Source organism: Sanguibacter hominis ATCC BAA-789 (assembly GCF_012396185.1).
GTDB lineage: Bacteria > Actinomycetota > Actinomycetes > Actinomycetales > Cellulomonadaceae > Flavimobilis > Flavimobilis hominis.
This window is the reverse complement of sequence record NZ_JAAXOW010000002.1, coordinates 519,045-576,715: the sequence shown is the minus strand read 5'-3', so window position 1 is coordinate 576,715 and position 57,671 is coordinate 519,045. Positions and strand designations below refer to the sequence as shown.

At 71.3% G+C, this 57,671-nt stretch carries 52 protein-coding genes (2 of these 52 cut by a window edge); 39 read left to right on the top strand and 13 right to left on the bottom strand.

The genetic code is table 11. The features are described 5' to 3' along the window. Positions 1–125, bottom strand: partial view of an MBL fold metallo-hydrolase gene (locus tag HF995_RS09155; RefSeq protein ID WP_210727278.1) — the 5' end (the start) only. Its footprint begins 571 nt before the window's first position; 125 of the gene's 696 nt are visible here — the first part of the coding sequence; it begins with the start codon at positions 123–125; the stop codon falls past the left edge of the window. Between the two features lie 5 nt (positions 126–130). Then, positions 131–1,936, bottom strand: coding sequence for a glycoside hydrolase family 15 protein (locus tag HF995_RS09150; protein WP_168447460.1), 1,806 nt, complete (start codon positions 1,934–1,936; stop codon positions 131–133). Between the two features lie 89 nt (positions 1,937–2,025). Between HF995_RS09150 and uvrA the strand changes: the two genes are divergently transcribed. The 10 genes from uvrA (at position 2,026) to HF995_RS09100 (ending at position 14,219) form a co-directional block, all read left to right on the top strand. Further along, the gene (uvrA, locus tag HF995_RS09145) at positions 2,026–4,977 is read left to right on the top strand and encodes an excinuclease ABC subunit UvrA (protein WP_168447459.1); all 2,952 of its coding nucleotides are present in this window, start codon (positions 2,026–2,028) and stop codon (positions 4,975–4,977) included. A 110-nt stretch (positions 4,978–5,087) separates the two neighbouring features. Then, positions 5,088–7,109, top strand: coding sequence for an excinuclease ABC subunit UvrC (gene uvrC, locus HF995_RS09140; RefSeq protein ID WP_168447458.1), 2,022 nt, complete (start codon positions 5,088–5,090; stop codon positions 7,107–7,109). A gap of 35 nt (positions 7,110–7,144) precedes the next feature. Next, positions 7,145–8,083, top strand: coding sequence for an RNase adapter RapZ (gene rapZ, locus HF995_RS09135; protein WP_168447457.1), 939 nt, complete (start codon positions 7,145–7,147; stop codon positions 8,081–8,083). Next, positions 8,064–9,056, top strand: coding sequence for a gluconeogenesis factor YvcK family protein (locus tag HF995_RS09130; protein ID WP_350308816.1), 993 nt, complete (start codon positions 8,064–8,066; stop codon positions 9,054–9,056). The genes rapZ and HF995_RS09130 overlap by 20 nt, the downstream gene beginning before the upstream one ends. An 18-nt stretch (positions 9,057–9,074) precedes the next feature. Further along, entirely contained in the window at positions 9,075–10,055 is a 981-nt protein-coding gene (whiA, locus tag HF995_RS09125; RefSeq protein WP_168447456.1) for a DNA-binding protein WhiA, read from the top strand. Positions 10,056–10,253: 198 nt separating this feature from the next. Further along, a complete protein-coding gene (gene gap / locus HF995_RS09120) occupies positions 10,254–11,258 on the top strand; it encodes a type I glyceraldehyde-3-phosphate dehydrogenase (RefSeq protein ID WP_168447455.1) in 1,005 nt (334 codons plus the stop codon). Positions 11,259–11,394: 136 nt separating this feature from the next. Then, positions 11,395–12,594 carry a phosphoglycerate kinase gene (locus HF995_RS09115; RefSeq protein ID WP_168447454.1) on the top strand — a complete coding sequence of 400 codons (1,200 nt, stop codon included), beginning with the start codon at positions 11,395–11,397 and terminating at the stop codon, positions 12,592–12,594. A gap of 27 nt (positions 12,595–12,621) precedes the next feature. Then, positions 12,622–13,401 carry a triose-phosphate isomerase gene (gene tpiA, locus HF995_RS09110; RefSeq protein ID WP_168447453.1) on the top strand — a complete coding sequence of 260 codons (780 nt, stop codon included), beginning with the start codon at positions 12,622–12,624 and terminating at the stop codon, positions 13,399–13,401. 188 nt (positions 13,402–13,589) lie between these two features. Beyond that, complete coding sequence (gene secG, locus HF995_RS09105) at positions 13,590–13,832, top strand: preprotein translocase subunit SecG (protein WP_168447452.1); 243 nt, start codon at positions 13,590–13,592, stop codon at positions 13,830–13,832. Between the two features lie 39 nt (positions 13,833–13,871). Continuing rightward, on the top strand, positions 13,872–14,219 hold the full coding sequence (locus HF995_RS09100; RefSeq protein WP_168447451.1) for an RNA polymerase-binding protein RbpA: 348 nt from the start codon (positions 13,872–13,874) through the stop codon (positions 14,217–14,219). Positions 14,220–14,304: 85 nt separating this feature from the next. Here the strand turns inward: HF995_RS09100 and pgl are convergent, their stop codons facing one another. The 5 genes from pgl to tkt form a co-directional block, all read right to left on the bottom strand. After that, positions 14,305–15,075, bottom strand: coding sequence for a 6-phosphogluconolactonase (gene pgl, locus HF995_RS09095; protein WP_168447450.1), 771 nt, complete (start codon positions 15,073–15,075; stop codon positions 14,305–14,307). After that, on the bottom strand, positions 15,072–15,989 hold the full coding sequence (gene opcA, locus HF995_RS09090) for a glucose-6-phosphate dehydrogenase assembly protein OpcA (RefSeq protein WP_168447449.1): 918 nt from the start codon (positions 15,987–15,989) through the stop codon (positions 15,072–15,074). Before opcA ends, pgl begins: the two co-directional genes overlap by 4 nt. Positions 15,990–16,047: 58 nt before the next feature. After that, positions 16,048–17,604 (bottom strand): glucose-6-phosphate dehydrogenase, encoded by a 1,557-nt coding sequence (zwf, locus tag HF995_RS09085; protein WP_168447448.1) that lies wholly within the window; start codon positions 17,602–17,604, stop codon positions 16,048–16,050. Continuing rightward, positions 17,601–18,743, bottom strand: a complete 1,143-nt coding sequence (tal, locus tag HF995_RS09080) for a transaldolase (protein ID WP_168447447.1) — start codon at positions 18,741–18,743, stop codon at positions 17,601–17,603. Before tal ends, zwf begins: the two co-directional genes overlap by 4 nt. A gap of 153 nt (positions 18,744–18,896) precedes the next feature. After that, entirely contained in the window at positions 18,897–21,053 is a 2,157-nt protein-coding gene (gene tkt, locus HF995_RS09075) for a transketolase (protein WP_168447446.1), read from the bottom strand. Positions 21,054–21,463: 410 nt separating this feature from the next. Between tkt and HF995_RS09070 the strand changes: the two genes are divergently transcribed. The 10 genes from HF995_RS09070 (at position 21,464) to HF995_RS09025 (ending at position 31,056) form a co-directional block, all read left to right on the top strand. Then, on the top strand, positions 21,464–22,405 hold the full coding sequence (locus HF995_RS09070; RefSeq protein WP_168447445.1) for a heme o synthase: 942 nt from the start codon (positions 21,464–21,466) through the stop codon (positions 22,403–22,405). Positions 22,406–22,459: 54 nt separating this feature from the next. Next, positions 22,460–23,452, top strand: a complete 993-nt coding sequence (locus HF995_RS09065) for a site-specific tyrosine recombinase XerD (protein ID WP_168447444.1) — start codon at positions 22,460–22,462, stop codon at positions 23,450–23,452. A 36-nt stretch (positions 23,453–23,488) separates the two neighbouring features. Then, on the top strand, positions 23,489–24,364 hold the full coding sequence (locus HF995_RS09060; protein WP_098456962.1) for a ParA family protein: 876 nt from the start codon (positions 23,489–23,491) through the stop codon (positions 24,362–24,364). Then, positions 24,348–25,244, top strand: coding sequence for a segregation and condensation protein A (locus tag HF995_RS09055; protein WP_350308814.1), 897 nt, complete (start codon positions 24,348–24,350; stop codon positions 25,242–25,244). Before HF995_RS09060 ends, HF995_RS09055 begins: the two co-directional genes overlap by 17 nt. Continuing rightward, the gene (gene scpB, locus HF995_RS09050; protein ID WP_168447442.1) at positions 25,241–25,933 is read left to right on the top strand and encodes an SMC-Scp complex subunit ScpB; all 693 of its coding nucleotides are present in this window, start codon (positions 25,241–25,243) and stop codon (positions 25,931–25,933) included. The genes HF995_RS09055 and scpB overlap by 4 nt, the downstream gene beginning before the upstream one ends. Next, positions 25,930–26,898: a pseudouridine synthase gene (locus tag HF995_RS09045; RefSeq protein ID WP_168447441.1), complete on the top strand. Its 969-nt coding sequence runs from the start codon at positions 25,930–25,932 to the stop codon at positions 26,896–26,898. Before scpB ends, HF995_RS09045 begins: the two co-directional genes overlap by 4 nt. 25 nt (positions 26,899–26,923) lie before the next feature. After that, complete coding sequence (gene cmk, locus HF995_RS09040) at positions 26,924–27,691, top strand: (d)CMP kinase (RefSeq protein ID WP_286189421.1); 768 nt, start codon at positions 26,924–26,926, stop codon at positions 27,689–27,691. Beyond that, positions 27,688–28,392, top strand: a complete 705-nt coding sequence (locus HF995_RS09035) for a lysophospholipid acyltransferase family protein (RefSeq protein ID WP_350308813.1) — start codon at positions 27,688–27,690, stop codon at positions 28,390–28,392. The genes cmk and HF995_RS09035 overlap by 4 nt, the downstream gene beginning before the upstream one ends. A gap of 89 nt (positions 28,393–28,481) precedes the next feature. Further along, a complete protein-coding gene (der, locus tag HF995_RS09030; RefSeq protein ID WP_098456958.1) occupies positions 28,482–30,023 on the top strand; it encodes a ribosome biogenesis GTPase Der in 1,542 nt (513 codons plus the stop codon). 97 nt (positions 30,024–30,120) lie between these two features. Continuing rightward, on the top strand, positions 30,121–31,056 hold the full coding sequence (locus HF995_RS09025) for a cation diffusion facilitator family transporter (protein WP_168447440.1): 936 nt from the start codon (positions 30,121–30,123) through the stop codon (positions 31,054–31,056). Between the two features lie 19 nt (positions 31,057–31,075). On the opposite strand, the gene HF995_RS09020 is transcribed toward HF995_RS09025, so the two are convergent. Together HF995_RS09020 and HF995_RS09015 are read right to left on the bottom strand one after the other, a co-directional pair. Beyond that, positions 31,076–31,900 (bottom strand): hypothetical protein, encoded by an 825-nt coding sequence (locus HF995_RS09020; protein WP_168447439.1) that lies wholly within the window; start codon positions 31,898–31,900, stop codon positions 31,076–31,078. Next, positions 31,897–32,508 (bottom strand): RNA polymerase sigma factor, encoded by a 612-nt coding sequence (locus HF995_RS09015; RefSeq protein WP_168447438.1) that lies wholly within the window; start codon positions 32,506–32,508, stop codon positions 31,897–31,899. Before HF995_RS09015 ends, HF995_RS09020 begins: the two co-directional genes overlap by 4 nt. 80 nt (positions 32,509–32,588) lie before the next feature. Here HF995_RS09015 and hrpB point away from each other — a divergent pair, with 80 nt between their 5' ends. The 9 genes from hrpB to HF995_RS08970 all read left to right on the top strand — a co-directional run bounded on the left by hrpB (position 32,589) and on the right by HF995_RS08970 (position 43,092). Then, a complete protein-coding gene (gene hrpB, locus HF995_RS09010; protein WP_168447437.1) occupies positions 32,589–35,159 on the top strand; it encodes an ATP-dependent helicase HrpB in 2,571 nt (856 codons plus the stop codon). 104 nt (positions 35,160–35,263) lie between these two features. Further along, complete coding sequence (gene thrS / locus HF995_RS09005; RefSeq protein WP_168447436.1) at positions 35,264–37,279, top strand: threonine--tRNA ligase; 2,016 nt, start codon at positions 35,264–35,266, stop codon at positions 37,277–37,279. 13 nt (positions 37,280–37,292) lie between these two features. Then, positions 37,293–37,871 carry an HIT family protein gene (locus HF995_RS09000; RefSeq protein ID WP_168447435.1) on the top strand — a complete coding sequence of 193 codons (579 nt, stop codon included), beginning with the start codon at positions 37,293–37,295 and terminating at the stop codon, positions 37,869–37,871. A gap of 78 nt (positions 37,872–37,949) precedes the next feature. Beyond that, positions 37,950–38,600: a phosphatidylinositol phosphate synthase gene (gene pgsA / locus HF995_RS08995; RefSeq protein WP_168447434.1), complete on the top strand. Its 651-nt coding sequence runs from the start codon at positions 37,950–37,952 to the stop codon at positions 38,598–38,600. After that, entirely contained in the window at positions 38,597–39,589 is a 993-nt protein-coding gene (locus tag HF995_RS08990; RefSeq protein ID WP_168447433.1) for a phosphatidylinositol mannoside acyltransferase, read from the top strand. Before pgsA ends, HF995_RS08990 begins: the two co-directional genes overlap by 4 nt. Then, on the top strand, positions 39,586–40,812 hold the full coding sequence (locus HF995_RS08985) for a glycosyltransferase family 4 protein (protein WP_434060848.1): 1,227 nt from the start codon (positions 39,586–39,588) through the stop codon (positions 40,810–40,812). The genes HF995_RS08990 and HF995_RS08985 overlap by 4 nt, the downstream gene beginning before the upstream one ends. Continuing rightward, on the top strand, positions 40,809–41,522 hold the full coding sequence (locus tag HF995_RS08980) for a hypothetical protein (RefSeq protein ID WP_168447432.1): 714 nt from the start codon (positions 40,809–40,811) through the stop codon (positions 41,520–41,522). Before HF995_RS08985 ends, HF995_RS08980 begins: the two co-directional genes overlap by 4 nt. Positions 41,523–41,590: 68 nt before the next feature. Beyond that, complete coding sequence (pdxS, locus tag HF995_RS08975) at positions 41,591–42,496, top strand: pyridoxal 5'-phosphate synthase lyase subunit PdxS (RefSeq protein ID WP_168447610.1); 906 nt, start codon at positions 41,591–41,593, stop codon at positions 42,494–42,496. Next, positions 42,493–43,092 (top strand): NUDIX hydrolase, encoded by a 600-nt coding sequence (locus HF995_RS08970; protein WP_350308812.1) that lies wholly within the window; start codon positions 42,493–42,495, stop codon positions 43,090–43,092. The genes pdxS and HF995_RS08970 overlap by 4 nt, the downstream gene beginning before the upstream one ends. An 18-nt stretch (positions 43,093–43,110) precedes the next feature. Here HF995_RS08970 and HF995_RS08965 read toward each other — a convergent pair whose 3' ends face one another. Next, positions 43,111–44,526, bottom strand: coding sequence for an amino acid permease (locus HF995_RS08965; protein WP_350308811.1), 1,416 nt, complete (start codon positions 44,524–44,526; stop codon positions 43,111–43,113). A 17-nt stretch (positions 44,527–44,543) separates the two neighbouring features. After that, positions 44,544–45,227 (bottom strand): hypothetical protein, encoded by a 684-nt coding sequence (locus HF995_RS08960; protein WP_168447431.1) that lies wholly within the window; start codon positions 45,225–45,227, stop codon positions 44,544–44,546. A gap of 72 nt (positions 45,228–45,299) precedes the next feature. On the opposite strand from HF995_RS08960, the gene pdxT reads away from it, so the two are divergent. From pdxT to HF995_RS08910, 10 genes are all read left to right on the top strand, one after another. Further along, positions 45,300–45,896: a pyridoxal 5'-phosphate synthase glutaminase subunit PdxT gene (pdxT, locus tag HF995_RS08955; RefSeq protein WP_350308810.1), complete on the top strand. Its 597-nt coding sequence runs from the start codon at positions 45,300–45,302 to the stop codon at positions 45,894–45,896. 3 nt (positions 45,897–45,899) lie between these two features. Next, positions 45,900–46,655, top strand: coding sequence for a YebC/PmpR family DNA-binding transcriptional regulator (locus HF995_RS08950; protein ID WP_168447429.1), 756 nt, complete (start codon positions 45,900–45,902; stop codon positions 46,653–46,655). A 76-nt stretch (positions 46,656–46,731) separates the two neighbouring features. After that, positions 46,732–47,301 (top strand): crossover junction endodeoxyribonuclease RuvC, encoded by a 570-nt coding sequence (gene ruvC, locus HF995_RS08945; protein ID WP_350308809.1) that lies wholly within the window; start codon positions 46,732–46,734, stop codon positions 47,299–47,301. 85 nt (positions 47,302–47,386) lie between these two features. Further along, positions 47,387–48,028 (top strand): Holliday junction branch migration protein RuvA, encoded by a 642-nt coding sequence (gene ruvA / locus HF995_RS08940; RefSeq protein WP_168447427.1) that lies wholly within the window; start codon positions 47,387–47,389, stop codon positions 48,026–48,028. Positions 48,029–48,086: 58 nt separating this feature from the next. After that, positions 48,087–49,094: a Holliday junction branch migration DNA helicase RuvB gene (gene ruvB, locus HF995_RS08935; protein WP_350308831.1), complete on the top strand. Its 1,008-nt coding sequence runs from the start codon at positions 48,087–48,089 to the stop codon at positions 49,092–49,094. Between the two features lie 112 nt (positions 49,095–49,206). Next, a complete protein-coding gene (gene yajC / locus HF995_RS08930; RefSeq protein ID WP_168447425.1) occupies positions 49,207–49,587 on the top strand; it encodes a preprotein translocase subunit YajC in 381 nt (126 codons plus the stop codon). Positions 49,588–49,781: 194 nt separating this feature from the next. Further along, positions 49,782–51,656: a protein translocase subunit SecD gene (secD, locus tag HF995_RS08925; RefSeq protein ID WP_168447607.1), complete on the top strand. Its 1,875-nt coding sequence runs from the start codon at positions 49,782–49,784 to the stop codon at positions 51,654–51,656. Continuing rightward, complete coding sequence (secF, locus tag HF995_RS08920) at positions 51,656–52,741, top strand: protein translocase subunit SecF (protein WP_168447424.1); 1,086 nt, start codon at positions 51,656–51,658, stop codon at positions 52,739–52,741. Before secD ends, secF begins: the two co-directional genes overlap by 1 nt. Next, positions 52,738–53,283: an adenine phosphoribosyltransferase gene (locus HF995_RS08915; RefSeq protein ID WP_168447423.1), complete on the top strand. Its 546-nt coding sequence runs from the start codon at positions 52,738–52,740 to the stop codon at positions 53,281–53,283. The genes secF and HF995_RS08915 overlap by 4 nt, the downstream gene beginning before the upstream one ends. A gap of 133 nt (positions 53,284–53,416) precedes the next feature. After that, a complete protein-coding gene (locus HF995_RS08910) occupies positions 53,417–55,741 on the top strand; it encodes a RelA/SpoT family protein (RefSeq protein ID WP_168447422.1) in 2,325 nt (774 codons plus the stop codon). Between the two features lie 6 nt (positions 55,742–55,747). On the opposite strand, the gene HF995_RS08905 is transcribed toward HF995_RS08910, so the two are convergent. Further along, positions 55,748–56,314, bottom strand: a complete 567-nt coding sequence (locus HF995_RS08905) for a hypothetical protein (protein WP_168447421.1) — start codon at positions 56,312–56,314, stop codon at positions 55,748–55,750. A 65-nt stretch (positions 56,315–56,379) separates the two neighbouring features. Further along, positions 56,380–57,671, bottom strand: partial view of a DUF349 domain-containing protein gene (locus HF995_RS08900; protein WP_168447420.1) — the 3' portion only. The gene runs 301 nt beyond the window's last position; 1,292 of the gene's 1,593 nt are visible here — the last part of the coding sequence; its start codon lies off the right edge, out of view; the stop codon is at positions 56,380–56,382.

Below are 57,671 nucleotides of genomic sequence, written 5' to 3'. Positions count from 1 at the left end.
TAGGCGTTGTTGTCCATCGGGCCGACGGCGAGCTTGCGCACGGTGCCGCCGAGGAACGTGCGGACGTGGGCGGCCCCTCCGACGACGACGTGCGCGCGGTCGGGTGGCGTGTCGGCCTGGCTCATGTCGCTCAGCATGCGCGTCCTTCGTGAGCCGCGTCCAGGGCTTGGGCCGCGCCGACGAGCGCAAGGTGGGAGAGGGCCTGCGGAGTGTTGCCGAGCTGCGCGCGGGCGACGGGGTCGTACTCCTCGGCGAGGAGTCCGACGTCGTTGCACGCCTCGAGCGCACGCTCGAAGAGCGCCTCGGCCTCGTCGGTCTCACCGATCGCGCACAGGGCTTCGACGAGCCAGAAGGTGCACGCGACGAAGGTCGCCTCGCTGCCGGAGAGGCCGTCGTCGGTCCGTTCCGTCGCATAGCGGCGCACGAAACCCGATGCTGTGGAGAGGTCGCGCTGGACCCGTCGGACCGTGCCCACGGCACGGGGATCGTCCGGGGGAAGGAACCCGACACGCAGGATCGACAGCAGGCTCGCATCGACGTGGTCGGCGCCGTAGTGCTGGACGAACGACCCGAGGTCGTCGGACCAGCCGTGGGTGAGCACCTCGGTCCGGACCTCGGCGCGGCAGCGGCGCCACAGCGCGACGTCGTCCTCGTGCCCTGTCATGTCCTGCCCGTGCTCCTCGACGGCGCGCACGGCACGGTCGAACGCGGCCCACGTCATCACCTTCGACTGCACGAAGTGCTGGACGGGGCCGCGCACCTCCCAGATGCCGTGATCAGGCTGGCGCCACCGGTGGACGAGGTCGTTGACGAGCGCGCGCTCGACGGCCCACGACGTCGCGCTGCGCGGGAGGCCGGCGTGCGCTGCGACGTCGAGGGCGCAGAGGACCTCGCCCAGTGCGTCGTGCTGAACCTGCCCGACGGCGCCGTTGCCGGTGCGGACCGGGCTGGACGCCTCCCACCCGGGCAGGTGGTCGCGGGTCCGCTCGAGCAGCTTGTCGCTGCGTGACCCGTCGAGCGCGTACATGATCTGCAGGTCCGCGGGGCGGCCCGCGAGCGCGCGGACGAGCCAGTCGCGCCAGGTGCTCGCTTCGTCGACCGCGCCGGCGCGCGCGAGCGCGGTCACAGCGAGCGCGGCGTCGCGGAGCCAGCAGAACCGGTAGTCCCAGTTGCGCTCGCCCCCAGGGAGCTCTGGGAGAGACGTGGTCGCGGCCGCCGCGATCCCGCCGGTGAGCGAGTGGGTCAGCAGGCGAAGGACGAGGAGGGACCGCATGACCGGCCCGCGGTGGCGGTCTGCGACGACGAGCCGCGACGACCATCGCTCCCAGTCGACGCACGTCGCTTCCGCGCTGCGTCCGGGCAGCGCAGCCGGGACTGGCTCCCACGACGGGGTCCAGGTGCAGGTGGCGCTGAACGTCTCCCCGGCGCGCAGCGTGAAGACGTCGGCGTGGCGGTGGCCGAGGGCGTGGGGCTGGTGCGGGAGGCGGTCGGCGCGGAGGGTGAGGGAGTCGGGGCCCGCGACGATGCGCAGCACCGACCCGTCGGACGTGACCCAGGGCTCGACCGCGCCGTAGTCGAACCGGACGACGAGCTCGTGCACGAGGGTCACCTCGCCCTCGAGCACCTCGATCTTGCGGGAGAGGTCGGCGTGGCCGTCTCGCGTGGGCATCCAGTCCAGGGCGCGCGCACGCCCGGTGGGGGTCCGGTACTCCGTCTCGAGCACGAACGAGTCACCGACGTAGCGCCGTGAGACCTGGGTCGCCCCGCGGACGCCGAGAGCCCACCGCCCGTTCTCGGGGGTCCCGAGGAGCGCGGCGAAGCACGCTGGTGAGTCGAGGTCCGGCAGGCAGAGCCAGTCGACGGAACCTTCGCGGCTCACGAGTGCGACGGTCCGGCCGTCGCCGAGGGCTGCGTAGTCCGCGATAGGTGTCGACACGGGCTCATGGTCTCGCTTCTCCCGGCGCCGCGCATCTGAGGCGTCGAACACATGTGCGAAGTGTGCCGTCTTGCCCCTAGGATGGACCGGTGAACGAACGACTTGTGGTGCAAGGTGCCCGGGAGCACAACCTGCGCAGCGTCGACCTCGATCTGCCGAGGGACAAGCTCATCGTCTTCACCGGCCTCTCGGGGTCGGGAAAGTCGTCGCTCGCTTTCGACACGATCTTCGCCGAGGGGCAGCGGCGCTACGTCGAGTCGCTCTCGGCCTACGCGCGGCAGTTCCTGGGGCAGATGGACAAGCCCGACGTCGACTTCATCGAGGGCCTGTCGCCGGCGGTCTCCATCGACCAGAAGTCGACCAACCGCAACCCGCGGTCGACCGTCGGCACGATCACCGAGGTCTACGACTACCTTCGTCTCCTGTTCGCGCGTGCTGGCACGCAGCACTGTCCCGTGTGCGGCGAGCGGGTCGCGTCGCAGACGCCGCAGCAGATCGTCGACCGCCTGCTCGCACTGCCCGAGGGGACGCGCTACCAGGTCCTCGCCCCCGTCGTCCGCGGCCGCAAGGGCGAGTACGCCGAGCTCTTCGCCGAGCTTCAGGGCAAGGGGTTCGCCCGTGCGCGCGTCGACGGTGAGATCGTGCAGCTGTCATCGCCGCCCACGCTCGAGAAGAAGCTCAAGCACACGATCGAGGTGGTCGTCGACCGCCTGGTCGCTCGCGAGGGCGTGCGGCAGCGCCTGACAGACTCCGTCGAGACCGCGCTCGGGCTCGCCGGTGGGCTGCTCGTCGTCGACATGGTGGACCTCGACGTGGACGACCCGGATCGTGAGCGGCGCTTCTCCGAGCATCGCGCGTGCCCGAACGACCACGTCCTCACGCTCGAGGAGGTCGAGCCACGGACGTTCTCCTTCAACGCGCCGTACGGTGCGTGCCCCGAGTGCACGGGTATCGGCGTCCGGCTCGAGGTGGACCCGGACCTCATCGTGCCCGACGACGAGAAGTCCCTCCGCGAGGGCGCGGTCGCGCCGTGGTCGCAGACGTCGTCCGAGTACTACGAGCGCGTGCTCACGGCGCTCGCCTCCGACATGGGGTTCTCGATGGACGCCCCGTGGAGGGCCCTGCCGGAGCGAGCGCGCGATGCGGTGCTTCACGGGCAGAACCACGAGGTGCACGTGAAGTACCGCAACCGCTGGGGGCGCGAGCGGCAGTACTCGACCGGCTTCGAGGGTGTGATCGCCTTCATCGAGCGGCGCCACTCCGAGACCGAGTCGGACTGGTCCAAGGAGAAGTACGAGTCCTACATGCGTGAGGTGCCGTGCCCCGAGTGCCACGGCACACGCCTCAAGCCCGAGGTGCTCGCGGTCAAGGTCGGGGGTCGGTCGATCGCCGAGGTCTGCGAGATGCCGCTGCGTGAGGCGCGCGGCTTCCTGGAAGCCCTCGAGCTGGGGGTCCGCGAGCGTCAGATCGCCGTCCAGGTGCTCAAGGAGATCGACGCGCGGCTCGGGTTCCTGCTCGATGTCGGCCTCGACTACCTCACCCTGTCGCGTGCCGCCGGGACGCTCTCAGGTGGGGAGGCACAGCGCATCCGCCTCGCGACGCAGATCGGGTCGGGGCTCGTGGGTGTGCTGTACGTCCTCGACGAGCCGAGCATCGGCCTGCACCAGCGGGACAACCGCCGCCTCATCGAGACGCTCACGCGCCTGCGCGACCTCGGCAACACGCTCATCGTCGTCGAGCACGACGAAGACACGATCCGTGCAGCCGACTGGATCGTCGACATCGGCCCGGGAGCGGGGGAGCACGGTGGGCGGGTCGTCCACACGGGGGACTATGCCGGCCTGCTCGAGGCGCCCGAGTCGGTCACGGGCGCATACCTCGCCGGTCGTCGGGTGATCCCGATGCCGCACCACCGGCGCCGTGTGGACAAGTCCCGGCAGATCAAGGTCGTCGGCGCGCGGGAGAACAATCTCCAGGACGTGGACGTGTCCTTCCCGCTCGGGGTGTTCACGGCCGTCACCGGCGTGTCGGGCTCCGGCAAGTCGACGCTCGTCAACTCGATCCTCTACACGGTCCTCGCGAACGAGCTCAACAACGCTCGGCAGGTGCCGGGTCACCACAGGCGTGTCGAGGGTCTCGAGGAGCTCGACAAGGTCGTGCACGTCGACCAGGGGCCGATCGGCCGCACACCGCGGTCCAACCCCGCGACGTACACGGGCGTGTGGGACCACGTCCGCAAGCTCTTCGCCCAGACGACCGAGGCGAAGGTTCGCGGCTACACGCCCGGCCGCTTCTCGTTCAACGTCAAGGGTGGACGCTGCGAGGCGTGCTCCGGCGACGGCACGATCAAGATCGAGATGAACTTCCTGCCGGACGTGTACGTGCCGTGCGAGGTGTGCCAGGGTGCGCGGTACAACCGCGAGACCCTCGAGGTGCACTACAAGGGCAAGACCGTGGCCGACGTCCTCAACATGCCGATCGAGGAGGCCGCGGACTTCTTCGCGGCCGTCCCTGCCATCGCTCGTCACCTGCGGACCCTCGTCGACGTCGGTCTCGGGTACGTGCGGCTCGGCCAGCCCGCCCCGACGCTCTCCGGTGGTGAGGCGCAGCGAGTCAAGCTCGCGAGCGAGCTGCAGAAGCGGTCGTCGGGCCGCACGGTCTACGTGCTCGACGAGCCGACGACGGGCCTCCACTTCGAGGACATCCGCCGGCTTCTCGCGGTCCTTCAGTCGCTCGTCGACAAGGGCAACACTGTCCTCGTGATCGAGCACAACCTCGACGTCATCAAGAACGCGGACTGGGTCATCGACATGGGCCCTGAGGGCGGGTCCGGCGGCGGGACGGTCGTCGCGCAGGGAACGCCCGAGACGGTCGCGAAGGTTGAGGCGAGCCACACGGGCCGCTTCCTCGCCGAGGTGCTCGGCGAGGGCGTGCCGCTCGCCCCTGCACCGAAGAAGGCGGCGGCTGCCGCGACCACGAGCACAGGCAAGGCGGCGACGAAGTCCTCGACGACCGCGCGGAAGCGTGCCGGTGCTCGTTGACGTGGTGGTCCGTTCAGCGGGCGGTGCCTCCGGCACGGCGGCCCAGGGGCGCGCTGGGGTGACCGGCGCCCCCACCCGCGGCGTCCGGGGGCGCGGTTACCCTCGTCATCATGGCTGACCCGAGGACGTACCGACCCAAGCCGGGCGAGGTCCCGACAGACCCGGGGGTCTACCGGTTCCGCGACGAGCACGGTCGCGTCATCTACGTCGGCAAGGCGCGCAACCTGCGGTCGCGGCTCGCGAACTACTTTCAGGACCTCAGCGCGTTGCACCCGCGCACGGCGACGATGGTCACGACGGCCGCGAGCGTGCAGTGGACCGTGGTGCGCACCGAGGTCGAGGCGCTTGCGCTCGAGTACTCCTGGATCAAGGAGTTCGACCCGCGGTTCAACGTCAAGTACCGCGACGACAAGTCCTACCCGTACCTCGCGGTCACGATGGGGGAGGACGTCCCGAGGGCGCTCGTCATGCGCGGAGCCAAGCGTCCGGGTACCCGGTACTTCGGGCCGTTCGGGCACGCGTGGGCTATCCGTGAGACGCTCGACCTCCTCCTGCGGGTCTTTCCCGTGCGGACCTGCTCGGCCGGGGTCTACCGGCGTGCGGCCCAGTCGGGCCGACCGTGCCTGCTCGGGTACATCGACAAGTGCTCCGCGCCGTGCGTCGGGCGGATCGACGTCGACGAGCACCGCGCTCTCGCAGAGGATCTCTGCACGTTCATGAGCGGGGACGCGTCGCGGTTCATCCGTGCGCTGACCGCGCAGATGAACGAGGCAGCACAGGACATGCAGTACGAGCAGGCCGCGCGATACCGCGACGCGATCCAGGCGCTCGAGCGGGCGCTCGAGAAGAACGCGGTCGTCCTCGCCGACGGCACGGACGCTGACATCTTCGGGCTCGTCGGTGACGAGCTCGAGGCGGCCGTCCAGGTGTTCCACGTCCGCGGCGGGCGTATCCGCGGTCAGCGCGGCTGGGTCGTCGAGCGGGTCGAGGACGTGACCGACGCCGGGCTCGTCACGCACCTCCTCCAGCAGGTCTACGGGGACGTCGACACGGCGGATGCGGACGCCCGTCGCAGCGTGCCCCGAGAGGTGCTCGTCCCTGAGCTCCCGGAGGACCTCGACCAGGTGCGCGCCTGGCTCTCGGGGATCCGAGGTGCTGCGGTCGACATCCGCGTGCCGCAGCGCGGCGAGAAGCGCGAGCTTGCCGACACCGTGCGGAAGAACGCTGAGCAGGCCCTCGCGCTGCACCGCTCGCGCCGGTCGGGTGACCTCACGACGCGCAGCCGCGCGCTCCAGGAGATCCAGGAGGCTCTCGACCTGCAGTCGGCTCCGCTGCGCATCGAGTGCTACGACATCTCGAACACCCAGGGCACGTTCCAGACGGCGTCGATGGTCGTCTTCGAGGACGGCCTCGCTCGCAAGCCGGAGTATCGCCGGTTCACGATCCGCGGGCCCGAGGGCAAGGGAGCAGCAGACGACACCGCCGCGATGTACGAGGTGATCACGCGGCGTTTCAAGCGGTACCTCACCGACCGTTCGGAGTCCTCCGACCTCGAGCTCGACCTCACCGACGACGACCGCAGGGAGCTCGCCGACCACGGGTCCGGGGAGGTGGACGCGCTCGTCGACGAGCAGACCGGGCGCCCGAAGCGGTTCGCCTACCCGCCCAACCTCGTCGTCGTCGACGGCGGTCAGCCGCAGGTCGCCGCGGCTGCCCGAGCGCTCGCCGACCTCGGCATCGACGACGTCGCGCTGTGCGGTCTCGCGAAGCGCCTCGAGGAGGTGTGGCTTCCGGGCGAGGACTACCCGGTCATCCTCGAGCGCAGCTCGGAAGGCCTCTACCTGCTGCAGCGCGTGCGGGACGAGGCGCACCGCTTCGCGCTCGCGCACCACCGCAAGCGTCGCGGGGCGGCGATGACGGCCTCCGAGCTGGACGGCGTGCCCGGCCTCGGTCCGGCGCGCAAGGCCAAGCTGCTCAAGCACTTCGGCTCGCTCAAGCGGCTGCGTGCCGCGTCGGTCGAGGAGATCGCCTCGGTCCCCGGCATGGGGGAGAAGCTCGCGCGCGGTGTGCTCGAGGCTCTCGCACCGCCGTCCGCGTCTGCACCCGCACCCGCACCCGCGGACGGCGCCTGACCGGAGCGGCCGCCGCGGACTGGCATGCTGGGACCATGAGCGAGGACAAGAACCCACTCACTGTCCCCCAGGGGATCCCTGCGCTCGAGGCCGCTGCCTCGGCGCCCGAGCCCGAGCGGTCCCAGGTGGTGATCATCACCGGGATGTCAGGCGCGGGGCGCTCCCGCGCCGCCGCGGAGCTCGAGGACCTCGGCTGGTTCGTCATCGACAACCTGCCGCCTCAGATGCTCACCCCGCTCATCGAGATGTCGGTGCACTCGGGGCAGACCCTCACGCGGTTCGCGGCAGTCGTCGACGTCCGCGGCAGGCAGTTCTTCGACCAGCTCCAGGACGTCATGGAGCAGATGAAGCAGCGTGAGGTCGACTACCGCGTCATGTTCCTCGACGCCGCCGACGACGTGCTGGTCCGGCGCTACGAGTCCGTGCGCCGCCCGCACCCGCTCCAGGGCGACGGGCGCCTGCTCGACGGCATCGTGTCCGAGCGTGCGCTCCTGCGCACCATCCGCGCGCAGGCCGACGTCGTCATCGACACGAGCGACCTCAACGTGCACGACCTCGGGCGTGAGGTGCGGGCTGCGATCGCGAGCGAGGACGAGCACCCGCTGCGCATCCATGTCGTCTCGTTCGGTTTCAAGTACGGGTTGCCCATGGACGCTGACCTTGTCGTCGACATGCGTTTCCTCCCGAACCCGTACTGGGTGACCGAGCTGCGGCACCTGTCGGGTCGGGACGAGCCCGTGCGTGACTACGTCCTGGCCCTGCCGGGTGCCCAGCAGTTCATCGACCGTTACGTCGAGGCGCTCGAGCCGGTGCTCAAGGGCTACCTCGAGGAGGAGAAACGGTTCGTCACCCTCGCCGTCGGCTGCACGGGAGGGAAGCACCGGTCGGTCGCCGTGTCGGAGGAGATCGGCAGGCGCCTGCGGCAGGCGGGCCACCGTGTCGTGGTGACTGCGCGTGACCTCGGCAAGGAGTGAGCGGGGGCGCGCTTCCGACGCGCGCTCCGGGCCCGAGGTCGTCGCGCTGGGCGGCGGGCACGGACTCTCCGCGAGCCTCTCGGCGCTCCGTCTGATGACCGAACGGCTCACCGCGGTCGTGACGGTCGCGGACGACGGCGGTTCGTCGGGACGGCTGAGGACCGAGCTCGGTGTCCTGCCCCCAGGCGACCTCCGCATGGCGCTCTCAGCGCTGTGCGACGAGTCCGCGTGGGGCCTGACCTGGCGCGACCTGCTGCAGCACCGGTTCAGCAGCGACGGTGACCTCGACAACCACGCGGTGGGGAACCTGCTCATCGTCGCTCTCTGGGAGATCCTCGGGGACACCGTCGACGGTCTCGACTGGGTCGGTCGGCTCCTGGGCGCGCACGGTCGTGTGCTGCCGATGGCCGCCGTGCCTCTCGAGATCGAGGCGGACGTGACCGTCGAGGGAGAGCAGCGCACCATCCGTGGGCAGAGCACGGTGGCGACGTGCGCCGCGCACATCGATCGCGTACGGCTCGTGCCGGAGCGCCCCCCTGCGTGCGAGGAGGCTGTCGCGGCCGTCCGTGCCGCCGACTGGATCATCCTCGGGCCGGGGTCCTGGTACACCTCGGTCATGCCGCACCTGCTCGTGCCGGAGCTCGCGCAGGCGCTCCAGGAGACGGCCGCGCGCCGCTGCGTCACGCTCAACCTCGACCCCGAGGGCGAGACGTCGGGACTGTCGGCGACCGACCACCTCGCGGCGCTCCACGAGCACCACCCTGAGCTGCGCGTGGACGCGGTCCTCGCCGACCCGAGTGCGGTGGACGACGTCGAGGGTCTCACCCGTGCCGCATCAGCGATGGGAGCGCGCACGATGATGCGCCAGGTCAGACGGGGTGACGGGACGGCCCGGCACGACCGCCTCCGGCTCGCGGCCGCGTACCGCGACGTGTTCGACGACTTCCTCGGCGACGTCGGGACCCGCGCGTGAAGATGGCAGGATGACCCCATGGCACTGACGGCAGAGGTGAAGGACGAGCTCGCGCGGCTCAAGGTGGACAAGATCAGCTGCCGCAAGGCGGAGGTCTCTGCGCTGCTGCGGTTCGCGGGCGGTCTGCACATCGTGTCGGGTCGCATCGTCATCGAGGCCGAGGTGGACACCGGCGTCGTCGCACGGCGGCTGAAGCAGGCGATCACCGAGGTGTACGGCCACTCGAGCGACGTCATGGTGATCCAGCCTGGCGGCCTGCGCCGCGGTAACCGGTACGTCGTGCGTGTGGCGCGCGAGGGTGAGTCGCTCGCCCGTCAGACGGGCCTCCTCGACAGTCGTGGCCGGCCTGTGCGCGGTCTGCCGCCGCAGATCGTGTCGGGCGGCGTGGACGAGTCGGCGGCGGCGTGGCGCGGTGCCTTCCTCGCGCACGGTTCGCTCACGGAGCCAGGCCGGTCGTCGGCTCTCGAGATCACGTGCCCCGGCCCCGAGGCGGCGCTCGCGCTCGTCGGTGCGGCGCGGCGGCTCGGGGTGCCGACGAAGGCGCGTGAGGTCCGTGGCGTGGACCGCGTGGTGGTGCGCGACGGCGAGGCCATCTCGACGATGCTCACGACCCTCGGCGCGGTCGAGACCGCGAAGGTGTGGGACGAGCGCCGGGCGCGCCGCGAGGTGCGCGGCACGGCAAACCGCCTCGCGAACTTCGACGACGCGAACCTGCGCCGGTCGGCTCGCGCGGCGGTGGCCGCGGGGGCTCGCGTCGAGCGCGCGTTCGAGATCCTCGGTGAGGACCTGCCGGAGCACCTGCGGGAGGCGGGGGAGCTGCGGCTCGCGCACAAGCAGGCGTCGCTCGAGGAGCTCGGGCAGCTCGCAGACCCGCCCCTGACCAAGGACGCGGTCGCGGGTCGCATCCGACGGCTGCTCGCGACGGCGGACAAGCGCGCGCAGGAGCTGGGCATCCCGGATACCGAGGCCGGGCTCGCGTCCGACCTCCTGGACCTGTGAGCGCGCACCAGCGTGCGTTCGCTCGGACGTTCGTCCCATCGGCCCACCGCCGGACGGTATAGGCTAGGGACGTTCGGTGATGCGGGCCACAACCCCTTCAGGCTGTGACTCGTGTCTCATCCGCGTACATCGACGTACGTACAGTTCGTCAACAACCGTGTGCGTCGGTGCTAGCCGACGCGCCCCGAGGAGGGCATAGTGACCATCCGCGTCGGAATCAACGGCTTCGGCCGCATCGGACGTAACTTCTTCCGCGCCATCATCGCGTCGGGAGCTGACATCGAGATCGTCGGTGTCAACGACCTGACGGACAACAAGACCCTGGCGCACCTGCTCAAGTACGACACGGTTCTCGGCCGTTTCCCGCTGAGCGTCGCGTACGACGACGACAACATCATCGTCGACGGCAAGAACATCCGCGCCCTTGCTGAGCGCGACCCCGCGAACCTCCCCTGGGGCGAGCTGGGTGCTGACATCGTCATCGAGTCGACCGGCTTCTTCACCGACGCGACCAAGGCCCAGGCCCACATCGCGGCCGGCGCCAAGAAGGTCATCATCTCCGCCCCCGCCTCGAACGAGGACGCGACCTTCGTCGTGGGTGTCAACCACACGCAGTACGACCCGGCGAAGCACAACGTCATCTCCAACGCGTCGTGCACCACGAACTGCCTCGCGCCCGTCGCCAAGGCTCTCAACGACTCGGTCGGCATCGTCCGTGGCCTCATGACCACGATCCACGCCTACACGGGTGACCAGAACCTCCAGGACGGCCCGCACAAGGACCTGCGTCGTGCCCGCGCGGCCGCGCAGAACATCGTCCCGACCTCGACCGGTGCTGCGAAGGCTGTCGCCCTCGTCCTGCCCGAGCTCAAGGGCAAGCTCGACGGCTTCGCCATGCGCGTGCCGACGATCACGGGCTCCGCGACCGACCTCACGTTCGAGGCTTCGCGCGACGTCACCATCGAGGAGGTCAACGCTGCGGTCAAGGCCGCCGCTGAGGGCCCGCTCAAGGGTGTTCTCGAGTACGTCGAGGACGACATCGTCTCCTCCGACATCGTGACGAACCCGCACCAGAGCATCTTCGACTCGAAGCTCACCAAGGTGATCGGCAACCAGGTCAAGATCGTGGCCTGGTACGACAACGAGTGGGGCTACTCCAACTCGCTCGTCGCCCTCACGAGCTACGTGGGCGAGCGTCTCTGACGCAGCCCTGCTGACTCGCTGATCGCATGACGTCCGCGTGCGCGCCCACGGCTCGTCCGGGGTGCGCACGCGGACGTCTTTGCGTCGCGGCACGCTGAACCTCCCACCCGAACCTCACGCACTACGGAGTGCCCCTGTGAAGACCATCGCTGACCTGGGCGACCTGCGCGGCAAGCGCGTCCTCGTTCGTTCCGACTTCAACGTCCCGCTCGACGGCACGACCATCACGGATGACGGGCGCATCCGCGCCGCGCTCCCGACGCTCAAGCGTCTGGTCGACGCCGGCGCCAAGGTCGTCGTGACCGCCCACCTCGGCCGCCCGAAGGGTGCGCCTGAGGCCAAGTACTCGCTCGCCCCCGTCGCGGCCCGCCTGGGCGAGCTGCTCGGCGCCCCGGTGACCCTCGCCGAGGACACCGTCGGCGACAGCGCGAAGGCGACCGTCGCGGCCCTCGGCGAGGGCGAGGTCGCCCTCCTCGAGAACATCCGCTTCGACGCCCGCGAGACCTCGAAGGTCGACGAGGAGCGCGCGTCGCTCGCCGCCGACCTCGCTGAGCTCGCCGACGCGTACGTGTCCGACGGCTTCGGTGTCGTCCACCGCAAGCAGGCGTCGGTCTACGACATCGCCAAGGTCCTCCCGGCCGCCGTCGGCGAGCTCGTCCTCAAGGAGGTCGACTCCCTGAAGAAGGCGACCGAGGACCCGGCCCGCCCGTACGTGGTCGTGCTCGGTGGATCGAAGGTCTCCGACAAGCTCGGCGTCATCGCCAACCTCCTGGAGAAGGCGGACCGCCTGCTCATCGGTGGCGGCATGGTGTTCACGTTCCTCGCGGCCCAGGGTCACCAGGTCGGCAAGTCCCTTCTCGAGGAGGACCAGATCGAGACGGTGAAGGGCTACCTCGCCAAGGCGGCCGAGCGCGGCGTCGAGATCGTCCTGCCGACGGACATCGTCGCGGCTGACGGCTTCGCTGCCGACGCCCCGCACGACGTCGTGGCCGCCGACGCCATCCCGGCCGAGCGTATGGGCCTGGACATCGGTCCGGAGTCGCAGAAGCTGTTCGCCTCGAAGCTGGCCGACGCGAAGACGATCGTCTGGAACGGCCCCATGGGCGTGTTCGAGTTCGCCGCGTTCGCCGGTGGCACCCGCGCCGTCGCGCAGGGCATGATCGACGCGACGGCCGACGGCGCGTTCTCGATCGTCGGTGGTGGCGACTCGGCCGCTGCCGTGCGCATCCTCGGCTTCGACGAGGCGGGCTTCAGCCACATCTCGACCGGTGGTGGCGCCAGCCTCGAGTTCCTCGAGGGCAAGACGCTCCCTGGCATCGCCGTCCTCGACGCCTGACCTACCCGACGAACGGAAGACACTGACGTGGCAAACCGCACCCCGCTGATCGCGGGCAACTGGAAGATGAACAAGGACCACCTCGAGGCGGTCCACCTGGTGCAGAAGCTCGACTGGGCGCTCAAGGACGCCAAGCACGACTTCTCCGCCGTCGAGGTCACCGTGCTCGTGCCCTTCACGGACCTGCGGTCCGTGCAGACGCTCGTCGACGCTGACGGCTCGCAGCTCTCGTACGGTGCCCAGGACCTCTCGGCACAGGTGTCGGGGGCGTACACCGGTGAGATCTCGCCCGTGTTCCTCGAGAAGCTCGGCGTCAAGTACGTGGCCGTCGGCCACTCCGAGCGTCGCCAGTACCACGGCGAGGACGACGCGCTCGTCAATGCCAAGACGAAGAACGCTCTCGCGCACGGTCTCGTACCGATCGTCTGCGTCGGTGAGGGCCTCGACATCCGCAAGGCTGGCGAGCAGGTCTCGTACACGCTCGCGCAGGTCGACGGCGCGTTCGAGGGCATCTCTGCCGAGGACGCCGCCAAGGTCGTCGTCGCCTACGAGCCCGTCTGGGCCATCGGCACGGGCGAGGTCGCGACCCCGGCCGACGCTCAGGAGGTCAACGGCGCGATCCGTGCCCGTCTCGCGGAGCTGTACTCGGCCGAGGTGGCGGACGCCGTTCGCGTCCTCTACGGCGGTTCGGTGAAGTCCTCGTCGATCGCCGAGCTCATGGCTGAGCCCGACGTCGACGGCGCCCTGGTCGGTGGCGCGAGCCTCGACCCGGAGGAGTTCGCGAAGATCGCCCGGTTCCAGGCGTAGTCCGCCTGACCGGAACAGGTCCACGTCTGTCCTGGGCCGACGTCCCGCTCCGGCGGGGCGTTGGCCCAGGGCGGTCGCCGTGACCTATCCTTGACCCGGCGGCCACGGTGCCGCGCGCGGATCCAGGGGGAACCGCAGAGCCCGGACACCAGTCCAGGCCGAACAGCGACGAAGAGGGACACCGTCTAGTGGACGCGATCGGTATCATCCTGCAGGTCATCCTTGTCATCACGAGCCTGGTGATGGTCCTTCTCGTGCTTCTGCACAAGGGCAAGGGCGGCGGCATGTCCGACATGTTCGGTGGCGGTGTCGCCAGCTCGGTCGGCTCGTCCGGCGTCGCAGAGAAGAACTTGAACCGCCTGACGGTGTCGTTCGTCATCGTCTGGGTGCTGACGATCGTGCTGCTGGGCCTCCTCGCCAAGGTCGGCTGACCGGAGCCCTCCGGCGAGCACTGAGACAGGGGAGAGACAGTGGCTGGAGCAAGTGCCATCAGGGGATCGCGCGTCGGCGCTGGACCCATGGGGGAGTCTGAGCGCGGCGACGTGGCCGCGCGCGTCTACGTGTCGTACTGGTGCGCCAACGGCCACGAGACTCGTCCCAGCTTTTCCGACGAGACGGCCATCGAGGTGCCGACCGAGTGGGACTGCCCGCGCTGCGGGTTCCCGGCAGGGCAGGATCGGCTGAACCCGCCGTCGCCGTCGCGGAACGAGCCGTACAAGACGCACCTCGCCTACGTGAAGGAGCGTCGGTCCGACGAGGACGGCGAGGCGCTCCTCGACGAGGCCCTCGCAGCGCTGCGCAAGCGACGCGGCAGCTGAGCAGGGACCGAGGCGCGCACGACGAACAGCTGAGGCCGCCACCCCCACGGGGTGGCGGCCTCAGCCGTCTCTGCTGCCTGAGCTGTCAGCCGTGCTCGCCGGCGCCCGCCTCGGCCGCCGCGGCGGCGTCCACGAGCCAGAGCGTGAGGTCCTGACCTGTCGCACCCGCGACGGGGGACTCGGTGACCGATGCGCCGCTGAGCCCGGCGTGAACGCCCGCGGCCTTCTCCGCGCCGGCGGCGACGATCCACACCTCACGTGCGCTCCGGATCGCGTCGAACGTCAGCGAGACCCGCAGCGGCGGGGGCTTGGGAGAGTCGACGACCGCGGTCGTCGCGACGCCGACGACCTCGAGCTCCGGCCGCCCGGGGAACAGCGACGCCACGTGGTGGTCGGGCCCCATGCCGAGCATGAGCACGTCGAACTGCGGGGTCGACTCGCCCGGTGCGGCGAAGCGGGCGAGCTCGCTCGCGTACTCTCGCGCCGCGTCGTCCTGCGTGAAGCCGGGGTCGTCGGGACGAGCCGCGGGGATTGTGTGGACGTTCTCGTGCGGGAGGGTCGGGAGGTGGTCGAGCAACGCCTCTCGTGCCTGCTGGACGTTGCGATCCGGGTGCCCCGCAGGGACGAACCGGTCGTCGCCCCACCAGAGGTGCACCGTGCCCCAGTCGACGGCGTCCCGCACGGGGTGCGCGGCGACGTCGGCGAGAACCTTGATGCCGACGGTGCCGCCTGTCAGGACGACGTGGACGGGGGCGTGCACGGACTGCAGGTCGAGGAGGCGCGTCAGCAGTCGCGACGCCGTCGCCTGCGCGAGGACGTCCGCGTCTGGGTGGACGACGACGCGGCGGGCGCTCATGCGCCGATCCTCGTGAGCCCGCGCGTGAGGACCTCGCCGTACATCTCGTCCGGGTCGAGGCGACGCAGCTCCTCCGCGATGCACTCGTGCAGCTGGCGGACCGGTAGCGCGATGCGGTGGTCCGGCTGGCCGGACTGCGCGAGGGTCGCGACCTTGCCGCTCGGGCGCGACAGCGAGATCTGGCCGGAAGCGCGCTCGAGCGTGATGCGCGTGACGGCCTGTGCGCCGGGTGTCCGGCGGATCTCGACCTCGGTGTCGAGCGCGTGGCCGAGCCAGGCCCCGAGCAGGTCGACCGACGAGTGGTCCGGCACACCCTCGACGACGACCTTCTCGACCGGCTCGAACGGCGGCTGGTCGAGCGTCGCGGCGATGAGCCCGCGCCAGATCGTCGTTCGTGTCCACGCGAGATCGGTGTCGCCAGGCGTGTACGCCGCGGCAAGGCGGCGCAGGGTGCCGCACGGGTCGGCGCTCGAGTACGAGTCGGTGATCCTGCGGCTCGCCATCGACCCGACGATGTCCTTCGCCGGGTGTGCAGGGGCCTCGTGCGGCCACCAGGCGACGATCGGGGCGTCCGGCAGCAGGAGCGGCATGATGAGCGTGTCGGCGTGCTCCATGGTCGATGCGGGGCCCTTGAGCACGACGACCTCGCTCGCGCCCGCGTCACCGCCGAGGCGGATCTGCGCGTCGAGAGAGTTGTCCGACGCGTTCGTCGTCGAGGCGAGCACGATGATGCGGCACGGATGCTCCCGTGACGCGTCGTTCGCGGCGTCGATCGCCTCGTCGGCGTCCTGCTCGTCCGTGATGATCAGGAGCGTGAGCACGCGGCCGAGAGCGACCGCGCCACCCTCCTGGCGCAGCTTGATGAGCTTCTTCGCGACCGTGCTGGTGGTCGTCTGGGGGAGGTCGATGATCACTGGTGCTCCTGGGTCGTGACGTGCGGTGCGAGCGCGCGGGGCGGTGGCAGGACGCTGGTCACGGTCGCCGCCAGGAGCGGCCGTCGCGTGCGAGCATCTCGTCGGCGCTCGCCGGGCCCCACGTGCCGGACCGGTAGGCGTCGGGCTTCCCGGCCGCCGCCCACGCGTCGAGGATCGGGTCGAGGATCTTCCACGAGAGCTCGACCTCCTCGTGGCGGGGGAACAGCGGGGGCTCGCCGAGCAGGACGGAGAGGATCAGACGCTCGTACGCCTCCGGGGAGGACTGCGTGAAGGCGTGCCCGTAGCCGAAGTCCATCGTGACGTCCCGGACCTCCATCGCCGTCCCGGGGACCTTGGCGCCGAACCGGATCGTCACGCCCTCGTCCGGCTGCACGCGGATGACGATGGCGTTCTTGCCGAGCTCGGAGGTCTCGGTCGAGTCGAACGGCAGGTGCGGGGCGGACTTGAAGACGACGGCGATCTCCGTGACGCGGCGTCCGAGACGCTTGCCAGCGCGCAGGTAGAACGGGACGCCTGCCCACCGGCGGTTGTCGATGTCGACGCGGATCGCCGCGAACGTCTCCGTCGTCGACTCTGGGTCGGTGCCGTCCTCGTCGAGGTAGCCCTTGACCTCGGCGCCGGCCTGCCAGCCCGCGGTGTACTGGCCGCGTGCCGTGTGCCGCTCGAGGTCCTCGGGGAGGGTGACCGCGTTGAGGACCTTGATCTTCTCGGCGATGAGGTCCTCGGCGGCGAACGACGCAGGCTCCTCCATCGCCGTGAGGGCGAGGAGCTGCAGGAGGTGGTTCTGGATGACGTCGCGTGCCGCGCCGATGCCGTCGTAGTACCCGGCTCGGCCGCCGATGCCGATGTCCTCGGCCATCGTGATCTGGACGTGGTCGACGTAGTGGTTGTTCCAGATCGGCTCGTACATCTGGTTCGCGAACCGCAGCGCGAGCAGGTTGAGGACCGTCTCCTTGCCGAGGTAGTGGTCGATGCGGAAGACCGACTCCGGCTCGAACACCTCGGACACGACGTCGTTGAGCTCGCGAGCCGTCTCGAGGTTGTGACCGAACGGCTTCTCGACGACGACGCGACGCCACGGCGTCTCGGCCCCGTCGCCCTCCTCCGTGCGGGACAGTCCTGAGCGGGAGAGCTGGCGGCACACGACCGGGAATGCGCTCGGTGGCACGGACAGGTAGAAGGCGTGGTTGCCGCGGGTGCCCCGCTCGATGTCGAGCTCGTGGACGGTCTGGGCGAGGCGCTCGAACGCCTCGTCGTCGTCGAACGAGCCCTGGACGAACCGGATGCCCTCCGCGAGCTGGGCCCACGTCTCCTCGCGGAACGGGGTGCGGGCATGCTCCTTGACGGCGTCGTGCACGACCTTGGCGAAGTCCTGGTCGTCCCAGTCGCGGCGTGCGAAGCCCGTCAGGGCGAAGCCCGGCGGCAGGAGGCCGCGGTTGGACAGGTCGTAGACCGCAGGCATGAGCTTCTTGCGGGCGAGGTCGCCCGTGACCCCGAAGATGACGAGGCTGCACGGCCCCGCGATGCGCGGCAGGCGCAGGTCCCGGGCGTCGCGCAACGGGTTGGTCTCGGCGTTCACCACGGCAGGGCTCACTGGCCGTCCTCCTGGGATTCGGTCCTGGCGGTCGTCAGAGCCTGCTCGACCGAGGTCAGCAGGTCTGTCCAGCTCGCCAGGAACGTGTCGACGCCCTCGCGCTCGAGCCGCTCGGTGACCTCGTCCAGATCGATACCGATCCGTGCGAGCGTCGCGACGCGCTCCGCCGCGCGGGGCAGGGCTGACGTGATGGTATCCACGCCGTCGGTCGTGGTGCGACCGCGTTCCACGACGGCGTCAAGGGTCTTCCGGGGCATCGTGTTGACCGTGTCCGGGGCGACCAGCTCGTCGACGTAGAGGGTGTCCGGGTAGGCGGGGTTCTTGACGCCGGTCGAGGCCCACAGGGGCCGCTGTACGTGCGCGCCGTGCGCGGCGAGGGTGCGCCAGCGCGAGGTCGACACCGTCTCGAGGTGCTGCCGGTAGGCGAGCTGCGCGTTCGCGACGGCGATCGTCCCGAGCAGGCCGGCCGCGTCCGCGTGCTCGGACTGTGCGAGGAGGCGATCGACAGCAGTGTCGACGCGGGACACGAAGAACGAGGCGACCGAGCGGATCGTCGCCAGGTCGGTGCCGGCGTCCCAGGCGCGTTCGAGACCGGTCAGGTACGCGTCGATCACCTCACGGTAGCGCGAGAGGGAGAAGATCAGCGTCACGTTGACGCTGATGCCGGCGGCGATCGTCGTCTCGATCGCGGGCAGGCCGGCGCGCGTCGCGGGGATCTTGACGAGGATGTTGGGCCGGTCGACGGCCGCCCAGAGCGCTGCGGCCTGCTCGACGGTCGCGTCCGTGTCGTGGGCGAGGCGAGGGTCGACCTCGATCGAGACGCGTCCGTCCCGACCGCCGGTGGCGTCGAACACGGGTCGGAGCACGTCGGCCGCCTCGCGCACGTCCTCGGTCGTCAGCGCGTGGACGGTCCTCGCGGCGTCGTCGCCTGCAGCCGCGTGCGCGCGCAGCGCGTCCTCGTACCCGACGCCGGCGCTGATCGCCGCGGCGAAGATGCTCGGGTTCGTCGTGACGCCGACGACGCCGGTCTCGGTGACGAGGCGAGCGAGCCCGCCCGTGCACACGAGAGGTCGGGAGAGGTCGTCGAGCCAGACGGCGACCCCGGAGCGGGAGAGGTAGGTGAGGGGGGAGACGGTCATCGTGAGCTCCTTGCGGTACGGCACGTACCCGGTGCCGTGGGACGGCCGAGCCAGCGACCGCGCTGGTGGCGCCGCGGACGGCGCGCGCCTCCGATGACCGGAGACGGCTGTGGGCGCCGCAGAACGCGGCGCCCACAGCGTCGTCGGCTCAGGTCAGGCGTGGGCAGCCTGGACCGACGCGAGAGACTCCTTCGCGTGCTTGACCACGTTCTCGGCGGTGAAGCCGAACTCCTCGAAGAGCTTCTCCGCGGCGGCCGAGGCGCCGTAGTGCTCGAGGCTGACCGCACGGCCGTGCTCGCCGAGGTAGCGGTACCAGGAGAGCGCGATGCCCGCCTCGACCGAGACGCGGGCGCGCACGGACGACGGGATGACCGACTCGCGGTACGCCGCGTCCTGCTCCTCGAACCACTCGAGGCAGGGGAGGGAAACGACTCGCGTCGGGACGCCCTCGGCCTCGAGAGCCTCGCGGGCCGCGACAGCGATCTGGACCTCGGAGCCCGTGGCGAGGAGCAGCACCTCAGGGGCGCCGTTCGAGGCGTCCAGGAGCGTGTAGGCGCCGCGCGCGACGCCCTCGGCCGAGGCGTAGCCCTGCTCCCCGCGCGGGAAGGTCGGGACGTTCTGGCGCGTGAGGATGAGGCCGACGGGGCCCCGGTCGCGCTCAAGGATCGCCCTCCACGCCTGGGCGGTCTCGTTGGCGTCCGCGGGACGGACGATCGAGAGGCCCGGGATGGCACGCGTCGCGGCGAGGTGCTCGACCGGCTGGTGGGTCGGACCGTCCTCGCCGAGGCCGATCGAGTCGTGGGTCCACACGTAGGTCGCGGGGGTCTCCATGAGCGCCGCGAGGCGCACCGCGCCGCGCATGTAGTCGCTGAACTGGAAGAACGTGCCACCGTAGGGGCGCGTGAGCCCGTGCAGCGCGATGCCCGAGAGGATCGCGCCCATGCCGTGCTCGCGGATGCCGAAGTGCAGCGTGCGGCCGTACTGGTCGCCAGCGAACTCGTGGCTCGAGCGGTGCGCGGGGATGAACGACGGCTGCCCGTTCATCGTCGTGTTGTTCGAGCCGGCGAGGTCGGCGGAGCCACCCCAGAGCTCGGGCAGCGTGTCAGCGAGAGCGGTGAGGATCTTGCCGGACGCGGCACGCGTCGCGACGGACGAGCCGGTCTCGAAGACGGGGAGCGCGGACTCCCAGCCTGCGGGCAGCTCCCGGGCGACGAGGCGGTCGAGCAGCGCTGCGCGGTCCGGGTTGGCGGCGCGCCACTCGGCGACCTTCGCGTCCCACTCGGCGTGCAGCGCCTTGCCGCGCTCCTGCAGCTCGCGCGTGTGCGCGATGACGTCGGGCTCGACGTCGAACGACGTGTCCGTCGGGAAGCCCAGGAGCTCCTTGAGCGCGGCGATCTCCGTGCCGCCGAGCTTCGAGCCGTGGGACGCGTGGTCGTTCTGCTTCGTGGGGGACGGCCACGCGATGATCGTGCGGAGGCGGATGAACGACGGCTTCGTCGTCTCGGCGACGGCGGCGGCGATCGCAGCGTCGAGCGCCTCGACGTCCTCCGTGTAGCCGTCCTCGCCCTTGATCCAGTCGACGGTCTGGACGTGCCAGCCGTACGCCTCGTAGCGGGCCGCGACGTCCTCGGTGAAGGCGATAGACGTGTCGCCCTCGATCGAGATGCGGTTGTCGTCCCAGATCACCACGAGGTTGCCGAGCTCCTGGGTGCCGGCGACCGAGCTGGCCTCGGAGGTCACGCCCTCCTGGAGGTCGCCGTCGGACGCGAGCACGAAGACGCGGTGGTCGAACGGGCTCTCCCCGGGGGCCGCGTCGGGGTCGAGGAGGCCGCGCTCACGGCGCTGCGCCATGGCCATGCCGACGGCGGACGCGAGGCCCTGGCCGAGCGGGCCGGTCGTGATCTCGACGCCCTTGGTGTGGTGCACCTCGGGGTGGCCGGGGGTGAGGCTGCCCCACGTGCGCAGAGCCTCGATGTCCTCGATCTCGAGGCCGAACCCGCCGAGGTAGAGCTGGACGTACTGGGTGAGGCTGCTGTGGCCGCAGGACAGCACGAACCGGTCGCGGCCGACCCAGGTGGTGTCCGTCGGGTCGTGGCGGAGCCAGTTCTGGTACAGCAGATAAGCCACCGGTGCGAGGGAGATAGCAGTCCCGGGGTGCCCGTTGCCGACCTTCTCGACCGCGTCGGCGGCGAGGACGCGTGCCGTGTCGACGGCGCGGCGGTCGAGGTCGTTCCAAGGCAGGGGACGTGCGGGGGTGAACGTGTTCACCGAACCTCTTTTCCGCCCCGGTGACTCGTCGTGCCGGGGCATCGTGGGATGCGACAGAACTCAGGTGTCGGCGTCGAGGTCTCTCCGGTCCGCTGCGTCGCGCGCGGAGACGGGGTCCTGGAGGCGCGCATCGCGCCCAGGGAGTGAATGTGAACGCTCACTCTCGGGCGGCAGGACGCAGGCCCCGCTCCGGACCGACGTGACAAGCCTAACGTTCGGGCCGTCGGTGGGGGTGCATGACCACCACGTGAACCTCGGCGTGGACGCGTCCTGCCTCGCCGGACGTGTGGCACAGGCAACTGGCGGGGCACCTGCCGCGCCGTCGGCGAAGCACTAGCATGGGGTGACCTGCGCCGTGCGGGACCTAAGACCGGGCCTCACCGGGCCAGGCGACGCACGCGCCCGCTCCGGCTGGCGTCAGCGCACCGACGAGGAACGGATACCTGACGAGCGTGCACCACTCGACGGCCTCACGGCCCAGCGACCTCGCTGGTCGCGCGCAGAGCGCTGGCTGGCGCGCCACGGTGGGCGCGTACGTCTCCCTGACGAAGCCCCGCATCATCGAGCTGCTCCTCGTGACCACGGTGCCGACGATGTTCCTCGCGCAGGGCGGGCTCCCGCCGCTGATGCTCATCGTCCACACGCTGTGCGGCGGGGCTCTCGCAGCCGCGAGCGCGAACGTCTTCAACTGCTACATCGATCGCGACATCGACGAGCTCATGGTCCGCACGCGGAAGCGGCCGATGGTGACGGGCGCGGTCTCCGGGCCTGCAGCGCTCGTGTTCGGGTCCGCGCTCGGCGTCGCGGCACTCCTGTGGCTCGGCCTCGGCGCGAACTGGCTCTCGAGCCTGCTCGCGGGCGCCGCGATCCTGCTCTACGTGGTCTTCTACACCCTGATCCTCAAGCGCCGCACGTCCCAGAACATCGTCTGGGGCGGCGTCGCGGGCTGCATGCCGGTCCTCATCGGCTGGTCTGCCGTGGCCGGTCGCCTCGACTGGGCGCCGCTCGCACTGTTCGGCGTCGTCTTCTTCTGGACGCCGCCGCACTACTGGCCGCTGTCGATGAAGTTCCGCAAGGACTACGCGAACGCCGGGGTCCCGATGCTCCCGGTCGTCGCGTCCGACCGTCGCGTCGCGGGCGAGATGATCGCCTACACCGTCGCGATGATCGCGTGCTCCCTCGTGCTGGTCCCGCTCAGCACGCTCGGCTGGGTCTACGCGCTCAGCGCGACCGCCCTCGGCGCCTGGTTCCTCGCTGACTGCATCACCCTGCTGCGGCGCACGGTCGACCCGTCGCGAGGCAAGCCCAAGGCGATGCGCGTCTTCCACGCGTCGATCACGTACCTGACGCTGCTGAGCCTCGCCGTCGTCGTCGACGTGCTGCTCCCGTTCTGACGCGCCGCGGCGCGTACCTGCGCGTCAGGTCGGGATCGGCGTAGCCTGGCGCGCATGACCGACGCCGACGCCCCCGTGACCGGCGGCGACGCAGCCGTCGAGGTGCCGTCAGGTCTCGACCGGACCGTGCGCCAGTACCTTGCGCACCTGCGCGTCGAGCGGGGCCTGTCCCCGAACACGCTCGACGCCTACCGGCGCGACCTGGAGCGCCACGTCGCCTTCCTCGCCTCCCGCGGAGTCCAGACGCCCGACAGCGTGGCCCCCGAGGACCTCGAGGCGTACGTGGCCGCGGTGCGCACCGGGGACGACGGCGGCACGACGCTCTCGGCGTCGTCGACCGCCCGCTCGATCGCGGCCGTGCGAGGCTGGCTGCGGTTCTGCGAGCTCGAGGGGACGGTGCGCGTCAACCCGGCCACCGCGCTGCGCCCACCCGCGCAGCCGCGACGCCTGCCGAAGGCGATCAGCGTCGAGGACGTCACGCGCATCATCGAGGCGGCGGGCACCGGCGACGGGCCCGTGCCGCTCCGCGACCGCGCTCTCCTCGAGCTCGTCTACTCGACCGGTGCGCGCATCTCGGAGGCGGTCGGTCTCACCGTCGACGACCTCGACCTGACGCGGGGAGCAGCGAGCGTCCGCCTCTTCGGCAAGGGCCGCAAGGAGCGCATCGTCCCGCTCGGCTCGTACGCGTGCGACGCGATCGAGGCCTACCTCGTGCGAGCGCGGCCAGCGCTCGCCAGCGCCGGCAGGGGAGTCCCCACCGTGTTCCTCAACACGCGCGGCAACCCGCTCTCCCGGCAGAGCGCGTGGGCGGTGCTGCGCAGCGCGTCCGAGCGTTCAGGCATCGAGTCGCCCGAACGGGTGTCTCCCCACACGCTGCGGCACTCGTTCGCGACGCACCTGCTCCAGGGCGGTGCGGACGTGAGAGTCGTCCAGGAGCTCTTGGGGCACGCCTCGGTGACGACCACGCAGATCTACACGCTCGTGACGCCGGACGCCCTGCGTGAGATGTACGTCGCGGCACACCCTCGCGCGCTCGGCCGCAGATGAGCGGGCCGCCGGGGTGCGCTGCGATACCGTAGGCACGTGAACAGCCAGGCCCAGAACCCCGTCCTCTCGGCAACCCTGGACGCCGTGGGTCGGCCTCTGCCCGTCTTCCGGGCGCCCGCCCCGCTCGCGAGCCACGGCCCGGCGCGGATCATCGCGATGTGCAACCAGAAGGGCGGCGTCGGCAAGACGACGACGACGATCAACCTCGCGGCCGCTCTCGCCGAGTACGGCCGCCGCGTGCTCATCGTCGACTTCGACCCGCAGGGCGCCGCGTCCGTGGGCCTGGGCATCAACGCGCACGAGCTCGACCAGACGATCTACAACCTGCTCATGGAGCGGGGGGCGGACATCCGGTCGATCATCCGGCAGACCGCTGTCGAGAACCTCGACCTGCTGCCCGCGAACATCGACCTGTCCGCAGCGGAGGTCCAGCTCGTCGGCGAGGTCGCCCGTGAGAACGTCCTCGCGCGGGTGCTGCGTCCGGTCCTCGACGACTACGACGTCGTGCTGATCGACTGCCAGCCGTCGCTCGGCCTGCTCACCGTCAACGCCCTGACCGCCGCGCACGGCGTCGTCATCCCGCTCGAGTGCGAGTTCTTCGCGCTCCGCGGCGTCGCGCTGCTCATCGAGACGATCGACAAGGTTCGCGACCGCCTCAACCCGCGCCTCGAGGTCGACGGCATCGTCGCGACGATGTACGACCCGCGCACGCTGCACTCCCGCGAGGTCGTCCAGCGCGTCCACGAGGCGTTCGGCGACCGGCTCATGCACACGGTCATCGGCCGCACGGTGAAGTTCCCGGACGCGTCGGTCGCGGCAGAGCCGATCACGACGTACGCGCCTCACCACTCGGGTGCGGCGGCGTACCGCCAGCTCGCTCGTGAGCTCGTCGCCCGTGGCGACGCCGCCTGACGCGACCGGAGCGGCCGCGTCCCAGCCCGCACCGGCAGGCACCTTCGAGGTGCACCTCGAGAACTTCTCGGGGCCGTTCGACCTGCTGCTGTCGCTCATCGCGAAGCACCGGCTCGACATCACCGAGGTGGCGCTCGCGCGCGTGACGGACGAGTTCATCGCCTACATCCGCGCAGCCGAGAGCGCGTCGCACGACGGCGTGACGGGCTCGTGGGACCTGAGCACCGCGTCGGAGTTCCTGGTCGTCGCAGCGACGCTGCTCGACCTCAAGGCGGCCCGGCTCCTGCCGACGGGCGACGTCGAGGACGAGGAGGACCTCGAGCTGCTCGAGGCGCGTGACCTGCTGTTCGCCCGGCTCCTGCAGTACCGGGCCTACAAGGACGTGTCGCGGACGATCGCGCAGCGCCTCGCCGACGAGGGGCGCCGGTTCCCGCGGTCCGTCTCGCTCGAGCCGCAGCACGCGAGCCTGCTGCCCGAGCTCGTGTGGACGCTCGGACCCGAGGGGCTCGCGGCGATCGCTGCGAAGGCGCTGCGCCCGCAGGCGCCGCCACCCGGCGTCGATCTGTCGCACCTGCACGCGCCGGCGGTCAGCGTGCGCGAGCAGGCAGCGATCGTCGTCGCGCACCTCAAGCGCCGCGGTACGACGTCGTTCCGCGCCCTCGTGGCGGACGCCGACGACACCCTGGTCGTCGTCGTGCGGTTCCTCGCGCTGCTCGAGCTGTTCCGCGACGGGAGCATCGCATTCGACCAGGCGAGCCCGCTCGGCGACCTGACGGTCCGCTGGGTCGCGGGGGACCGGGAGGCAGACGTGTCGTCGATCGACGAGTTCGAGGGGGCGCCCGTGCCGGTCGTCGCCGGAGCACAGGAGGACGAGTCATGAGCGAGACCGACGCCGGAGGGGCGGACGTGCTGGAGGGGGAGGTGCCACGCGTGCCCGGCACGGACGGTCAGGTCGACGTGCGCGACCTCCCGGGCGGCCTGCGGGGCGCGCTCGAGGCGGTGCTGATGATCGTCGACAAGCCTGTCTCCGTCGAGCGGCTCGCCCAGGTGACGGGTGTCCCGGTCGTCGAGGTCGCCGTGACGCTCGACACGATGGTCGCGTCCTACCGCGACGAGCGGCGCGGCTTCGAGCTGCGCCAGGTCGGCGGAGGGTGGCGCGTCTACTCTGCGCCGGCGTTCGCCGACGTCGTGGCGCAGGTCGTCCTCGAGGGGCAGACCGCCCGCCTCACGCAGGCGGCGCTCGAGACTCTCGCCGTCGTCGCCTACCGTCAGCCGGTCACGCGCGGGCAGGTCTCGGCGGTGCGCGGTGTGAACGTCGACGGCGTCATGCGTACCCTGGTAGCACGAGGCCTGGTCGCGGAGGTCGGGACAGAGCCCAGCGGGGCCCATCTCTACGGCACGACCGCCTCGTTCCTCGAGCGCATGGGATTCACCTCGCTCGACCAGCTTCCGCCGCTCGCGCCCTACCTGCCGGACATCGACGGTCTCGACGACCTCGGCCCGCAGACCCGCGTGACGACGGTCCCCGGTGAGCCCAGCTCGCCGACCAGCATGAAGGAGCAGCAGTGAGCAGCAGCGGGAACGGCCGTGGCGGTCGTCAGAACGGTGCAGGACGGTCTCGCGGCCAGGGCGGCGGCCAGGGTGGCGGCCAGCCCGCGCGGGGCGGCACGGGCGGGCGACCGCAGGCCGGTCGCGGCGCAGCCCGCGGGCCTGCACGTGGCGCGCGCAACGAGCCTCCGCGCGGAGCGCGCCCCGAGGTCGCCCGCCGGGAGCCGCGCGAGGCGAAGCCCGACGTCGACGTGCACACCGCGGACGGCGTCCGCCTGCAGAAGGTGCTCGCCCAGGCGGGCCTCGGCTCGCGCCGCGCGTGCGAGCAGCTGATCGAGCAGGGCCGCGTCGAGGTCGATGGTCAGATCGTCCTCGAGCTCGGCGTGCGCATCGACCCGAACGTGCAGTCCGTGCACGTCGACGGACTGCGCATCCAGCTCGACGACTCGAAGATCACGATCATCTTCAACAAGCCGCTCGGCGTCGTCTCCTCGATGGACGACCCGGAGGGGCGCCCCTGTCTCGCGGACTTCTTCAAGAACCGCTCCGAGCGTCTCTTCCACGTCGGTCGTCTCGACCAGGACAGCGAGGGCCTGCTGATCCTCACGAACGATGGCGAGCTCGCCAACCGTCTGACGCACCCCAAGTACGGGATCGCGAAGACGTACCTCGTCGAGGTCGAGGGTCGCGTCACGCCGCGTGTCGGTGACGCGCTCATCCACGGTGTCGACCTCGACGACGGCCTCGCTCGCCTCGACCGCTACCGGGTCGTCGACTCGACTCCGCAGGCGAGCCTCGTCGAGGTGATCCTGCACGAGGGGCGCAACCGCATCGTGCGCCGCATGTTCGACGCGGTGGGCCACAAGGTCACGCGCCTCGTGCGCGTCCAGATGGGCCCGATCCGTCTGAACGACCTGCCGCCCGGTCGGCACCGCGTGCTCGGCAAGACCGAGCTCGGCACGCTGATGTCCGCCGTCGGCCTCTGACGCGCACGTCCCAGGACCACCACTGATGGAGAGCACGAGCATGCAGCACGAGGAGCGCCACCCCGTCGTCATCGCGGTCGACGGACCGTCCGGGTCAGGCAAGTCGAGCGTGTCGAAGGCGGTCGCCCGCCGTCTCGGCCTCGCGTACCTCGACACGGGCGCGACGTACCGCGCGGCGACCTGGTGGTGCCTGCACCTCGGTCTCGACCTCGCTGACCGCGACGCGGTCGCCGAGGCCGTCCGCACGATGCCGCTCGAGATGGGCGTCGACCCGTCGGTCGAGTCGGTGCTCATCGACGGGCACGACGTTCGTGAGGACATCCGCACGACCCGCATCTCGGAGAAGGTCAGTGCGGTCGCGACGAACCTCGAGGTCCGCGCCGAGCTCGGCCGCCTGCAGCGTGCGCTGATCGACGCGCAGAAGGCGCTCGGCGGGTTCTCGGGAGGTCGCGGCGTCGTCGCGGAGGGCCGCGACATCACGACCGTCGTCGCGCCCGACGCCGACGCGCGCGTCCTGCTCACCGCGAGCGAGGAGGCGCGCCTCGCGCGTCGCGCGCTCGAGCTGCACGGGGACGCTGGCACGGAGGCTGTCGAGGCGACCAAGGACCAGGTGCTGCGGCGCGACCGTGACGACTCGACCGTCGTCGAGTTCCAGGTCGCGGCTGACGGCGTGGTGACGGTCGACTCGTCCGACCTCGACTTCGAGCAGACGATCCAGGCGGTGCTCGACGTCGTCGCGCAGGTCGCGGGGGTGCGCGAGGCCGCGCCGGCCGACACGTCGACCGTCCTGTGAGCACGGCGGCGTCCCTGCCTGCAGCGCGCCGGGCCACGCCGGCCGGCTGGCTGTTGTCGCGGGTCGTCTGGCGTACCCGCGTCGTGGGCGCCGAGAACATGCCGGCCGACGGCCCGGTGATCATCGCGGCCAACCACACGGGTGTCATCGACGGTCCCATCGTGTTCGGCGTGAGCCCGCGGCCCGTGCACATGATGATCAAGGAGTCGATGTTCCGAGGGCCGATCGGCTCGTTCCTGCGGTGGTCGGGTCAGATCCCGGTCGACCGCGAGAACGGTCGCCCGGCCCTCGCTGCAGCGCTGTCGGTGCTCAAGCGCGGTGACGTCGTCGGGATCTTCCCGGAGGGGCGCCGCGGGCGCGGCGACCTGTCGGAGGTGCGTGGGGGCGTGGCGTGGCTCGCGCTCGCGTCCGGGGCTCCCGTCGTTCCCGCTGCCGTCCTCGGGACGCGGCGGACGGGAGAGGGATCTGGGCGGCTGCCGGGGTTCCGGCGCCGTCTGTTCGTCCTGATCGGTGAGCCCGTCACGATGGAGCGTGCGCCGGGCACGACGGGCAAGCAGGCCCAGGAGCAGTACGCGCAGCTCGTCGCGAGCGCCCTGAAGGTCACCGTCGAGGCCGCGGTCGAGCTCTCGGGCATCGCGCTCCCGCTGGACGACCCGGGTGCTGTCGCACCCGGAGGCGGGTCGGTCGTCCAGGCGGACTGACGTCCTGCGCGGGCGTCACCCGGCGGGGTGTGACCGAGCAGGTCGCGGCGATGGTCGCCCCGGGCGCGCAAGCCTGGGATGATAGGGCCATGACTTCGCCCGACGAGACCCGGCCCGACGCTGCCCTCACGCACCAGGACACCGACGAGACCGCGGCTGTCGCCGACCAGGTGCCCGCGTACTCCGAGGATGCCGAGGCCGACGCCGCGCGCGAGGAGATGCTCCGCAGCGGCCTTGCCGACTACGAGCTCGGTGAGGACGACCTCGCTCTCCTCGACCTCGACGAGGATGACCTGGACGACCTCCACGGGCCCGCCGCACTTCCCGTCCTCGCGGTCGTCGGTCGCCCGAACGTCGGCAAGTCGACCCTGGTCAACCGCATCATCGGCCGGCGCGAGGCTGTCGTCGAGGACAAGCCCGGCGTGACCCGCGACCGCGTGTCGTACCAGGCCGAGTGGTCGGGCCGGCAGTTCACGCTCGTCGACACGGGCGGCTGGGAGACCGACGTCATGGGCATCGACGCCTCGGTCGCCAAGCAGGCCGAGATCGCGATCGACCTCGCCGACGCAGTGCTCTTCGTCGTCGACGCGACCGTCGGCCCGACGGCGACCGACGAGCACGTCGTGCGTCTCCTGCGCCGAGCGAAGAAGCCCGTCGTGCTGTGCGCCAACAAGGTCGACGGCCCGCGCTCCGAGGCGGACGCGACCGAGCTGTGGAGCCTCGGCCTCGGCGAGCCGCACCCCGTGTCCGCGCTGCACGGCCGTGGCACGGGCGACCTGCTCGACGCCGCGATGAAGGCGCTGCCGACCGAGACGGCTCATGGTGTCGCCCGTGCGGACGGCCCCCGACGGGTCGCGCTCGTCGGTCGCCCGAATGTCGGCAAGTCCTCCCTGCTTAACAAGGTCGCGGGCTCGAACCGCGTCGTCGTCGACGAGCTCGCGGGAACGACACGCGACCCGGTCGACGAGCTCATCGAGCTCAAGGGCGTGCCGTGGTGGTTCGTCGACACCGCCGGTATCCGGCGCCGCGTCCACCAGACGTCCGGTGCCGACTTCTACGCGTCGCTGCGCACCCAGGCCGCGATCGAGAAGGCTGAGGTCGCCGTCGTGCTCGTCGACGCCTCCGTGCCGATGACGGAGCAGGACACGCGCGTCATCCAGCAGGTCGTCGACGCGGGCCGCGCCCTCGTCATCGCGTACAACAAGTGGGACCTCATGGACGAGGACCGCCGCAAGTACCTCGAGCGTGAGATCGAGAAGGACCTCGTCCAGATCCAGTGGGCGCCGCGCGTGAACCTCTCGGCGAAGACCGGCTGGCACGCGGAGAAGCTCGTGCCGGCGCTCGAGCACTCCCTCGAGAACTGGGAGCGGCGCATCCCGACCGGCCGTCTCAACGCGTTCCTCGGCGAGCTCGTGGCCGCGCACCCGCACCCGCTGCGCGGCGGCAAGCAGCCGCGCATCCTGTTCGCGACCCAGGTCTCGACGCGCCCGCCGCGCTTCGTGATCTTCGCGTCCGGCTTCATCGAGGCGGGCTACCGTCGCTTCGTCGAGCGACGCCTGCGCGAGACGTTCGACTTCGAGGGCACGCCGATCGAGATCTCGGTGCGCGTGCGCGAGAAGCGCAAGCGCTGATCCGACGAACTGCCGCCACGAATGTGCGCGATCTGCTGCTCTGGGCAGCAGATCGCGCACATTCTCGCTTCCGGGGACGGGTGGCTAGGATCGCTGGATGAGCAGGGACGGGCACGCGGGGCACGATCACGGGGCAGGGCTCGATCCCGCTGACCAGCGGGGCCGCCTGACCGTCGCGTTCACCGTCACTGCGGTGATCCTGCTCGCGCAGGCCGTCGGCGCGGTGGTCACAGGCAGCCTCGCGCTCCTCGTCGACACGGTGCACATGCTCACCGACACCGCCGGGCTCGGCATGGCGCTCGGCGCCGCCGCGCTCTCGGCCAGGCCAGCGACGTCGCGGCGGACGTGGGGGTGGCGCCGGATCGAGGTCGTGGCTGCCGCCGCGCAGGCGACGCTCCTGCTCGTCGTCGGCGTGTACGTGCTCGTCGAGGGCGTGCAGCGGTTCTTCGACCCGCCCGAGGTGCCGTCGACCGAGCTGCTCGTCTTCGGCGTCGTCGGCCTGGTCGGCAACCTGGTGTCCATCGCGGTCCTCGCGGGTGGGCGACGGTCGAGCTTCAACATGCGGGCTGCGTTCCTCGAGGTGCTCAACGACGCCCTCGGGTCCGTCGCGGTGATCGTCGCCGCGATCCTCATCCGGACCACGGGATGGCTGCAGGCCGACGCGGTCGCTGGCCTCGTCATCGGTGCGCTCATCCTGCCGCGTGCGCTGCGGCTCCTGCGGGAGACGGGCGACGTGCTCCTCGAGTCCGCGCCGCCCGGCCTGGACCTGGACGACGTCCGTGCCCACATGCTCGAGGTCGAGCACGTGCTCGACGTGCACGACCTGCACGCCTCCCTCGTCGCGACCGGCCTGCCGGTGATCTCCGCGCACGTCGTGGTGGAGGACTCGTGCTTCGCGGACGGGCACGCGCCGCGCATCCTCGATGCGCTCCAGGAGTGCGTCGCGTCCCACTTCGATGTCGCAGTCGACCACTCGACGTTCCAGCTCGAGCCAGCGGGCCACGTGGACCACGAGCACCACCCGTACTGCTGACCGTCGCCGACGGGAGGTCTCACCGCTGGTTGTCGAGCGAGCCCCCGACGGTCCCGTCCTGGAGGTACCAGGTCAGGGAGTAACGGACGTGCTGCGCGTCCTGCGGCCACCAGGCTCCGAACCAGCCATCGGCGACGCTTGCGACCACCGTGCGGGGATCACGGCCCGGCCGGTCCACCGAGAGCACCACGCGAGCGACCTCGTCCCCGGCATACCCGCCGGCCGACGCCCACGTCGGGTCCCAGCTGCTGAAGACCGGTGTCACCTCGTCGGCAGCGGGCCGCTCCCAGGTGCCCTCCACCCCAACGGTGCCTCCCTCGATCGCAAGCCCGGCGTCGCCCGTGCGCCGGACGAGGCACGCAGACATGACCGACTCGGTCCCGGAGCCGCTGGCGAACATGGCGTAGACCCAGTCGCCACGCCGCTCGAGGAGCACGGGGTCAGCAGGCGCACCCTGGTCCTGGGTGCGGGCGGCGCAGTAGGCGATCTCGGCGGCCACCGATGCCGGGTCGACGGGCTCCGCCGACGACGTCCAGGTCGCGAAGGCGGGCGAGTCGCTGCCGCGCGGCAGGCCGAGGATCATGGCGACGCCGAGGACGACGCAGGCTGCGGCGAGGAGGGCTCCGCGTGCACGGCGTCGCTGACGCGCGCGGTCGAGGGGCAGGGTGCGCGCCTCCTGCCCCTTCTGCGCGTCATGCTCGTGCGGCGCGTCGGTGGCAGGGTTGTGATCGCCGGCGATCGCTGCGAGCACGACCGCGTGCGCGGCATCGAGACGGCGTGGGTCCAGGGGCGCGGGCCTGGGAGCGAGCGTCGAGAGACGCGAGTCGACGGACGGGGTGCTCATGAGGACCTCCTGGTGCTGCTCGGGCCTGCGGGTCCGCCGCGCACCTCAGGGACGCGGGGACGGGAGCCGGGGGCCGGCGACGACGCGGCCGACGGCGCGGGGCCGTCCACGAGCGCCTGCAGCCGCCGTCGGGCCCGGTGCAGGCGCACGTGGAAGCTCGCGGTCGACACGCCGAGGACGGCGGCTGCCTGGCCGGGGGAGAGCCCGTCCCATGCGACGAGGAGCAGCGCCTCGCGCTGGTCCTCGCTCAGGGCTGCGAGCCCGCGCAGCATCGTGTCCCGGTCGAGGGCGATGTCGTCGGCGCCCGACGTCGTCGGCCGTGCGACGGCCGCGAGCCGCGCGAGCTCGACGTCGAGCGCGCGCACGCGACGCTCGGACCGCCGCGCGTTCGCGATCGTGTTGCGCGCGACGACGATCAGCCACGGCATCGGCTCGCCGGGCACGTGCTCCAGGCGTCGCCATGCGACGAGGAACGTCTCGGAGACCACCTCCTGAGCCGTGTCAGGGTCGACGTGCCGCATCGCGTACGCCTGGACCCGCGGCGCGCACGTCGCCCACAGGTGGGCGAAGCGTTCGCCCGGCGTCGGCCCGGTCGGGGGAGTGCTCATACCGAGAAGTGTCCGGCTTCGCGCAGTCCTTACCGAGGACCTCGTCGGAAGGTCGCGCGCGGTCCGGCGAGAATAGCCGGATGGAGCCTGCACCCGACGCGATCGCGCGCCTTCTCGCGAACCCGGGCGACCTGCCAGCGGCCGTGGTGCTGCCCGCGCTCCGCGAGGCGCTGCGCGCACGAGGGGTCGCCGTGGTCCAGGCGCCGCCGGGGACGGGCAAGACGACGCTCGTCCCGCCCGCGGTCGTGCACGAGGTCGGCGGCCGGGTGGTCGTGACGCAGCCGCGTCGGGTCGCAGCGCGTGCGGCCGCCCGCCGGCTCGCGTGGCTCCTCGGGGAGGAGGTGGGGCAGACGGTCGGATACTCCGTCCGTGGTGACTCCCGGACGTCGAGGGCGACGTGCGTCGAGGTGGTGACGACGGGCGTGCTGCTGCGGCGGCTGCAGCGCGACCCGGAGCTGGCGGGCGTGTCCGCCGTCGTGCTCGACGAGGTCCACGAACGCCACCTCGACTCCGACCTGGTCCTCGCCATGCTCGTCGACGTGCGCGCCGCGCTGCGCCCGGACCTTGCCGTCGTCGCGATGTCCGCGACTGTCGAGGCAGGCCGCACCGCCGCGCTGCTCGGGGACGACGCCGCACCCGCCGCGGTCGTGTCGGCGGAGGCCGCGCTGCACCCGGTCGACGTCGTGTGGCGCCCGCTCCCGGCCCGCGCGAGGAGGATGGACGACCGCGGTGTGACCCCGGCGTTCCTCGACCACGTCGCCGCGACCGTCGCCCAGGCCGCGGCGGAGCGCGAGGGTGACGTGCTCGTGTTCGTGCCAGGGGTGCGCGAGATCGACCAGGTCGTGCGACGTCTCACGAGCGCGGGGCTCGACGCCGCCGTCCTGCCACTGCACGGCCGGCTGCCGGCCGAGCGGCAGGACGCCGCGCTCATGCCGGGCGGCCGTCGCCGCGTCGTCGTGTCGACGGCTGTCGCCGAGTCGTCGTTGACCGTACCGGGCGTGCGTGTCGTCGTCGATGCGGGCCTGTCGCGGGAGCCGCGTACCGACCTGCGGCGCGGGCTCGCCGGACTCGTCACCGTCTCGGTGAGCCGCTCCGCCGCCGAGCAGCGCGCGGGCCGCGCCGGCCGCGAGGCGCCCGGCGCGGTGTATCGCTGCTGGTCGCCCGAGGACCATGCCCGTCTGCCGGAGCACCCGACGCCTGAGATCCTCACGGCGGACCTCACGTCGTTCCTCCTCGAGACGGCGTGCTGGGGGAGCGAGCTCACGTCGCTCGCGCTGCTCGACCCGCCACCCGAGGCGGCCGCAGCCGTGGCCCGCGAGACGTTGACGATGCTCGGCGCGCTCGACGACGCCGGGCGTGTCACCGAGCGTGGACGGCGCGTCGCGTCGGTTCCGACGGACCCGCGGCTCGCGCGCGCCCTGCTCGACGCGAGCGACGTCGTCGGGCCGAGACGAGCGGCCGAGGTGGTGGCGCTGCTCGACCAGGACGTCCGCCGTGGTGACGCCGACCTCGTCGCCGCACTGCGCGACGTCCGCCGAGGCGGCCCCGGCGCGCACGAGTGGCGTGCCTCTGTGCGGCGGCTCGAGGAGCACGGCCGGGCAGCGCGGGGGAGAGGCGAGGGCGGCGGGTCCGAGCGCCTGACCGGCGACCTCGCGACCGGTCTCGTCGTCGCGCTCGCGCACCCCGAGCGCGTCGCCCGACGTCGCCGGACCGGCGGGACGTACCTCATGGTCGGCGGCACGGGCGCGGCGCTGCCCGACGGCTCTGGTCTCGCCGCGTACGAGTGGCTCGCCGTCGCAGACGCGGACCGCGCCCCCGGGCGTCGCGACGCGTACGTGCGCGGTGCCGCACCGCTCGACGAGGACCTCGCGCTCGCCGCAGCCGGGGCCGCACTCACGGACGACGCGACCGTCGTGTGGAAGGACGGCCGCGTCGTCGCGCGCCGCACGACGTCCCTCGGCGCGATCGAGCTGACGAGCGAGGCCTGGACGCCGTCCCCCGAGCAGGTCGCCGCCGTCGTGCGGGACGCGATCGCACGTGACGGCCTCGACGTCCTGCCGTGGAGCGTCGCCGCGCGCTCGCTGCGTGCGCGGCTCGCGGTGCTGCACGGCGCTCTCGGCGCGCCGTGGCCCGACGTCGCCGACGCAGCGCTCCTCGACTCGCTCGACGCGTGGCTCGGACCGTCGCTCGCACGTGTCCGCACGGCGGGCGACCTGCAGCACGTCGACGTGCTCGGCGGGCTGCGCACCCTCCTGCCGTGGCCGCAGGCCGGACGGCTCGACGAGCTCGCGCCCGAGCGGATCGAGCTGCCCTCGGGTTCGAAGGCGAGCGTCGACTACGCGGTCGTCGACGTCGCGAGCGGCGACTCCGCGTCGCAGCAGCCGGTCCTCGCCGTCAAGGTCCAGGAGGTCTTCGGCTGGAGCGAGACGCCGCGCCTCGCCGACGGCCGGGTCCCGCTCCTGCTGCACCTGCTCTCGCCGGCGCGTCGGCCCGTCGCCGTCACCGCGGACCTGCGGTCCTTCTGGGACGGTCCGTACCGCGGCGTGCGCGCCGACATGCGCGGCCGCTACCCGAAGCACGACTGGCCCGAGGACCCGTGGACCGCCGTGCCGTCGACCGGCGTGCGCCGCACCCGACCCTCAGGTCGGTAGCATCTAGGGGTGCGCGTCTCGCGACGCGCGCACGCACACCGGTGAGCGATCACCGCCGATCCAGCACCGCGCCCCGCAGCGCGCCCGCACCCGAGGAGAACCCTGTGTCCGAGTCACCGCTCGAGAACGTCACCCTGACCGTCGACGGCGTCGAGACCACGGTGACCACGGGCACGACGGGCGCGGACCTGTTCGCCGACCGCCGCGAGGTCGTCGTCGTCCGCGTCGACGGTGAGCTCAAGGACCTCGACACGGTCCTCGTGGGCGGCACGGCTGTCGAGGCCGTGACGATCGACTCCGAGGACGGCCTCGCCGTGCTGCGGCACTCCGCCGCCCACGTCATGGCCCAGGCCGTCCAGCAGGTCAACCCGGACGCGAAGCTCGGCATCGGCCCGCCCATCAAGGACGGGTTCTACTACGACTTCGACGTCACCGAGCCGTTCACCCCCGACGACCTCAAGGCCCTCGAGAAGGCCATGATGCGGATCGTCAAGGAAGGCCAGACCTTCCGCCGCGTCGAGGTCACGGACGCCGAGGCGCTCGCGCAGTGCGCCGCCGAGCCGTACAAGATCGAGCTGATCGGCCTGAAGTCCTCGAGCGCCGACGCCGCCGAGGGGGCCTCGGTCGAGGTCGGCGAGGGCGGCCTGTCCATCTACCAGAACCTCCGCCGGGGCGGCGAGGTCGCCTGGCAGGACCTGTGCCGCGGCCCGCACCTGCCGTCGACCAAGCTCATCGGCAACGGCTTCAAGCTCATGCGCTCGGCCGCCGCCTACTGGCGCGGCTCGGAGAGGAACCCTCAGCTGCAGCGCATCTACGGCACCGCGTGGCCGTCGAAGGACGAGCTCACCGCCTACCTCGACCGCCTCGCCGAGGCCGAGCGTCGTGACCACCGCCGCCTCGGCGCGGAGATGGACCTGTTCTCGTTCCCCGACGCGATCGGCTCGGGCCTGCCAGTGTTCCACCCCAAGGGCGGCATCATCCGCACCGAGATGGAGAACTACTCGCGCCGCCGCCACATCGAGGCGGGGTACTCGTTCGTCAACACGCCCCACATCACCAAGGGGCACCTGTACGAGATCTCGGGTCACCTCGACTGGTACCGAGACGGCATGTTCCCCGCGATGCACGTCGACGAGGAGGTCGACGACGACGGCGCCGTGACGAAGCCGGGCCAGGACTACTACCTCAAGCCCATGAACTGCCCGATGCACAACCTGATCTTCGACGCGCGCGGACGCTCCTACCGCGAGCTGCCCCTGCGCCTGTTCGAGTTCGGGACGGTGTACCGCTACGAGAAGTCCGGCGTCGTGCACGGACTGACGCGCGTGCGCGGCCTCACGCAGGACGACGCCCACATCTACTGCACCAAGGAGCAGATGAAGGACGAGCTGGCGAGCACGCTGACGTTCGTGCTCGACCTGCTCGCGGACTACGGCCTCGACGACTTCTACCTCGAGCTGTCGACCAAGAACCCCGAGAAGTTCGTCGGCGACGACGCGATCTGGGAGGAGGCGACCCGCACTCTCGAGGAGGTCGCGACCGAGTCAGGTCTCGAGCTCGTCCCCGACCCGGGCGGCGCGGCGTTCTACGGCCCGAAGATCTCCGTCCAGGCGCGCGACGCGATCGGTCGCACGTGGCAGATGTCGACGATCCAGCTCGACTTCAACCTGCCCGAGCGCTTCGACCTCGAGTACGCGGCCGCGGACGGCACGCGCCAGCGGCCCGTCATGATCCACCGTGCGCTGTTCGGCTCGATCGAGCGCTTCTTCGGCGTGCTCCTCGAGCACTACGCGGGCGCCTTCCCGGCGTGGCTCGCGCCCGTCCAGGTGCTCGCCGTCCCCGTCGCCGAGCCGTTCAACGACTACCTCGCGGACGTCGTCGCCCAGCTGCGCGCGCAAGGCATCCGCGCAGAGATCGACGACTCGAGCGACCGCTTCGCCAAGAAGATCCGCACCGCATCCACCCAGAAGATCCCGTTCGTGCTCATCGCCGGCGGCGAGGACGTCGAGGCGGGCGCGGTGTCGTTCCGCTTCCGCGACGGGAGCCAGGAGAACGGCATCCCGGTCGCCGACGCGATCGAGCGCATCGTCGCCGCGGTGCGCGACCGAGCGCAGGTCTGAGCACGTCGTGGACATGACGGACGCGACGGCGGCGTCGGGCGCTCAGGCGTCCGACGCCGCGAGCGACCTCCCCGGCACTCCCGACGGCTTCGGCCGGCTGTGGACGCCGCACCGGATGGTGTACATCCAGGGCGAGGGCAAGCCGGCCGACTCGACGTCGGGCAGCTGCCCGTTCTGCCTCGCCCCGGGTCGTTCGGACGAGGACGGGCTGATCGTCGCGCGCGGCGAGTCCGCGTTCGTCGTCATGAACCTCTTCCCGTACAACGGTGGCCACCTCCTCGTGTGCCCCTACCGTCACGTCAGCGACTACACGGAGCTTGACGACGCCGAGACGGCCGAGGTCGCGGCCCTCACCAAGAGGGCCATGACCGTGCTGCGGGAGGCCTCGGGTGCGCAGGGCTTCAACCTGGGCATGAACCAGGGCGAGGTCGCCGGCGCGGGCATCGCCGCGCACCTGCACCAGCACGTCGTGCCGCGTTGGTCGGGCGACATGAACTTCCTGCCGGTCGTCGGCAGGACCAAGGCGCTGCCCGAGCTGCTCGCCGACACGCGCGCGCGTCTCGCTGCGCAGTGGGCGCGCGAGGCAGACTGACCCACGGCGACGCCGCGCGTCGCCGCGTCCCGGACGGGACGACACCAGGGGCCTGGAGCCCCGAGAGGAAGGACCACCGTGCTCGACCACCTGCGATCCGGAGTGACCAAGGTGCTGGGACCGCTCGCGCGGTTGCTCCTGCGGATCGGCGTGACGCCGGACATGGTGACGATCGCGGGCACCCTCGGTGTCGTCGTCGCCGCGCTGTGGCTCTTCCCGACCGGCCACCTCGTCGCGGGCACCTGGACGATCGCGGTCATCGTGTTCACCGACGCTCTCGACGGGATCATGGCCCGCGAGTCCGGCCGCGCCGGGCCCTGGGGCGCCTTCCTCGACTCGACGCTCGACCGGCTCGCCGACGCGGCGATCTTCGCGGGCCTGCTCCTGTTCTTCCTCGACCAGGACGACCGCGCGGGCGTCCTCGTGGCCCTCGCGTGCCTCGCGCTCGGCGCCGTCGTGCCGTACGCCCGCGCACGCGCCGAGGGGCTCGGCATGACGGCCGCGGTCGGCATCGCCGAGCGCGCCGACCGCATCGCACTCGCGCTCGTCGCGACGCTCGCCGTCGGCTACGGTGCGCCGCGCGTCGTCCTCGTCGTCGCGCTCGCGGTGCTCGCCGTCGCCGCAGCCGTGACGATCGTGCAGCGTATGGCGCACGTCCACGGTCAGGTGCGTGCAGGCGCGGGCAGCCTCCCCGGCGCTCCCACGAGCGGCTCCGAGGCGGGCCGGTGAAGGTCTTCGACGCCGGTCGGGCGTTCCAGCTCGCATGGGACGTCCTCGGTCACCTGCCAGGGGCTCTCGTGCGTGGCGCGTTCGACGTCGCGGGCGTCGTCGTCTGGGCGCTGCGCGGGTCAGGTGTGCGCCGGCTGGAGGCCAACTATGCGCGCGTGCGCCCGGAGGCGTCCCCCCGAGAGGTGCGACGCCTCGCCCGGGCCGGGATGCGCGCCTACATGCGCTACTACGCAGAGGTGTTCACCCTCCGGTCCATGACGCCTGAGCAGCTCGTGGCCCGCGTGCGGCTCGTCGGCGAGGAGCACGTGTTCACCCCGCGCGCGGAGGGGCGCTCTGTCGTCGCGGCGCTCACGCACATGGGCAACTGGGACCTCGCGGGCGCGTACTCGGGATCGCACATCATGCCCGTCGTCACCGTCGCGGAGCGCCTCGAGCCGCCTCGTCTCTACGAGGAGTTCCTCGAGTTCCGCGAGAGCCTCGGCATGACGATCCACACGCTCGGCGACGACGGCGTGTTCACCCGGCTGCTGCGCGCGACAAAGGCTGGCGGGTCGCTCGTGCCGCTGCTCGCCGACCGCGACCTGACGGCCCGCGGCCTCGAGGTGGACATGTTCGGCCGGCGCGCGCGCGTCGCCGCGGGACCTGCCGCCCTCGCCGTCGCTACGGGTGCGCCGCTCCTGCCGATCTCGATGTGGCACGAGCGGCTCACGGGGGAGCGGCGTCGCCGCGCGGGCACCCCGTGGGGCCTGGTGATCCGGTTCCACCCTGCCGTCGAGGTGGCCCCGGACCTGCCGCGTCGCGACCAGACGCTCGCGATGACCCAGGGTTGGGTCGACGCCGTCTCGGAGGCGATCGCCGAACGACCCGAGCAGTGGCACATGCTGCAGCGCGTCTTCGTCGAGGACCTCGACCCCGAGCGCTACGCGCGCACGACCGAGGCGGCTGCCGCCATCGACGGCACACCCGCCGACACGCAGGAGGAACGATGACCGAGAGTCCCGTGGCAGACGTGCCTGGCCGCAAGCTGCGGATCGGGATCGTGTGCCCGTACTCGTTCGAGGCCCCGGGCGGTGTGCAGTTCCACATCCGCGACCTCGCCGAGGCGCTCATCGCCCAGGGGCACGAGGTGGGCGTCCTGGTCGCTGCCGACGAGGACACGCCGCTCGCGCCCTACATGACGTCGGCCGGGGGTGCGATCCCGCTGCGTTACAACGGCTCCGTCGCCCGCATGACCTTCGGGCCCGTCGCAGCCGCGAAGGTGCGCCGCTGGTTGGTCCAGGGTGACTTCGACATCCTGCACCTCCACGAGCCGGTGACCCCCTCGCTCAGCATGCTCGCCCTGTGGATCGCGACCGGGCCCATCGTCGCGACGTTCCATACGTCGATGCCCCGCTCACGTGCCCTCCAGGTCGCCTACCCGTTCGTCCGGCCGGGACTCGAGAAGATCGACGCCCGCATCGCCGTCTCGGAGGACGCTCGCCGGACGTCGACCGAGCACCTCGGCGGTGACGCCGTCGTCATCCCCAACGGCGTGTACGTCGAGCCGTTCGCGAACGCCCAGCCGGACCCGCGCTGGACCGGGACGCCCGAACGCCCGACGATCGCCTTCCTCGGTCGCCTCGACGAGCCCCGCAAGGGTCTGCCCGTCCTCACGTCCGCGATCCCTGCTGTTCTCGAGCAGATCCCCGGCGCGCGGTTCCTCGTCGCAGGGCGTGGCGACCAGGGCAAGGCCGACGCGATCGCCGCGCTCGGCGAGCACGCGAGCGCGGTCGAGTTCCTCGGCGGGATCTCCGACGAGGAGAAGGCCGCCCTGCTCTCCTCCGTCGACGCCTACGTGGCGCCGCAGACCGGCGGCGAGAGCTTCGGCATCGTCCTCGTCGAGGCGATGAGCGCAGGCACGTGCGTCGTCGCGAGCGACCTCGGCGCCTTCCGCCGCGTCCTCGAGGAGGGCGAGGCAGGCATCTTGTTCCGCAACGGTGACGGCGACCATCTCGCGAAGGTGCTCGTCGACGTCCTGCGCGACCCTGCGCGCCGCAGAGAGGTCGTCGCGGTCGCGTCCGAGGCGGTGCGACGCTACGACTGGTCCGTCGTGACCCGCGAGGTGCTGACGGTCTACGAGATGGTGCTCGCCGCGTCCGAGGCGACCGTCCGCGTCACCGAGGACCCGCGTTCACGCCGGGCCGCACGCCTCACGAAGGAGGTCACCTCATGACCTGGTCCGAGGTCGTCGTCATCCTCGTCGCCGTGCTCGCGGTGGGCGTCGTCGTCGCCTGGCAGGCCGCGACGCGGCTCGACCGGCTGCACCGCAAGGTCGTCGCGTCACGCATCGCGCTCGACGCGCAGCTCGTGCGCCGTGCCGGTGCCGCGCACGCTCTCGCGACGTCGGGCGCGATCGATCCTGTGAGCGCGCTCGTCCTCACAGACGCAGTCATCGCGACGGATGCCGCACAGGGGGACCGCGAGCTCCTCGTCGCTGTCCCCGACCTCGCCTCGCTCGTCGACGAGAATCCTTCCAGCGGGCCCGGCAACCAGGCGGAGCTCGTGCACGGCGCGGCACCACCCCGGGTGATCGGCCAGGCCCTCGCCGAGGGCCTCGGCGAGGTGCGGACGCACGCTGAGTCGAACCTCTCGGCTGCGCTGCGCGCCGTCCTCGCGGACGCCGAGGAGGTCGCTGAGCTGCGCTCGACGGTCGACGGCGGCGAGATCCTCACCGACCTCGCAGCCGCCTGGTACCGCGTCCAGCTCGCGCGACGATTCCACAACGAGGCGGTCGCCCAGGCGCAGCGCATGCGAGCGAAGCGCGGCGTCCGCGTGCTGCACCTCGCAGGACGCGCGCCGATGCCGCAGATGGTCGAGTTCGACGACGTCTGGCCGGCGGAACTCCCGCGGCCGGGCCGCGGTGTGGTCGCGGCCGGACGGTAGTATGACGCGCTGGCCCACCCGGGCCGGATTCAGGTCGATATGTGATGAGGTGTGCTGTGCCCAGCGAAATGGTTGCTGACTCGGGTGCTTCGCCGTCGGTCGGTTCTGCGCGCGTCAAGCGCGGCATGGCCGAGATGCTCAAGGGCGGCGTCATCATGGACGTGGTCACGGCGGAGCAGGCGAAGATCGCCGAGGACGCCGGCGCGGTCGCCGTCATGGCGCTCGAGCGCGTCCCCGCGGACATCCGTGCGCAGGGTGGCGTGTCCCGCATGAGCGACCCCGACATGATCGACTCGATCATCTCGTCGGTGTCGATCCCCGTCATGGCGAAGGCGCGCATCGGGCACTTTGTCGAGGCTCAGGTGCTGCAGTCCCTCGGCGTCGACTACATCGACGAGTCTGAGGTGCTCACCCCCGCCGACTACGCGAACCACATCGACAAGTGGCAGTTCACGGCGCCGTTCGTGTGTGGGGCGACCAACCTGGGCGAGGCGCTCCGGCGCATCACCGAGGGCGCCGCGATGATCCGCTCGAAGGGTGAGGCAGGCACGGGCGACGTCTCCAACGCGACGACGCACATGCGGACCATCCGTGCAGAGATCAAGCGTCTGTCGAGCCTTCCCGAGGACGAGCTGTTCGTCGCGGCGAAGGAGCTCGCTGCCCCGTACGAGCTCGTCAAGGAGGTCGCGGAGGCAGGCGCGCTGCCCGTCGTCCTGTTCACTGCGGGCGGCATCGCGACCCCGGCCGACGCCGCGATGATGATGCAGCTCGGCGCCCAGGGCGTCTTCGTCGGCTCGGGCATCTTCAAGTCCGGCAACCCGGCGCAGCGCGCGGCGGCCATCGTCAAGGCCACGACGTTCTACGACGACCCGGACGTCATCGCCCAGGTGTCGCGCGGCCTCGGCGAGGCCATGGTCGGGATCAACGTCGACGACATCCCCGTGCCGCACCGCCTCGCCGAGCGCGGCTGGTGACCTCGGAACCTGACGTCACCGTGGCCGCCGTCGACAACGACGGCGGCCACGACGACGGCGCGACGTCGCTCGGGGCCGACTGGACCGTCGGCCCCGACGGCGTGCGCTCCCGGTCTGCCGCGCGCGTCCTCGTGATCGACGACGAAGGGCGCGCGCTCCTCGTCCGCGGCCACGACCTCGACCAGCCCGAGAGGTCCTGGTGGTTCACGGTCGGCGGCGGTATCGACGAGGGCGAGACGCCCCGCGAAGCAGCTGCGCGTGAGCTCTGGGAAGAGACCGGCATGCGGGTCGCCCCCGGCGACCTCGTCGGACCGGTGATCGAGCGCGACGCGCTCTTCCACTTCCTGCGCGAGAGCTGCCGGCAGCAGGAGGTCTTCTTCCTCGTGCGGGTGCCAGGCCGGGGTGTCGACCCGTCGGACGCGGGCTGGACCGACACCGAGCGTGAGCTGCTCGACGAGCTACGCTGGATCACGACCGCAGAGCTGCGCGCTCAGGAGGTCGAGGTGTTCCCCGAGTCCCTCGCCGATCTGGTCGACGAGCTCGCCGCAGGTTGGGACGGCGTCGTGCGGAGCCTCGGGATCCAGAGCGAAGGCTGACACCCCGCCTCTCAGCGCTCAGTCGGTGAGCGTGACACCCTTCCCTCGCCGGCGGCCCTTCAGCTGGAACGCGACGAGGAGCAGCGCGACCCACACGGGCCCGACGACGACCGCGGTGCGGTAGTCGGGGGAGAGCGCCATGAGCACGACCACCCCGGCGAGGAACACGAGAACGCCCCACGTCGTGACCGCCCCGCCGGGCAGCGGGAACGCGAGCCGCGCGGACGCGTCTGCACCGATGCGGCGCCGGAACTTGCGCTGCGTGATCACGATCATCGACCAGTTGATGACGCCCGCGATCGTCGCGATCGCCATGAGGTAGCGGAACGCGAAGTCGGGCCAGATCGTCACGACGACCACCGCCACACCCGTCACTGCCGACGAGACGAGCACGCCGTACACCGGGACCCCGTTGCGGCCCACCCGTCCGAGGAACCCGGGAGCACTGCCCTGGTGCGCGAGCGTGTGCAGCATCCGGCCGTTCGAGTAGAGCGCCGAGCTGTAGACCGACATCACGGCCGTCAGCACGACCAGGTTGAGGACGTGCGCTGCGCCCTTGACGCCGACGCTGTCGAAGATCTGGACGAACGGGCTCGTCGTGCCATCGATCGTGGCCCACGGCACGACGGCCATGATCACTGCGAGAGCGAGCACGTAGAAGAGCAGGATCCGCCAGATCACCTGGTTGATCGCGCGCGGGATCGTCCGCCCCGGGTCGGACGCCTCGCCCGCGGTGATACCGACGAGCTCGGCGCCGCCGAACGAGAACATGACGACGACGAGCGCCATCACGGTCCCGGTCACGCCGTGGGGGAAGAACCCTCCGTCGTCGACCAGGTGGCGGAAGCTCGGGTCGGGCAGGGCTGGGTTGTCGTTGATCGCGAGAACGACAACGACGACGCCGAGGACGATCATCCCGATCACCGCGACGACCTTGATCAGCGCGAACCAGAACTCGAACTCACCGAACGCCCGGACGCCGACGAGGTTGATCGCGGTGATCGTCACGAGGAAGAACGCGGCGGAGACGCCGTGCGGCACGTCGGGCAGCCAGTACGCGACGAACTTGCCGACCACAGCGAGCTCGACCATCGCGACAGCGACGTAGTTGAACCAGTAGTTCCAGCCGGAGACGAACCCGGCACGGGGGCTCCAGTGCTTGTACGCGTAGTACGAGAACGCGCCGGTGCGCGGCTCGTCGACAGACATCTCGCCGAGCGCCCGCACCACGGCGAAGATGACGAGCCCGCCGACGGCGTAGGCCAGCAGGATCGATGGCCCGGCGAGCGAGATCGACTCGGCCGAGCCGTAGAACAGGCCGGTGCCGATCGCCCCGCCCAGGGCGATCATCTGGATGTGCCGGTTCTTGAGCTCGCGCCGGAAGGTGTGCTGGTCGGCGTCCGCGCCCGCGGACGGGTCCTGCGTCGCGTTCACGCCGTCGTCCGAGCCCTTCACAGGCCCGGAGGTGGTGCAGACGGCCCGTGCGGTGCGGCGTCGCGACGCCGGTCGTCGTTCGCGGTGACGCCCCACCAGACCGCGCCGCCGACGCCGAGCGCGATGCCGACGACGCCCAGGGCGATGCCGACGAAGATGAGCCCGATCCCCGTGAGGAGGCGCGTGACGAAGGTGGGCACGGGTACTGCCTCGGTCACGAGCAGGCGGCCGATCGAGGCCGTCGTCTCCGTGGCCTCGAGCGAGATGACGTAGGTGCCCGCCACGGTCGGCGTGAAGTCCGCGACCGAGACTGCGCGGACTCCTGCCCGCTGGGTCGTCGCGGTCACGCCCGTGGTCGTCCGCTGGGGCGTCCCGTCGGCGGACCGGACCTCGACATCCCAGCTCGGGCCCTGGCCCCGGTCGACGCTCGTCGCCCAGATCGTCACGGGCTCCTCCGCGGCGAGCGTGATCGCGAGCTCGCCGGGAGCCTCCGCCGAGGCGATCACGTCACTGCCCGGCTCGCCCCGGCCGTCGAGGATCCCCATCGGCAGCGTGCGGGCGAACGAGACGATACCGAGGACGAGGGCGACGACCCCGAGCGCGGCGAGCACGATGCCGACGGCGACGAGGATGCGTGGTCCGCGACGTCGGCGTGCGGGGTGCGCAACGCCAGGGACGGCCGAGGGAGCTGCGGGGGTCATCCAGCGAACCTAGCAGCGCGAGGCGTGGTCGCGTGCAGGACCGTCAGGGCAGCGGCCGTATCATCGGTCGTCGTGACGACAGTCGGCGTCCTGGCGCTCCAGGGAGATGTCCGTGAGCACCGCGACGCGCTCGAGGCGGTCGGGGTCACGACCGTCGGGGTGCGGCGCCTGCGCGAGCTCGAGGCGCTCGATGGCCTCGTGATCCCGGGCGGCGAGTCGACCACGATCGACAAGCTGCTCGGCGTCTTCGAGCTCCGAGAGCCGCTGCGCGCCCTGCTGCGCGACGGCCTGCCCGCCTACGGTTCGTGCGCCGGCATGATCCTCCTGGCGGACCGGGTGCAAGGCGGTACCGCGGACCAGCGGACGCTCGGCGGGATCGACATGACCGTGCGGCGCAACGCGTTCGGACGCCAGGTCGACTCGTTCGACACGGAGCTCGAGCTCGCAGGGATCGAGGGCCTGGTCCCCGCCTCGTTCATCCGCGCGCCGTGGGTCGAGGAGGTCGGGTCCGACGCGCAGGTGCTCGCCACCGTCACGAGCGGGCCGGGCGCCGGTAGGATTGTCGCGGTACGCCAGGGCGCGCTGCTCGCGACGTCTTTCCACCCGGAGATCACCGGGGACACGCGTGTCCATGAATTTTTCGTCTCGATCGTTCGCAAGGAGCGTTAAGGCATGTCCGGTCACTCCAAATGGGCAACCACCAAGCACAAGAAGGCTGCCATCGACGCGAAGCGCGGCAAGCTCTTCGCGAAGCTGATCAAGAACATCGAGGTGGCCGCCCGCACGGGCGGCGGTGACATCAACGGCAACCCGACGCTCTTCGACGCCGTCCAGAAGGCCAAGAAGTCGTCCGTGCCGAACGACAACATCGAGCGCGCTCTCAAGCGCGGCTCGGGAGCCGAGGCCGGCGGCGCCGACTACCAGACGATCATGTACGAGGGCTACGCTCCCGGCGGGATCGCGGTCCTGGTCGAGTGCCTCACCGACAACCGGAACCGCGCTGCCGCCGAGGTCCGCATCGCGTTCACGCGCAACGGCGGACAGATGGCCGACCCGGGATCCGTCTCGTACCTCTTCAACCGCAAGGGCGTCGTCATGGTCCCGAAGGCGGGCACCGACGAGGACTCGGTCATGGAGGCCGTCCTGGAGGCAGGCGGCGAGGAGGTCAACGACTTCGGTGACTCGTTCGAGGTGCTCTGCGAGGCCACGGACCTGGTCCCGGTCCGCACCGCGCTCCAGGACGCCGGCATCGAGTACGACTCGGCCGACGCCGTGTTCTACCCGTCGATGCAGATCGAGGTCGACGCCGACCGCGCCCGTCAGGTGCTGCGCCTCATCGACGCCCTCGAGGACTCGGACGACGTCCAGAACGTCTACTCGAACTTCGACGCGTCCGACGAGGTCCTCGCGGAGCTCGAGCAGGACTGACCCAGGTGCTGCCGCGTCCTGGGGGGCGCGGCAGCGCTGGCGCTCGGTGCGCCAGACAGCAGGAGAGGCGGCGGGCGTGCGAGTTCTCGGCGTCGACCCTGGCTTGACCCGCTGCGGCATCGGTGTGGTCGACTCCCTCCCGGGCCGGCGCGCGGCCCTGGTCGCGGTCGGGGTCGTGCGCTCCGACCCGGCTGCCACGGTCGACCTGCGGCTGCGCTCGATCGCAGACCAGATCGACGAGTGGCTCGACGCGCACGTCCCGGACGTCCTCGCGGTCGAGCGGGTCTTCGCGCAGCACAACGTCTCGACCGTCATGGGCACCGCGCAGGCTGCGGGTCTCGCGATGGTCGCGGCCGCGCGACGCGGCATCCCCGTCGCCATGCACACGCCGTCCGAGGTGAAGGCTGCGGTGACGGGCAGCGGTCGCGCCGACAAGGTGCAGGTCCAGCACATGGTCGCGCGGATCCTGAGCCTCGCCGAGGTTCCGCGACCTGCCGACGCAGCGGACGCGCTCGCCCTGGCGATCTGCCACCTCTGGCGCCCCTCGGGCGCGTTGCAGGGCGGTGAGACGCTCGCCCACACGCCGGCGCAACGGGCGTGGGCCGCCGCGGAGACTGCGGCGCGGCGTGGCCGCCCGCCCCGCTAGGCCTTGCTAGCCTCTCCTTCGTACAAGTGTTTGATCGACGGTCCCGGGGCTCCGGTGCGGACCGGATCGCGAAGGGACGTTGCCCATGATCGCTTCGGTGCGTGGACCGGTGCTCGAGGTTCGTCTCGAGCACGTCGTCGTCGAGGTTGGTGGAGTCGGGCTCGCGGTGCAGGTCACACCGAGCACCGCTGGTCAGCTGCGCGTGGGGGAGGAGGCCCGGCTCGCCACCACGTTCGTCGTCCGTGAGGAGTCGTTGACGCTGTACGGCTTCCTCGACGTGGACGAGCGCGGCGTCTTCGAGACGATCCAGACCGTGAGCGGCATCGGCCCTCGTACCGCGCTCGCCATGCTCGCCGTGCTGTCGCCGGACGAGCTGCGCACCGCCGTCGCGCGCGAGGACCTCAAGGCGCTCATGACAGTTCCGGGCATCGGGCGCAAGGGGGCGCAGCGTATCGTCCTCGAGCTCGCCGACCGGCTCGGGGCGCCCCACGGGGGCGTCGTCTCGCTGCCGACGGCCAGCCCCGCGGGGATCGTCGACCAGCGCGCGCAGGTCGTCGAGGCGCTCGAGGGGCTCGGATGGACCGGGCGCGCCGCGGAGGAGGCCGTCGAGGCCGTCGTCGCCGCTCGGGTGGCCGCACGGGGAGACGACGCAAGGGTTGTCGGTGCAGCCGACGTGAGCGACGTGCTGAGAGCCGCGCTCCGCGAGCTGGGCGGTCGACGTGCCTGAGCCCTTGTCGTGGGACGAGCAGTACGGCGCGCCGCCCGAGACGCTCGGGGAGCGGCTCGTGAGCGGTGGGTCCGACGCTGTCGAGCGCGCCGCTGAGGCCGCGCTCCGCCCGCGCAGGCTCGACGAGTTCGTCGGTCAGCAGGTCGTGCGCAACCAGCTCTCGCTCGTCCTCGACGCGGCGCTCGCGCGCGGCGCGAGCCCCGACCACGTCCTTCTCTCGGGGCCGCCCGGACTCGGCAAGACGACGCTCGCGATGATCATCGCTGCCGAGCTGGGGACGTCGCTTCGCGTCACGTCAGGGCCCGCGATCGCCCACGCGGGAGACCTCGCCGCCGTGCTGTCCTCGCTCGAGGAGGGCGAGGTGCTCTTCATCGACGAGATCCACCGACTCGCCCGCCCCGCGGAAGAGCTCCTGTACGTGGCGATGGAGGACTTCCGCGTCGACGTCGTCGTCGGCAAGGGCGCCGGAGCGAGCGCGATCCCGCTGAGCCTGCCGCCGTTCGTGACCGTCGGCGCGACGACGCGGGCCGGGCTCCTGCCAGCCCCGCTGCGCGACCGCTTCGGCTTCACCGGTCACCTCGACTTCTACTCGGACGACGAGCTCGAACTCGTGCTGCTGCGCAGCGCAGGCCTCCTGGACGTCCCGCTCACCGGTGAGGCCGCCGCCGAGATCGCGTCGCGGTCGCGTGGCACGCCACGCATCGCCAACCGCCTCTTGCGCCGGGTGCGCGACTGGGCGCAGGTCCGCGGCGACGGCAGGCTCGACCTCGCGGCCGCTCAGGCGGCGCTCGAGGTGTACGAGGTCGACCCGGTCGGCCTCGACCGGCTCGACAGGTCCGTGCTGACCGCGCTGTGCACACGCTTCGGTGGCGGCCCGGTCGGGCTCACCACGCTCGCCGTCGCCGTCGGGGAGGAGCCCGAGACGGTCGAGACCGTCGCCGAGCCCTTCCTCGTCCGCGAGGGCTACATGGGGCGCACGCCCCGGGGGCGCGTCGCGACCCGCGCCGCCTGGGAGCACCTCGGGCTCACTCCGCCTGACGGCGCGACCGGCACCCTCTGGAGCTGAGGGGCCACGTCGCGCGCTGCGGGGAACTCTGCTGCCAGCCCGCGCGTTGGGAGAGGGGCACCCTCTCGGCCTAGACTCCCGAGGGCCAAACGACGAACGGAGACCCACGACCATGGGTGAGGGAAACTACTCGACGTACATCCTCCTCGGAGGGCTCGTCCTGCTGATGTTCTGGATGACGTCGCGGACGAAGAAGCGGCAGCGTGCCGCGGAGGAGTTCCGCGACAACCTGAGCGTCGGTCAGGAGGTCATGACGGGCTCGGGTCTGTTCGGGACGATCGTGGCCGTCGACGACGAGCGCGTGACGCTGCGCAGCGGCAACGGTGCCGACGCGTCGACGAGCGAGTGGCTGCGCCAGGCGATCGCCAAGGTCGTCGAGCCCGTCCAGACCCTCGACGAGGACGGCCGCGCCGATGCGTCCGACGAGCCCGTCGGTGACACAGACGGGCCCACGGAGAGGGACATCCGCGGCACGGCCGCTTCCGACGAGTAGGCTGCACGACGCGCGCGCAGCGCGACGACGCTCCGGGTGCGGCCGACGGCCGTCCCCGCACACGAGAAGAGACGAACCTGGTGGCGAGTACGAAATCCCAGCGCCCAGTGCGGACGCTGACGACCCTGGCGGTCTTGATCATCCTCGCGATCGGCGGCCTCGCCGCCGGCGTGCGCTGGTCCGACGCGGCCTGGATGCCGAAGCTGGCCCTCGACCTCGAGGGCGGCACGCAGATCATCCTGACGCCGAAGACGACCGATGGTTCGGAGATCTCCGACCAGGACATCTCCGAGGCGATCAACATCATCCGCCAGCGCGTGGACGCGAGCGGCGTCGCCGAGGCGGAGATCACGAGCCAGGGTGGTCAGAACATCGTCGTGGCGCTGCCGGGCACGCCTGACCAGTCGACGCTCGACCTCGTGCGGCGCTCGGCGCAGATGAACTTCCGTCCCGTCCTCGCCTACGACTCCGCCTTGTCGGGTCTTGTCCAGGACGAGCCCACCACGGGCACCGACGGCGCGACCGACGCACCGACCGACGGCGCGACCGACCAGCCGACCAAGGACGCCACCGAGGCTCCGAGCGGCGAGACCACCGAGCAGCCGGCAGAGGGTGAGGGCAGCACCGAGGGCGAGAGCAGGGTCCGCGCCGAGACCGCGACCCCGTCCGTCGAGGCGACGCCCACGGGCGACGCCACGCCGACCGGAGACGCGACCACCGAGCCTGAGGCGCCGGTCGCCGACCCGAACAACCCGAGCGACCTCGCTCAGGTCACGGACGCCGTCATGAAGCAGTTCGAGGAGCTCGACTGCGTCGACCCCGCGAACCGCGCGGGCGGCAGCTCGGGTGCGGAGAACGAGGTCCTCGTGACGTGCGCCTCCGACGGCCTGTTCAAGTACATCCTCGGCCCCGTCGAGATCCCGGGCCGCATGATCGACTCGGCATCCTCGGGACTGCGTCAGCTGGCCAACGGCGCCGTGTCGAACGAGTGGGCCGTGAACATGGAGTTCACGAAGGAGGGCGCGGACCGCTTCCGCGCCACGACCGCCCGGCTCGCGCAGCAGTACCAGGCGAGCATGCTCGGCCAGGAGGTCGCCCCGAACCTGTTCGCGATGGTCCTCGACGGGCTCGTCATCTCCGCGCCCAGCGTCGAGAGCGAGATTCCTGACGGCCGCGCCGAGGTCACCGGCAGCTTCACGCAGAAGTCGGCCGCCGACCTGGCCAACCAGCTCAACTTCGGTGCTCTGCCCCTCGACTTCGTCGTGCAGAGCGAGTCGGAGATCTCCGCGACGCTCGGCTCCGAACAGCTCGAGAAGGGCCTCATCGCCGGCCTCATCGGTCTTCTCCTGGTCGTCGCGTACTCGCTCGTCCAGTACCGGACGCTCGGGCTCGTGACGGTCGCCTCGCTCGTCCTCGCGACGATCCTCACCTACGTCGTCATCGCGCTGCTGTCCTGGACGCAGGGCTATCGCCTGTCCCTGCCTGGTGTCACGGGTCTCGTGGTGGCGATCGGCATCACCGCCGACTCGTTCATCGTGTACTTCGAGCGGATCCGCGACGAGCTCCGCGACGGCCGGGCGCTCACGGGTGCGGTCGACAAGGGCTGGTCGCGCGCGAAGCGCACCATCCTGGCGTCCGACGCCGTGAACTTCCTCGCGGCCATCGTCCTGTACTTCCTCGCCGTCGGCGGTGTCCGCGGCTTCGCGTTCACGCTCGGTCTGACGACCGTCATCGACCTGATCGTGGTGTTCTTCTTCACGCACCCGCTCATGACGCTCCTGGCCAGGACCAAGTTCTTCGCGTCCGGCCACCCCGCGTCGGGCCTCGACCCGCGTCAACTGGGCGTGGACCGCCCCCGCTACGCGGGCCGCGGGCGCGTCACCGGTCTTTCCGGGGACGCGACCAAGGACAGCGAGCCTGCCCTCGTCGGCGCTGCCGCGAGCGACGAGGACGGCCGCCGACTGACCCTCGCCGAGCGCAAGGCAGCTGCGGCTCGTGCTGCAGCCGACGCCGAGGCCCCGACCGCAACGACCGACGCCGACGCTGGCGACGACGAGGAGACCCGCTGATGGCTACCGGATTTTCCCAGTGGGGCAACGACCTGCACACGGGCCGCCGCTCGTACGACATCGTCGGCAAGCGTCGTCGGTGGTACGTCGCGTCGACCATCCTCATCCTGCTGAGCATCGTCGCGATGCTCGTGCGCCCCTTCAACCTCGGCATCGAGTTCAAGGGTGGTGCGGAGTTCGTCGTGGCGAACATCGCGGAGCTCGACCAGAGCCGTGCGCTCGACGTCGTCGCAGACGCGGGCATCACCGAGGCCGCTCGTATCTCGACCGTCGGTACGAGCTCGATGCGCGTGCAGACCGTCCCGATCGAGGACGAGGTCACGCTCGCGGCGCTCAAGGACGGCCTCGCGCAGGCCTACGACGTCACGGCTGCCGACGTCACGGTCTCTCAGGTCGGTCCGACCTGGGGCCAGGACGTCCTGCGGAAGGCTCTCCAGGGTCTCGGCGTGTTCCTCGTGCTCGTCGCGATCGTCATGACGATCTACTTCCGCAACTGGCGCATGGCCGCCGCGGCGCTCATCGCCCTCCTCCACGACCTCGTCGTGACGGTCGGCGTGTACGCCGCGATCGGCTGGGAGGTCACTCCGGCGACGATGATCGGCTTCCTGACGATCCTCGGCTACTCGATCTACGACACGGTCGTGGTCTTCGACAAGGTCCGCGAGAACACGGACGGGATCCTCTCCCAGCGCCGCGCGACGTACGCAGAGCGCGCCAACCTCGCGGTCAACCAGACCCTCGTGCGCTCGATCAACACGTCGGTCGTCGCGCTCCTGCCCGTGTCGTCGATCCTGTTCATCGGGGCGTTCGTCCTCGGCGCGGGGACGCTCCGCGACATCGCCCTCGCGCTCTTCGTGGGCATGGCCGTCGGCGCGTACTCGTCGATCTACCTCGCGACACCGCTCGAGGTCACGTTCCGTGAGCGTGAGGACGCGATCAAGAAGCACAGCGCCACAGTCCTCGCCGGCCGTGCGGCAGACGGCGAGAAGGGTGAGGCCGCCTCGTCCTACGCGCACACCGGGCAGCTCGCGGCAGGCCACCACCTCGGCAACGCCGCCCTCCCGAAGAAGCGGAAGCGCAAGTGACCGACAGCTCGAACCTCGCTTCGGACCGGGAGCTCGTCCGTTCCCTGATCCGCGACGTGCCCGACTTCCCGAGCCCCGGCGTCGTCTTCCGTGACGTCGCCGGGGTGCTCGGGGACGGTGCCGGCTTCCAGGCTGCGATCCGCGGCCTCGCGACGGTCGCGTCGCAGCTCGGGGAGTTCGACCTCGTCGCCGGCATGGAAGCCCGCGGCTTCATGTTCGGCGCTCCGCTCGCCACGCTCCTCGGTGTCGGGTTCGTCCCGGTGCGCAAGGCTGGCAAGCTGCCGCCTCCCGTCCTCGGGGCGACGTACGAGCTCGAGTACGGCTCTGCCACGCTCGAGGTGCGCGACGGGACCATCCCCGACGGCGCCAAGGTGCTCGTCCTCGACGACATCCTCGCGACGGGAGGTACCGCCGCCGCGGGCGTGGACCTTCTCCACCGCGCGGGCGCAGACGTCGTGGGGCTCGTGTTCCTGCTCGAGATCGAGGCGCTCGCCGGACGTGACCGGCTCGTCGGCCACGAGGTCCATGCGCTCCTGACCTGACCCTGGTCCTGTGCCGGCCTGACAGGTGCGCGAACCACAGACCTGCGGACGTAGACTGGTGGACCAGCGACAACACGGCGTGCGACCTGACCAGGGCGGACGAGCGTAGCCGAGGGCGTGAAGGAGGACCACGATGAGCGAGGACACCAGGACACCGCTCCCGCCCTCCGCGCCCACGAACGGGTCAGGCGGGTCGGGTTCTGCTCCGCCAGGGCGCCGCCGGCTCGTGCTCTTCGGGTCGCGCCCAGGCACGTCGCCCGCGCTCGAGCCCGTGCTCCAGGCGGTTCGTGCGAACCACCCGCGCGCCGACCTCAGCCTGATCGAGCGCGCCTACGTCACGGCAGAGCGGGCCCACCGTGGCCAGAAGCGCCGTTCGGGCGACCCGTACATCACGCACCCGGTCGCTGTCGCGACGATCCTCGCGGAGCTCGGCATGACCGAGTCGACGATCGCAGCGGCGCTGCTCCACGACACGGTCGAGGACACGGACTACTCGCTCCAGCAGCTGACCGAGGACTACGGCGACGAGATCGCCATGATGGTCGACGGCGTCACGAAGCTCGACAAGGTCAAGTTCGGCGACGCGGCTCAGGCGGAGACCGTCCGCAAGATGGTCGTCGCGATGTCCCGCGACATCCGCGTGCTCGTCATCAAGCTCGCGGACCGTCTGCACAACGCACGCACGTGGCGGTTCGTACCCGCGGCGTCCGCCGCCCGCAAGGCCCGCGAGACGCTCGAGATCTACGCCCCGCTCGCGCACCGGCTCGGCATGAACACGATCAAGTGGGAGCTCGAGGACCTGTCCTTCCAGGCCCTGTACCCCAAGGTGTACGACGAGATCGTGCACCTCGTGGCGGAGCGCGCCCCGGCTCGCGAGGAGTACCTGGCGATCGTCCGCGACCAGATCATCTCCGACCTCCGGGCCGCGAAGATCAAGTGCACGGTCACCGGTCGTCCGAAGCACTACTACTCGGTGTACCAGAAGATGATCGTCCGCGGTCACGACTTCGCGGACATCTACGACCTTGTCGGCACCCGCGTGCTCGTGGACTCGGTACGTGACTGCTACGCGGCGCTCGGTGCTCTGCACGCGCGATGGAACCCGGTCCCGGGCCGGTTCAAGGACTACATCGCGATGCCGAAGTTCAACATGTACCAGTCCCTGCACACGACCGTGATCGGCCCCGGGGGCAAGCCCGTCGAGATCCAGATCCGTACCCACGAGATGCACAGGCGTGCGGAGTACGGCGTCGCGGCGCACTGGAAGTACAAGGAAGCCTCCAAGGGAAGCCCCGTCGTGGCGGGGGACAAGACCGCTAACGAGATGCAGTGGCTGCGGCAGCTCGTCGACTGGCAGCGCGAGACGGCGGACCCGTCGGAGTTCCTCGACTCGCTGCGCTTCGAGATGAGCGGCAAGGAGGTGTACGTCTTCACCCCGAAGGGTGAGGTGATCGCCTTGCCAGCAGGCTCCACGCCGGTCGACTTCGCCTACGCGGTCCACACCGAGGTCGGGCACCGCACCATGGGCGCCCGCGTCAACGGACGGCTCGTGTCGCTCGACTCCGAGCTGGAGAACGGCGACGTCGTCGACGTCCTCACGTCGAAGTCTGAGAACGCCGGCCCGAGCCGCGACTGGATGGCCTTCGTCAAGAGCCCCCGGGCGAAGAACAAGATCCGCCAGTGGTTCTCGAAGGAGCGCCGCGAGGAGGCTGTCGAGCACGGCAAGGACGCGATCGCGAAGGCCATGCGCAAGCAGGGCCTGCCGATCCAGCGGCTCCTCTCGCACGAAGGGCTCGTCGCGCTCGCCCACGAGATGCGCTACGCGGACGTGTCCGCGCTGTACGCCGCTGTCGGTGAGGGCCAGGTCTCCGCGAACACGGTCGTGCACCGGCTGGTCCAGTCGATGGGCGGCGAGGGCGGCACGACGGAGGACCTCGCCGAGGTCGCCCGACCGGGGGTGGGGGCGTCGCGTCGCCCGCGCACGGGAGACCCGGGCATCGTCGTCAAGGGTGTCGAGGACGTGTGGGTCAAGCTCGCGAAGTGCTGCACGCCGGTGCCGGGTGACGCGATCATCGGCTTCATCACGCGGGGCCAGGGCGTCTCCGTCCACCGCACGGACTGTGCCAACGTGGCGGCCCTCCAGTCACAGCCCGAGCGCTTCGTCGACGTCTCGTGGACGGCTGGGTCGAACACGCTGTTCCTCGTGCAGATCCAGGTCGAGGCGCTCGACCGGTCGCGACTGCTCTCTGACGTGACGCGCGTGCTGTCGGACAACCACGTGAACATCCTGTCGGCGACCGTCTCGACGTCGTCCGACCGAGTCGCGGTCTCGCGTTTCGTGTTCGAGATGGCGGAGCCTGCGCACCTCGCGACCGTCCTCAAGGCAGTGCGCAAGGTCGACGGCGTCTTCGACGTCTACCGCATCACCGGCACCAAGAACGACTCGCTCCCCGTGTGATCCCGGTCAGGGGAGCGCCCTGACGACGTCGAGCGCGCGTCCGTACGCGGCGTCGCCTGTCCTGCGGTTCAGGGCGTCAAGCACCGCACGGATGCTCGTCGCGCCTGTCGCCACGAGCTCGTGCACCAGCCGCGTCGCTTGGTCCGTGGGTGCGAAGAGGGCAAGATCGGCAGCTGTGCGCGCTGGTGTGGTGGTCGCCGCAGCGCCGAGCCGGACGACCTCGTCCTCCCTGAGCACGGCCTGGTGGCTCGCGGTTCGCGGTCCCGGCAACGGCCGGTGGCAGTTCGGCGGATAGAGGACGGTCACACGCTCGGGCGGGGAGCCCCCGAGGTAGACCCAGGCGGCGCTCGACCGGCCGACGACGGTGCGCGGAGGCACGACCGGGGCGAGGGCCAGGACCCGCACCCGCGGGGTGACGGTCACGCCCCGAGCGACCGCGCGACTGCCGTGCACCCGCTCGAGCAGCCCTTCCTGGACCAGCGTGTCGAACGGGACCCTGCCACCGACGTCAGCCGGTGTCACGATCGGGCCGAGGATGGTCTGGGGTGAGGCGAAGTATGGGGCGGACAGCACCCCGTCAGCATGACTCGGGCGCCCCGGTGGAGACCACCGGGACGCCCGACCTGTGGATCGTCGTGTCAGCCGCGTGCGTCGTTCGCGGCGCGCTCGACCTGCTCGAGCCACGTGCGCTTCGCCGCGATCTCCTCGGTCAGCGAGGCGACCGCGCGTGCGTCACCCTTCGCCTGGGCCGCAGCGAGGCGCTCCTCGGCCTGGGTGATGGCCTGTGCGAGCTGTGCGGCCGCACCCTCGGCACGGGCGCGAGTCTCGGGGTTCGTGCGCTTCCACTGCTGCTCGTCAGCCTCGCGGACGGCCGTCTCGACCGCGCGCATGCGCGCCTCGACGCGCTGGACGTCGCCGCGGGGAACGCGACCGGCCGCTTCCCAGCGCTCCTGGATGTCACGCAGAGCCGCCTTCGTCTTGCCGAGGTTCGTCACGGGGACGAGCGCCTCGGCCTCAGCGAGGAGCGCCTCCTTCACCTCGAGGTTCGCCCCGTACTCGGCATCGATCGCCGCGTTGTCGGCGTCACGGGCAGCGAAGAAGCGGTCCTGCGCCCCACGGAAGCGGGCCCACAGCGCGTCGTCGTCCTTGCGGTTCGCGCGTCCTGCAGCCTTCCAGCGCGCCATCAGGTCGCGGTATGCCGCGGCGGTCGCGCCCCAGTCGGTGCTCGTGGCGAGCGCCTCGGCCTCGGCGACAAGCTGCTCCTTCTCGTCCTTCGCTGCGCTGTTGCGCGTCTCGAGCTCGGCGAAGAAGTGGCGCCGTTCGCGGTCGAAAGCGGTGCGCGCATGGCTGAACCGCTTCCACAACGACTCCTCGGTCGGGCGGTCGATGCGCGGTCCGGAACGCTGCGCCTCCTTCCACTGGTCGAGGAGGGTGCGCAGCTTGTCACCGGCAGGGCGCCACTGGATCCGGGCGGGGTCGGTCGCCGCGATGGCTTCGGCGGCCTCGACGATCGCGGTGCGTGCGGCGACGGCCGCCGCCTTGGCGGCGGCCCGCTCGGCCTCGAGCGCGGTGCGCCGCTCGGCGGCGGCACCACGGACGGCCTCGACACGGGCTCGCAGCCCGTCCAGGTCGCCGACGGCGGACGGCTCGGTCATCTCTTCGTCGAGCTTCGCCAGCGTCTGGTCGATCTCCTTGACGGCGAGCTCGGCGCTGCCGAGGCGCGCCTCGAAGATCGTGACCTTGGCCTGGAGATCGAGGAAGCGGCGGACGTAGAGGGCGAGGGCCTCGTCCTTCGTCGCGCCGGGGAACTGGCCCACGAGCCGCTCGCCGCTGGCCTCGCGGACGTAGACGTTGCCCTCGTCGTCGACTCGGCCGAAGGTCGCAGCCTCGGCTGCCGCTGCCGCGTCAGCAGGTGCAGGCGCGAGCGCGA

Excerpts from the sequence above, each read along its gene's own strand:
- uvrC (WP_168447458.1), top strand. The coding sequence starts at position 5,088 with ATGGCTGACCCGAGGACGTACCGACCCAAGCCGGGCGAGGTCCCGACA.
- rapZ (WP_168447457.1), top strand. The coding sequence starts at position 7,145 with ATGAGCGAGGACAAGAACCCACTCACTGTCCCCCAGGGGATCCCTGCG.
- whiA (WP_168447456.1), top strand. The coding sequence starts at position 9,075 with ATGGCACTGACGGCAGAGGTGAAGGACGAGCTCGCGCGGCTCAAGGTG.
- pgl (WP_168447450.1), bottom strand. The coding sequence starts at position 15,075 with ATGAGCGCCCGCCGCGTCGTCGTCCACCCAGACGCGGACGTCCTCGCG.
- tal (WP_168447447.1), bottom strand. The coding sequence starts at position 18,743 with ATGACCGTCTCCCCCCTCACCTACCTCTCCCGCTCCGGGGTCGCCGTC.
- tkt (WP_168447446.1), bottom strand. The coding sequence starts at position 21,053 with ATGCCCCGGCACGACGAGTCACCGGGGCGGAAAAGAGGTTCGGTGAAC.
- HF995_RS09065 (WP_168447444.1), top strand. The coding sequence starts at position 22,460 with ATGACCGACGCCGACGCCCCCGTGACCGGCGGCGACGCAGCCGTCGAG.
- scpB (WP_168447442.1), top strand. The coding sequence starts at position 25,241 with ATGAGCGAGACCGACGCCGGAGGGGCGGACGTGCTGGAGGGGGAGGTG.
- cmk (WP_286189421.1), top strand. The coding sequence starts at position 26,924 with ATGGAGAGCACGAGCATGCAGCACGAGGAGCGCCACCCCGTCGTCATC.
- der (WP_098456958.1), top strand. The coding sequence starts at position 28,482 with ATGACTTCGCCCGACGAGACCCGGCCCGACGCTGCCCTCACGCACCAG.
- HF995_RS09025 (WP_168447440.1), top strand. The coding sequence starts at position 30,121 with ATGAGCAGGGACGGGCACGCGGGGCACGATCACGGGGCAGGGCTCGAT.
- HF995_RS09020 (WP_168447439.1), bottom strand. The coding sequence starts at position 31,900 with ATGAGCACCCCGTCCGTCGACTCGCGTCTCTCGACGCTCGCTCCCAGG.
- HF995_RS09015 (WP_168447438.1), bottom strand. The coding sequence starts at position 32,508 with ATGAGCACTCCCCCGACCGGGCCGACGCCGGGCGAACGCTTCGCCCAC.
- hrpB (WP_168447437.1), top strand. The coding sequence starts at position 32,589 with ATGGAGCCTGCACCCGACGCGATCGCGCGCCTTCTCGCGAACCCGGGC.
- HF995_RS09000 (WP_168447435.1), top strand. The coding sequence starts at position 37,293 with ATGACGGACGCGACGGCGGCGTCGGGCGCTCAGGCGTCCGACGCCGCG.
- HF995_RS08985 (WP_434060848.1), top strand. The coding sequence starts at position 39,586 with ATGACCGAGAGTCCCGTGGCAGACGTGCCTGGCCGCAAGCTGCGGATC.
- HF995_RS08980 (WP_168447432.1), top strand. The coding sequence starts at position 40,809 with ATGACCTGGTCCGAGGTCGTCGTCATCCTCGTCGCCGTGCTCGCGGTG.
- pdxS (WP_168447610.1), top strand. The coding sequence starts at position 41,591 with ATGGTTGCTGACTCGGGTGCTTCGCCGTCGGTCGGTTCTGCGCGCGTC.
- HF995_RS08960 (WP_168447431.1), bottom strand. The coding sequence starts at position 45,227 with ATGACCCCCGCAGCTCCCTCGGCCGTCCCTGGCGTTGCGCACCCCGCA.
- HF995_RS08950 (WP_168447429.1), top strand. The coding sequence starts at position 45,900 with ATGTCCGGTCACTCCAAATGGGCAACCACCAAGCACAAGAAGGCTGCC.
- ruvA (WP_168447427.1), top strand. The coding sequence starts at position 47,387 with ATGATCGCTTCGGTGCGTGGACCGGTGCTCGAGGTTCGTCTCGAGCAC.
- yajC (WP_168447425.1), top strand. The coding sequence starts at position 49,207 with ATGGGTGAGGGAAACTACTCGACGTACATCCTCCTCGGAGGGCTCGTC.
- secD (WP_168447607.1), top strand. The coding sequence starts at position 49,782 with ATGCCGAAGCTGGCCCTCGACCTCGAGGGCGGCACGCAGATCATCCTG.
- secF (WP_168447424.1), top strand. The coding sequence starts at position 51,656 with ATGGCTACCGGATTTTCCCAGTGGGGCAACGACCTGCACACGGGCCGC.
- HF995_RS08910 (WP_168447422.1), top strand. The coding sequence starts at position 53,417 with ATGAGCGAGGACACCAGGACACCGCTCCCGCCCTCCGCGCCCACGAAC.